This window comes from Candidatus Edwardsbacteria bacterium, from assembly GCA_018821925.1.
Taxonomy (GTDB): Bacteria; Edwardsbacteria; AC1; order AC1; family EtOH8; genus UBA2226.
On record JAHJLF010000081.1, the window covers coordinates 1 to 57418 of the forward strand.

The following is a 57418-nucleotide window of genomic DNA, read 5'->3' on the forward strand; positions in this document are numbered from 1 at the left end:
TGCTTGTATTTATAGAACGAAATATATTACTATTGACCATGTTTTATAAAAGCAACATATATCGCACAACAAACGCCCCCTTGTATATTTTATCCTCATTTTCAGTAATTGGAGTATTTGTTATTCTTTGGCTTACTAGGTGGGGCATTGCTATCAATAACGACTCCACGGTATATATTGCTTCGGCCCTTAACTTTTCCCGTGGCATCGGTCTGAGTGAATGGGCCGCCAGCGGCCATCTGAAGCCTATGACCCATTTCCCCCCCTTATACCCGCTGCTGCTGGCTTTTACAGATAAGCTGGGGTTTGATATACTACCAGCAGCCAGATTTTTGAACGCTTTTCTTTTTGGGGCTAACATCTTTTTAGTCGGCTTGCTGTCGTTAAGGCTAACAGCATGGCGCCACGCGCCGATTGCCGCCGGTTTTTTATTTTTATTTGCCACTCACCTTTTGCTTATTCACATGACGGCCGTCTCCGAGCCTCTTTTTATTTTTCTGGCCCTGCTCGGAATACGGTCTTTTGTCGCCTATATTGACCATGGCGCATTCCCGAAATTGATCATGGCTGGTTTATTCTGGGGTCTGGCTTCGCTTTGCCGTTATATAGGGATTGCCTTTATTTTGGCTGGAATCTTATATCTTATATTCTTCACAAAAACGGTAAAAAAAATAAAAATCGTTCAGGCTTTGACAATGTTTGCCGTCTCTTTTTCCGGAATATTTTTCTGGGTATTACGAAATCTATCTTTCACCGGATCAGCAGCCGACAGATCATTCAATATTTATCAGATCAGCAATACAGCCATTCTTAAGGGCTTTCAAACCATCCTGTGGTGGTTGATGTTTGAAAGATATATGACTTCCCTAGGATATATCAGATTATTTACATTTATATTGATCTTGTTCCTTTTGTTAAAATATTGGGGCCCTCAAATAACGGTCTTATCCCGGAAACGATTATTACCGGAATTTACAAAATCATCCCTTTTTATTCTTTTATGCTTGGCTTCATACATTGCATCCCTGTTTTTCTCTATCCTTTTTTTCGATCCGGCCATCATGCTTGACTATCGGATACTTTCTCCGGTTTATATACTTTTGCTTCTGTTGTTTCCTGTGATCTTAAAACCAGTTAAATTAAATCGGGGGTTAACATCTCTCTTTGTAATTTGGGCGGTATCCGCCGCCGCCTATGGTATCTGGTGGGGATTGGACCGGACCAATTCCGTTAAATGGGATGCTTATCAGCGTTTCAACTGGCGCAAAATTGGATCGCTCACCTTGTTGGATCGCCTGCCGAATGATGCTGCTTATCTTACAAACGACCCAGAGCTTTTATATGCCTTATCAGGGAAAGTCCCAAACCTTTTGAACAGGGATAAGCTTTTTACTCTGATGAATCCTGAAGTCCCAACCCCTTTGGCCGAAAGCAGGCCGGATACTTATCTGGTCTTTTTCAAACAGAAGGTATCCAAGCCATTCTTGCCCAGCCTTGAAGATATCCGGGATATTCCCGGCCTGAATGTTATATTCGATTCCCCCCAAATATATATTTGTCGTATCAATTCATAACATTTATTTTGATTCAAGCATGACTATTGTTTTAGACTGAAAATATAACCCTATTCAAGGGAATGGTTCCCGGAGAAGAATAATCGGGAATATTCAAAGAGGTCCGGTCATTATGACCGAACCTCTTATTTTATCAATCCGCCTCCCAGAACCAGATCCCCTCGATAAAATACTGCGGACTGACCAGGGCTGATGGCCCTTTGGCTTTGTGTAAATCTTATTTGAACTGATTGCTCCCCTGTGGGCTTGATAAACGCAGGCGAACCCTTATGTTGGTTCCGAATTTTTACACCAGCCTTTATCTGACGGCTGGGAACTTTGATAAACCAGTTCACATCGGCAACATTCAGGATATTCTTATACAAAAGCTGATCGTCCCCTACGATTACCCGATTCTTTGAGGAATCAATGCCTATCACATATTGCGGTTTTCCCAATGCAATTCCCAATCCCTCCCGTTGACCTATGGTATAGTTGATTATCCCCCGGTGCTGCCCCAGAATTTTTCCATTGACATCAATTATCTCGCCACTTATGGAATTCGTGATATTATTCATATACTCACTATAATGCCCCTTGGGAATGAAGCATATTTCCTGACTTTCCGGCTTGTTCGCCGCTTCAAGATCAAGAGATACGGCCATTTTCCTGATCTGTTGTTTTTCATAATGGCCTAAAGGAAAAGCTATGGATTTTAATTGTTTCTGGCTCAGCATCCACAAAAAATATGACTGATCCTTCTGCTTATCCTTTGCTTTGGTCAAAATATATCTTCCCTGTCTTTGGCTAATCCGAGCATAATGGCCAGTCGCCAGATGGGTGCAGCCCATAGCCAGTGCTTTCTCCATCAATAGACCGAACTTGATGCTTTTATTGCAAACTACGCAGGGATTTGGCGTCCGGGCATTGGCGTATTCATTGAGAAAATTACTTATCACTCTTTCTTTAAATTCATTCCGGCAATCTATTACCCGATGCTCGATACACAGCGTTGATGCCGCCCTTTCGGCAGACTCTATTGCTTCATCGGCGCAGCAATTGGTTGACGAATGCGCTTCGGATGAAGAAAAAAGCTTCATGGTCAGTCCGATGACCCTGAAGCCCTTTTTTATCAGCAGGGCTGCTGCCACGCTGCTGTCCACCCCACCGGACATAGCCACCGCCACTTTTATATGTCTGTTATTATTTAACATCGGGCAGAGCTATTTTATCCTTCTTGTTCTTTTTCCCGTGAGTTGCCGCCCCTTTTTCCATTCTAAAATAACCATTCAGTGCTTTTTTCAACTTTTTAAAGGTATCCTCCAAAGCTTCCGAGACCACCTTGGTATCCGCCAACACCGGCATGAAATTGGTATCGCCGTTCCAGCGCGGCACCAGGTGCAGATGAACATGGTCCTCTATTCCGGCTCCCGCCACCCGGCCCAGGTTGAATCCCAGATTGTAGCCTTGCGGCTTCATCACCGCCGCCATGGCCTTCTGGCAAGCCTGGGCCAACTGCATGATCTCAAGAAGCTCCGCATCGTTCAGGGCGGTAAAATCTCCCACATGACGGTAGGGCGCAACCATCAGATGCCCGTTGTTGTAGGGAAAAATATTCATCATAACGAACGCCTTATTGCCGCGGTGCAGGATGTAATTATTCTGATCGGCTTTGCTTTTGGGTTTTTTGCAGAAAATGCAGCCTGATTGGTTTTTATCAGCGGCGCCGGTGATATATTTCATCCGCCAGGGGGCCCACAATTTTTTCATCCGGCCACCTCCTGCCCAGCCAATATTGATTCAATTGCCCGGGGAAGCTCCTCCAGGTTTTTTATGACGGCATCCGGTTCATAGCCCGACCCCTCATATGACTGATCTATCCCAGTTATCCGCAGATAGCTTTCGATATAAAGTTTTTCATAATTATCTGCCGGTTGGTAATCCATCTGGCGAAAATCCATATTCAGCCATAGGGCCCTCATCCCGGTAATTTTTGCCGGACGGACGTCATTGTCTATCCTATCCCCGACCATCAGGCACTGGTCCGGCTTTGCCCCGACCAAGTCAACGGCATGCCGGAATATTTGGGGATCCGGTTTGTGATAGCCCACCACATCGCTGATTATGATATGCTTGAAATAACCTTCCAGCCGGTGTTTCTTGAGTTCATCCATGGCCAGTGACGGCTGATTGGCAATTATCCCCAAGTTATATTTTCCATGGAGGCTTTTTAACACATCCTTGATGCCGGCCACCGGATAGTTTGAGCCCGGATAGACCTGCTGCCATTGATTGACCGCCCGGTCCACTATTTCCCGGTCGATATGCCCGGCAAATTTATCGGCGATCATCTTCCTGGGATTCATCTCCGGGGAATTGCTTTCCAGCAGCTTCTCCCTTTCCCGGAGCACCTCCTCGAATGACAGCCTGAGCCCGCCATCTTTCAATGTCAGGTAAAAATATTTCCATATCCTGGCCAAAAGGGGCAGGTCGTAAAATATCACATTCCCCACATCAAGGAACACCCATTTTTCACGGTTGCTGTTTCCCAAGACATCCATCAAAATATCTCCAGTTGTTCTTCCGGTTCATTGGTCTTATGGGGCTGGCGGCGGTCTCCGTCAAATATGCTCAACTTCCCTAATTCCCCGTCGTAACCGGGTATGATATTGACCTTTCCCTGCCGCACTCTGACGATCCCATCGGCCACTTTGTTGTTGGTCACTTCGTTCAGCTCGGACTTGGTGGCCTCCAGCAAAACGGTGAATTCGTTGCCGAAGCCTTTTACCAGCTTATGGTATTCATGTAGCACCGTTTGGGTCCCGGTTCCCAGGCCGAAGGACATGGCTATTATCTCCTCCAACGGGACCAAATGTCTGAATGGAATGGCATTGGCCGGCTTTACCCCCGACGGCCTATCGGACAACTCTTCGATCCGGTGCATTACTCCGATGGTCAGCTTTTTCCCGCAAACCGGACAAATATTATCAACTTCCCTAGCTTCTTTGGGAGTCAGGCGGCAAAGGCACTTGCGGTGGCCGTCATGGAAGTATTTTCCCTCTTCGGGGATATATTCAAGGGTGTATAAGAAACGGGAAATATCCTGTCTCTTTAAAGCCTGGCAGATGGTCTTATAATCCATGTCGCAGTCGAAAACGTTGGCCTCCCGCCCCAGTTTTGAAGGGCTGTGGGCATCGGAATTTGATATCAGGGAATGCTTATCCAAACCTGTCAGCCGCCAGTTCATGAAAGGGTCGGAGGAAAGCCCCGTCTCCAGCACATGGATGTTCTCGGTCTGATCCTCGTAGCATTCCTCCAGACTGTCAAAACCGAAATTTGCCCCAAACAGCGAGTAATGCGGAGTCCAGATATGGGCCGGGATCATCAGGCAATCTGGGGAGATGCCCATCACCAATTCCACTAAACGGGAGGCATACAGATTGACTATGGGCCGTCCGTCCATGGACAGGTCGGCATGGCGCTTAAGCTGGCGGTTGATCTGCTCCACCACTTCGAATGACGGGGCGAAGATCATGTTGTGTATTTTGCGGCTCTTTCCGTTCTTGGTAAATATGTTGCATACCTCGGCGGTCAGCATGAAGTCAACCCCCCGATAATGGTAGATGCCGTTATCCCTGGATTCCAGTTTGAATTTCAATTCCTTGAGCCAGTCGGGATGGGTGAAATCGCCGCTGCCCAAAAGCCCCAGACCCTTATATTGGGCCCATTCGGTTATGTGTTCCAGGTCCATATCCGGGCTAGTGGCCCGGCTGTACTTGGAATGGATATGAAGGTCGGCGATGAAACGCATATTATTTCTTATAGGCGATTATGGTGGCTCGGACGGTGTTGGGGTGGGGTGGCTCCAGGGTCAAATGCCTGAATATCTCTATTTTCCCAAAACCTGCTTTTTTAAGCATTGACTTCACATCATCCAAGGGAAAAGCCTTCTCTTGGTGGAATTCGTCTATCCTCTTATAGCCCTTTCCCCGTGGGATGAACAATGTCAGGGATAAATTGGCATAATGGCTTACGAAGTCGTAGCTGTTCCGCCAAATGGAGAGCATTCCTTCGGCCTCTTTCACCTCCAGCCGCTGATCCCAATATTTGGTGAGGGCAAAAATGGTGTTAACATCAAATATGAATACCCCTGGCCCGGACAAGGCCCCCTGGGCACATTTGCAGGCGCTAAGGAAATCTTCCTCTTTAAGCAGGTAATTCATGCTGTCGAAAAGGCAGGTAATTATTGAATACTTCTCTTTGGTGGGGAAATTCCGAATATCGCCTGGGTGGAATTTTATTTTAACTCCGGATTTTTTTGCCTTGGCCTGGGCGACACTCAGCATCCCTTGGGATAAATCCATCCCGCGTACCTTATATCCCGCTTTGGCAAAGAATAGGGACGATGTCCCGGTGCCGCAGGCCATGTCCAGCAGGGCGCTGCCTTTGGATATACCCGCCCGCTGAATCAAATGTATTATATAATCTGCCCACTCCTGATAATCCACATCCTGCATCAGCAGGTCATAATAGGAAGATATATCGGTAAAAGGTTTCACGATTTTCTTCTATATTACTGCTGGCTATAGCCCAACTCAAAAGCCTTTTTGTTCAGTTCCACCGTCTTCGCCGGGACCCTCCGGGAGATGACCTCGTGCCATTTATCGGGAGCCAGCTCCAGTTTTTTGGCCAGAGCCCCCAAAAGAACCGTATTGACCGCCTTGGCGCTCCCGGCCTTTTCGGCCAGTTCCATGCCGGGGCACAGCACCACGTTCTTTACCTGCTGTTTTATCTTTTCGACAATGTCGATCGGATATTCCGCCTGTCCGGTGGCTACCGACATGGGTATTATCTGCTGCTGGTTGATGATCAGGCAGCCCTCGGTTTTCAGGAACTGCAGGTATCGAGCGGTCTCCATCTCCTCGAAAGATAAAATGACATCGGCCTCACCTTCTCTGATCAGCGGGGAGTTGACCTTCTGGCCGAATCGGACATGGCTGACCACGCTGCCGCCCCGCTGGGCCATGCCGTGGACCTCGCTCTTCTTAGCGTCAAACCCACTGGCAATGGCGGTCTCGGCGATGATGTCCCCGGCCAGCAGCACCCCCTGTCCGCCCACGCCGCAGATTAGTATATTTACAGTTTTCATCATTGCTCCTTTCGTTATTTGTGACCAATGGCCTGCTTGGGGCACAGTGAAGCACAAACCTCGCAGCCTATGCAGAACATGGGATCTATCCGTGATTTTTTCTTGGCCTTGTCAAATGATATCGCCGGGCAGCCCAGTTTCAGGCAGATCTTGCAGCCGATGCATTTGTCTTCGTCTACTTTTAAGGCCGGCTTGAATTTCTTCTCTATCAAAATGCAGGGCGATTTGGCAATGATCACCGAGACCCCGGGATTGTTGATTGCTTCTTTGATGGCCGCTTCGGTCTGCTTCAGGTTCAGGGGATCTATCATTTGGACATGCTTCACTCCGCAAGACCTGACCAGCGGCTCCAGTTCGACTATCGGCGCATCCTGTCCCTGCAGGGTTTTGCCGGTGCCGGGATTCTCCTGGTGTCCGGTCATGGCGGTGATCCGGTTGTCCAGAATGATCACCGTGCCTTTAGAATTGTTATAGACCATGTCCACCAGCCCGGTGATGCCGGAATGGAAAAAGGTGGAATCGCCGATCACTGCCACCGTCTTTTTGGCCATCTCCGGCCCCAGGGCTTTTTCCAGCCCCATGGCTGCGGTAACGCTGCCGCCCATGCAGATCACGGTGTCCATGGCATTCAGCGGATCCATCATGCCCAGGGTGTAGCAGCCGATGTCCCCTGTGACCGTCAATTTGAGCCTATTTAGCGCATAAAAGACTCCGCGATGCGGGCATCCCGGGCACAGCACCGGAGGACGGGCCGGCAGTTCCAGCGGTTTGTAAGGAGATTCTTTCTGCAGGCCGAAGGCCCTGGCCAGCACTGTGGGATCCAGCTCGCCGACGATGGGTATTTTTGCCTTTCCGGTGATCTCCTTTTCATAGGCGCAGCTGCCGGAGACCTTATACCCCAGGGCTTTAATCTGTTCCTCCATGAAAGTGTCGTTCTCTTCGATAACATATATCTCGTCGACCGAGTTGATGAAGTCGGAGATTTTTTTTGCCGGCAGGGGAAAAGTCAATGCCAGCTTTAAATATGAGGCACTGGGGAAAACATCCTTGGCATACTGGTAGGAAATGCCGCTGGTGATGATCCCCAAATTCTTGTCCCCTTTTTCCACCCGGTTATAGGAAAAGCTTTCGCCGTATTCGGCCAGCTTCTTTAGGCGCTCCTCCACCTTGACATGCATCTTTCGGGCATGGGCCGGAATGGTGATGTTCTTGGCGATGTTCTTGACATAGCCGGTGGGTTTATGCTCCTTCCTTTCGCCCGCTTCCACCACTCCCTTGGAGTGGGAGATGCGGGTGGTCAGCCGCAACAACACCGGAGTATCGAATTTCTCGGAAAAGTCGAAAGCCAATTTGGTCATCTCCAGACATTCCTGGCTGTCCGACGGTTCCAGGCAGGGGATCTTGGCCATCTTGGCGTAATAGCGATTGTCCTGCTCGTTCTGCGACGAATGCATGCCGGGGTCATCGGCACTTACCACCACGAACCCGCCCTTGGCACCGATATAGGCCATGGAGAACAGCGGATCGGCGGCCACGTTCAATCCCACATGTTTCATACAGGTCAGGGCCCGGGCTCCGGCAAAGGAGGCCCCAGCCGCCACTTCTAGCCCCACCTTTTCGTTGGTAGCCAGCTCGGCATATATCTCCTTGTATTTTCCCAGGTTTTCCAGGATCTCGGTGGATGGCGTGCCGGGATAGGCCGACACCACATTGACCCCTGCCTCCCAAGCGCCCCTGGCCACCGCCTCGTTTCCCGATAGGAACATTTTCATAAAAATCTCCGCAATGCTAAATAAGTTTTATGTGCTTTAATCACGCAGTCCAGGCAGTAGCCTGGGCTGCACTGGATATCAGCCATCCAGGGCCTTGGCGATCAGTTTAACGGCCCAGTCCACTTCCTTTTTGGTTATCACCAGCGGTGGTGCAAAGCGGATGGTCTGCTCGTGGGTATCCTTGGCCAGCATTCCCATCTCCTTCATTTTCAGACAATAGGGCCGGGCTTTCCCGGCCGAGATATGCAATTCCATACCGGTCAGCAGTCCCTTGCCCCTGATGTCCTTGATCTTTTTAGTTTTGATCTTGCCTAGCTGGGAACGGAAATAATCGCCCAATTGCTGTGATTTTACATCTAATTTCTCTTTGGCCAGAACATCCAGGGCCGCGGAGCCGACGGCGCAGGCCAGAGGATTGCCCCCGAAGGTGCTGCCGTGCTGGCCGGGCTTGATGACCTTCATGATGTTCCATGAGCTAAGAATAGCGGAGACCGGATACACTCCCCCACCCAGGGCCTTGCCGACGACCATGATATCCGGCTTGGCATTGTCGTGTTGCCAGCAGAACCACTTTCCGGTGCGGCAGAAGCCGGTCTGTACCTCGTCGGCTATGAACAGGACATTATGCTTCTTACATATCTGTTTGACCTTGGTCAGATACCCCTTGGCCGGAACCTTGACCCCGGCCTCTCCCTGAATAGGCTCCACCATAAATCCCACGGTGTTTTTGGTTATGGCCCTCTCCAGCGCCTTGGTATCATTGTAGGGAATGATTTTGAACCCCGGCATGGCCGGTCCGAATCCGCTGTAGGCGTCGGGATCGGTGGAGAAACTCACGATGGTGGAGGTGCGTCCGTGAAAATTCTCGGCGCAGACGATGATCTCGGCCTTGTTCTTGGGCACCCGCTTGACCTCATAGCCCCACTTACGGGCCAGCTTGATGGCCGTCTCCACCGCCTCGGCTCCGGTATTCATCGGCAGGGCAACCTCCATCTGCGATACTTTGCAAAGCTTCTGCAGGAAGGGTCCCAACTTGTCATTATGAAAAGCCCGGCTGGTAAGGGTTACTCTTTCCAGCTGATCCTTCAGGGCTTTCAGCACTGCCGGATGGCGGTGCCCCTGGTTGACCGCCGAATAGGCCGAAAGCATGTCCAGGTATTTTTTGCCCTCCACATCCCACATCCAGATGCCCTTGGCTTTGGATATCACCACCGGCAGGGGATGATAATTATGGGCCCCGTATTTCTCGGTGATCCTGATCAGCTCTTTGCTGCTGGCCATTTCTCTCTCCTATAATAGATGTTTTAATTTAATATTGTTTGATCTTTATAATAGCCCAACACCCCGGCGACGCTCAGATTAGAACGAAGGGCAGAGTCCATCTATATTATAACGGCACTCTGCCCCCGAGGGTGGGTAATTTATTGTATCGGCCGTTATTTCTTCTTAGCGACCTTTTTCAGCACCTGATCCAGGATATCCAGGCCCACCTTGGCCTCTTCCTTGGTGATGATCAGCGGCGGGCAGATCCTGAGGGTGTTGGTGCCGCAGCCCAGCATCAGCAGGCCGCGCTTGAATGCCTCCTGGACGACCGCTTCCATCAGGTCGTGGTCCTTCTCGCGGGTCTTGCGGTCCTTGACCAGCTCCACCCCGATCATCAGCCCCTTGCCGCGGATGTCGCCGATGGCCGGATGCTTCTTCTGCATCTTCTTCAGCTCGGCCATTATATAGTTGCCTACCACGGTCGAATTCTTCATCAGGTCTTTCTTGACCAAATCGTAGGTGGCGATACCAGCCGCGCAGCACACCGGGTTTCCGCTGAAGGTATTGCCGTGGGCGCCTGGTTTCCAGCTCATGACCTTGGATGACGCTATGATGGCGCCCATCGGCATGCCCGAGGCCAGGCCCTTGGCCATGGTTATGATGTCGGGTTTCACCCCGAAATGATCTATGCCGAACCACTTGCCGGTCCGGCCCATGCCGGCCTGGATCTCATCGGAGATTAGCAGCATGCCGTGCTTGTCGGCTAGCTTGCGCAGGGCCACCACCGCCTCCTTGGGGGGCACCACATATCCGCCCTCGCCCTGGATGGGCTCGAACACTATGGCCGCCACCTCCTCCGGCGGCAGGATGGTCTTCAGGACCACCTCTTCGATGTATTTGATGCATTCCAGTTTGCAACCGGGATAGGTTTTATTGAAGACGCAATGATAACAGTTGGGATACGGAACATGGGTCACTCCCGGCATAGTGGGAAAGAACCCCTTTTTCTGGGTGGTTTTGGAGCCGGTACAGGATACCGCCCCCAGGGTTCGGCCGTGGAAGGCCCCGATAAAAGCTATGAACTGGGGACGTTTGGTGTAATATCTAGCCAATTTCAAAGCCCCTTCGACCGCCTCGGCCCCGGAGTTGCAGAAGAAAACCCGGTTGTCCTTGCCGGTGGGGGAGATGGCCTTTAGCCGCTCGGCCAACTCAACCTCCGGGGCATAGTAGAAATCGGTGCCTGAATAGTGAAGGAATTTATTGGCCTGTTCGGTAATGGCCTTTACCACCTGGGGGTGACAGTGTCCGGTGGCGTTCACCGCAATACCGGCGCAGAAGTCCAACAGCACGTTGCCATCCACATCGGTCATCCAGACCCCCTGGGCCTTTTCGATGACCGCCGGATAGGAGCGGGTGTACGAAGGAGACAATGATTTATGGTCGCGTTCCACGATGGCCCTGGCCTTGGGCCCGGGGAAGGCGCCCCTTAAGATCGGTTTTTTCAATACTTTCATGGCAAAATCCCTTCTATATGATATTGTAAATTTACTCACTAAAGCATTATATTCTAACAGAATTACCGGTTAGTGTCAACCCACCAAATTTAACATCCGGAGGTTGTTGTTCTTAATTTTCCCAATTGACAAGAACCTTGATTTGATATATAATTACATCTCTTGATTATTCATACACTAGGGGATCGTCCAACGGTAGGACATTAAGGCTTGAGGACCATGGTATCGGGGTTCTCCGCCTGATGTTCGGCAGGAAAGCCCGGCGGCGGCGGACCCGCCGCACTAAATGGTTTTTATTATCACCGAGGCGGGGAATCCCCACCCTATGCCATATTACGTATATATAATAAAAAGCATTAGCAAGGGCATTCAGTATGTTGGCTCTACTTCTGATGTGCACAAGAGTGTGGCCGACCATAACGCCGGACGAAGTAGTTTTACCAAGGGACATCGCCCCTGGATGTTAATGCACCAAGAATCATTTACAACTAAGGCCGAAGCCTTGCAAAGAGAAAGATATTTAAAATCAGGCAAAGGCCGGGAAATACTCAAGAAAACAATTAAATAGCACTGGGGGATCGTCCAACGGCAGGACACATGGCTCTGGACCATGGTATCGGGGTTCGAATCCCTGTCCCCCAGCCATAAAAAAGACTGCGGCTAAAACCGCAGTCTTTTTGCTTTGCACTAAAAGAACCCCGATACCATTTTATAATGGTGGGGTTCTCCGCCTGTCGAATAATTAAAGAAGCTTAGCGGCGGCGGATCCACCGCATATTATCCCTAATAACATTACTTAGGCGGAGAATCCCTGTCCCCCAGCCATGACTTTTACAAAGCAAGACATTTTAATAAGTTGCCTTGCTTTTTTTATTGTATTTATGCTGTTGGCGAACCAGTAAAATAATTAAGCCCAAAGGCACTACGCCAATGGGCTTTCTCGTTAGAAGGCACATAGTAGACCAGGTTAGAAGGTTTAAACCTAGTCGGAAACCATTTTATCGCAGATATCTATTACCACCTCTGCCTTTTTCAGCAGGCTTTTGCGAGCTGTTTCATCTTTTTCCAATATTGCCAGCTTCTGTTCATCCTTAAAGCCGTCTGTCTCCAGCTCCAGTAATTTGAAAATTATTTCACGCGCTTTCATTTTGGATTCCTCCCTTTTCACGATGGTTTGGTTTATTGACCGGTTTGATGAAATCACCTACGGCTTTTTTTATGCTGTCCCTGACCTCAACGGTCTTTTTCAATTTTTCCTGATCACTCCCGGTAAATGACGAAGGATCCGGAAAGCTCCAGTGCAGCCTCCGGGCTATACCGGGAAAGACCGGGCATTTATCTTCTTCTTTGATATCACACACTGTTATTACAAAATTATACAGTTCCCCCTTAAGGTATAGATCAAAAACGCTTTGTGATTTTTTCTCTGATATATCTATTCCCATTTCGGCCATGGCCCTTACAGCATAGGGATTCAGTTCCCCCGGTTCCAAACCGGCGCTCTCGGCCTGAAATCTGTTACCGGCCAGGTGGTTTAATAAGGCCTCGGCCATCTGGCTGCGGGCCGCATTATGGCGGCAGATGAACAGGACTTTTATCTTTTCCATTTTATTTTTCCTGATGGTGTTTTATGACTTTGGCCTCGGAAATATAAATAACCTCTTCACTGATGTTAGTTGATAGGTCGGCTATCCGCTCCAAATTGCGGCTGATCAATATCAGACCCATGGCCCGGCTGATCGCTTCCGGCTTTTCGTACATATAGGTCATCAATTCCCTTAATGTTTGATCCTTCAGCTGGTCCACCTGGCTGTCAGTAGCGCATACCTGACGGGCCTTTTCTGCATCCTCATGGACAAAGCTATCCAAACTGTCCTTTAGCATCGAGGTAGCCAAATGGGCCATCCTGGGGATATCTATCAGCGGCTTCAAGGGAGGCTCCTGCCCCAGCTTCAGCGTGCATTGGGCGATATTCACCCCATGGTCGCCGATGCGCTCGATATCGCTGTTAATTTTGATGATACCGACAAGAAGCCGCAGATCCTTGGCGGCCGGCTGGTGACGAGCGATCAACGAAATGGCCTCGTTCTCTATCTCTATCTCCAATTTGTCGATCTCCTGGTCCGAGGCCATGATCTGTTCTGCTTTGACCAGATCCCTTTGCAAAAGCGATTCCACCGCCTGGCTGATGATATGCTCGGCCTTGGAAGCCATCAAAAGCAGTTTTTCCTTTATCTGTTCCAGCTCACGGTCGATGTGCCTGGATTGTTCCATAATGCCCCTCCTTTTTCTTTTATTTATTGAATATCATCCGAATCTTCCGGTGATATATTCTTCGGTCAGCTTACTACCGGGATTGGTCATTATCTTCTCTGTAGGGCCGAATTCCACCAGTTTGCCCAGCATCAAAAAGGCGGTGAAATCGGACACCCTGGCGGCCTGTTGCATGTTATGGGTGACGATGACGATGGTATATTTTTCTTTGAGGCGGAATATAAGTTCTTCGATCTTGGCGGTCGCAATAGGGTCCAGGGCCGAGGCCGGCTCATCCATCAGGATGACCTCCGGCTCAACCGCCAAGGCGCGGGCTATGCATATCCGTTGTTGCTGTCCGCCGGAAAGCTCCATGGCCGAACGGTGCAACCGGTCCTTTACCTCGTCCCAGATGGCAGCCTCCTTTAATGATCGCTCTACCACTTCTTCCAATTTTTGCTTGGCCGGTACGTTATCGCCCATTCTCACCCCGAAGGCCACATTCTCGAAAATGGATTTAGGGAACGGGTTGGGGCGCTGAAACACCATGCCCACCTTCCGTCTCAGCTCCACCACGTCTATATCCTGTTGATAAATGTCCTCCCCATCCAGCAGGACCTGCCCCTCTACCGTCACGCCGTCAATCATTTCGTTCATTCGGTTTATTGACCGCAATAGGGTCGACTTTCCGCAGCCCGAGGGCCCGATGATGGCGGTAACCTTTTTCTCGGGGATCATCATCGAGATGTCCTCCAGGGCCTTGGTGCGGTGATAGTAAAGATTGAAATCCTTTATGTCCAAACGGTTGATTCCGGTCTGCATATTATCTTCCCTTTCTAAGCTGGCTTCTGGTGCGGGATCTTATGATTATGGCAATGATATTGAGCGAAAAGGTAAGGGCCAATAGTACCAGAGTGGCTCCCATGGCTATCGGCATCGTGGCGTCAATATCCGGCGATTGGGTGGTCATCACAAAGATGTGGTAACCCAGGGTCATGAATTGGTCGGTGGGCAGCTTGGGCAGGTACGGCAGGTAATATGCCGCTCCGGTGAACATAATTGGAGCCACCTCTCCGGCTCCCCGGCTGATGACCAGCACTACTCCGGTCAGGATACCTGGAATGGCCTGGGGAAGCACCACATGCCTTATCGATTGCCACTTGGTGGCACCCAGGGCCAAGGCTCCGGCCCGTTCCGCCTGGGGAATGGCCCGTAAAGCCTCTTCGGTGGCCACTATTATCATCGGCAGGTTCATCAGGGCCAGGGTCAGCGAGGCCCAAAGTATACAGGGCTGTCCGAACAGGCCGGTCTGTCCCAGCGAGCGATCAAGCCCCCCTCCGATGAACTGGATGAAGAAACCCAGCCCGAACAGACCGAAGACGATGGAGGGCACGCCGGCCAGGTTGTTGACCGCCCCCCGGATCAACTTGGTCAGAATGAAACCGGGCCGGGCATACTCATGCAAATAGACTGCAGTGGCCACGCCGATCGGCACCACCGCGATCAGCATCAGGAGCAGGGAGAACACCATTCCGAATATGGCCGGAAATATCCCGCCCTTGGTCATGCCTTCGGTGGGCGCTTGGGTTAAAAATTCCCAACTAATGCTTTTATACCCGCCGATAATAACCGTGCCCAGTATGATCACCAGAATGGCCAGGATCAGCAGCACCGCCGATCCGGTCAGGCCAATTTTGAGTTTATCTTTGATATTTCTTAGGTTCATTTTATTTGTCATATATATCTACTTCTTGGCCCCGTAAAGTTTGCTCATCAGGCCGTCGAACAGTGCCCAAGAGGTCATGTTGATCACAAAAGTGACCAGGAACAGGACCAACCCGATGAAGAACAGGGCGTGGTAGTGCCCGCTGCCGAAAACCACCTCTCCCAGCTCGGCCGCAATGGTGGCAGTCATGGTCCGGGTGGAATTAAGGGGGTTGAATGAGAATAGCGGTGCATTCCCGGCCGCCATCAGCACCACCATGGTCTCGCCCACCGCCCGGCCCATGCCGAACAATACCGCTGCCGACACCCCGGGCAGGGCAGCCGGCAGAACCACTTTTACGGCCGTCTGCCAAGGAGAGGCTCCCAGCCCCAGGGCCGCCTCTCGGAACGATCTGGGTACTGCATTGATGGCATCCTCGGCCAGTGAATAGATGGACGGAATGACGGCAAAGCCTAAAGCGATCCCGGCATTGACCGCATTGAGCCGGATCTCCCAGCCGAATATGTTTTTCAAAAAGGAGGCCATCACCATCAGAGCAAAAAAGCCCAGCACTACCGAAGGGATCCCGGCCAGCAGCTCCACTGCCGGCTTGATGAATTCCTTTAAGCGGCGTCCGGCGAACTCCGAGCTATAAAGAGCAGCGCTGATCGCCACCGGAACGGCGAATAACAATGCGATCAGGGTCACCTTTAAGCTGCCCAGAATTATCGGCCACAGAGAGAACCGGGGATTATCCGACACCGGTCGCCAATCGATCCCTTTGAAAAATTGTCCAAAGGTAATCTCCTGCCGCACCTCGCCATTGAAGAATATGGGCAACGATTCCCGCATGATGAATATGAATATCAGGAACACCACCACGATGGCGAAGGTGGCGGTGATCTTTATGTTACCCTCTATCAGAGATTCTCCGAGGTATTTGAATCTCCTTTTCTTAAGACTCATGTTCTTGGTTCCTTTGATAACGGGAAATCCAAGGGGTCTGTTTTAGCCTAAAAACCCCCTGGATCTTGCCCGAAATTCAAAATTATTTATTTTACGGTAAAGTATCCTACCTTTTGCACCACTTCCTGGCCCTCGGGAGAAAGCACCCAATCGACAATCTTCTTGATCTCACCGCTGGGCTTGCCCTGCAGGTACCAGTAAAGATTCCTAGCCAGGGGATACTGGCCGCTCTTGACGGTTTCGGTGTTAGGCTTGAAAGACCCCTTGGCTGTCTTTATGGCCAATTCCTTAACCCCCTTGGCGTAGGCTGCGCCGCCGTATCCGATCCCGAACTTATCCTTTGCCACGGCGTTGACCACAGCCGCGGTGCCCGGCAGAGACTGCATGCTGGATGTATAGTCGGCGTTATTCATGGCCTTTTCCCGGAAGAACACATAGGTGCCGGAGCTGTTCTCACGGCCGTAGACGATGATCTTGGCATCCGGCCCGCCTACCTGCGACCAGTTGGTGGTCTTGCCGGTGTAGATACCGCTGATCTGGTCCAGGGTCAGTTCATTAACCGGGTTGTTCTCGTTGATATACAATGTCACCCCGTCCTTGGCCACTGCAATTTCGTAACCGCTGCTGAAATAACGGTCGCGCAGTTTCTTCTTTTCGGAATCTTTCATGCTGCGGGAGGCCTGGCAGATGTCGGTGGAGCCGTTGATCAGCGCCGCAATGCCCACACCCGAACCGCCTCCGGTGACCTGAAGGACCACCCCCGGGTTCTTCTGCATGTACAGTTCGGCCCATCTCTGGCCCAGCATCAACAGGGTATCGGAGCCCTTGAGGGTGATGGCTTTCCCGGCCATGACAAAAGTACAGGTAAGGATGACCACCAGCGCCAGTGACGCCCAAAATACTATGGTCTTGAATTTCATCTAAATATCTCCTTTAATTAAATATTGCTTAGAATTTGATCTGCATCTGCATGGTGATTTTGTCATCCTGGTAGGTGTTGTACTTGGGATGCAGTCCCAGGGCCATGTCGGTATGATATAGGGTGCGGTCCAAAGCCAGGGTCAGCCGGACGGCATCGTCCCACCAGTAGTTCACCGCCGCCGAGAGGTTGGAGGTCTGGTCAAAGGTGAGGTCGTTGGCGGTGCAGACATACTTGGTGGTGTCGGAGGAGGTATTGGGATCATAGCTGTCGACCCTCAATGCCACGCCCAGTTTATTGCCGATGTTCTGGACCAGCATGGCGTAATATCCCAGAACTTCCTTTGTCTGGGAGACGCCCTTGATGGCCTCGGCCAACACTGCCGTGCCTCCAATGGGCAGGAACTGGTTGTACAGCTCGAAGGAGCCGCCCATCCGGTTCTTGTAGAAGTTATCCGAGGCGGCCGAGGTCTTTTCGAATCCCTCGTAATAGGAGCCGGTCAGGGCCACCATGCCGAAATCGTACTTGACCCGGCCGATGAAATCCTTGGGCTTGGTGGGATCGTTCCAGGTAAAGACCGAGTTGTCTATGCCATAGCCATTGTAGACGCCCAGATCAACGCTCATGTTCTTGATAGGAGCAAAATTGAGTTTGACCCCGCGGTCCCGCTCGCCCTTGAACAGCTTGTTGGACATGACGCTTCTCTCAGGCACCTCGCGCACCGAGGAGGACCTTTCGATCTCCACCCCGAACGGCCAGTTCATCTGGCCCATGGTCAGACTGAAGCCCATAGGAGACCAGGGCTCTTTTAGAGTGATCCAGGCTTCTTTGAGAGAAACCGTATTCTTGGAAAAGTCGGGATAGATGCAATACTGCGAAGTGGATGTTGGAGTATAGACGAATTTTATCCGGCCGCGGCGAACGTAGAACCAGCTGGAATCGGCCCCTTTATCCAGCGAATTAGCGGCGCTATCGATCTTGTCGTGGTTGATATACTCGAACCGGGTCTGGATATAGCCGGATATTTTGAGTTTCTTAAGTCCGCCGATATCGCTTTCGGCGGTCAGCATTCTCTCCTCCATTCCGGCCAGCTTGTCGTGGGCAGCCGAGACCTTTTCCTCGACAGCCTGAACCGGGGTTTGTTCCTGTTTGTTAAGTTGATCCTTGGCGGCATTTAATTCCTGGCCCAGCAAATTTACCTGCGATGTCAGGGCCTCCATTTTCTGCTGAAGGTTTACTACTGCAGTGTCTGGCTTCGCGGTTCTCGATCTCTGGGCAAATGCTGTCTGGCAGACCATCACTATTGCCAGACTGGTTACAATTACCTTTACCTTGCTCATTTCTACTCCTTGTGTTTATTTAATTTTGATTTTTGCAATTATACATTTCGGGCGTTACGAATAAATTGCGTCAAAATTAAAAATGTGTTAACTTGCCGCCATCTGATCGATCGCCCCTCCTTTAGGTCCGTACAGGGCCATTTTGCCCCACAGGTATTTCATAAGAAAGTCCCATAATGCCTTGCCGGCCGATCTGCCGCTTTTGGCCTGCACCGCCTTGTTCCTGATGGCTGAATACAGCATGGCTGATCCTCTTCCCGGGAAAACCGTATATCCCTGGCCGATGGCTTCCGGAGTGTGAGCATCGGAACCTCCCACACCTGCCAGCCTGAGCTTGGTGTTGAGTTTTTGCGTGAAGGCATTGCTAAAACCTTCAGTGGGGGAGCCGTTAACCGTCTCTATGGCGTCAAACTGTAGGCTTTCCACCAGAGATCCCACCCCGCCGCACTTGAACAGCTTAAGCCATACTGAAAAGGGATGAACCGCCACCGCCAGGCCTCCTTGCCGGTGTATCTCATCTACCGTGGCCTCGGCGGTTAATAGCGGCCGGATCCTGTCTTTTAAAAACAGGCCCACCACATGGCCGTCCGAAGTGGTTATTTCCTCCCCTATTATCACGTCAATATTAAGCCCCCATCTTCCCGCCAGCTCTTGGGCTTTAACGGCTCCCTCTATTTCGTTATGATCGGTAATAGCAATAGTACCCAACCCTGCGGAGATTGACTTTCGCAGCACCTCTTCAACGGTTCCTGAGCCATCCGAATAGACTGTATGGATATGTAAATCTGCTTTGCCCATATACTCTTTTTTAAATTCTGTCTAAATATAACCTTCTGCAGTTATGAAATGATTACAGTAATGTTAAATTCATATTAAATATGATTTAACCCGGAATTAACAATTTCTTAACCCTTTTTCTCTTTACTTTATATATAATTTCAACTATTATCTAATTGAATATATGGAGATACTGAAGATATGCCCAAGAAGATATATATTGTGGAAGACGAAAAGGATATAGCCGATATCATCAGGCATTATCTAAAGAATGCCGGATACACAATGGAAGAATTCGATGACGGAGAAAAGGCTCTGCGCCGTATACATGTTTCGGTCCCGGATCTTTTGCTGCTGGACCTGATGCTGCCTGGCATGGATGGCTTGGAGCTTTGCCGCCTGCTGAGATCGGAACCGGCCACTAAAAAACTGCCCATCATAATGCTTACGGCCAAGGGCGAGGAGACCGACAAGATCGTCGGCCTGGAGATGGGCGCCGATGATTATATAACCAAGCCATTCAGTCCTAAGGAACTGGTGGCCCGGGTCAAGGCTCTTTTCCGCCGCAACCAGCCGGATGTGGAAGCGGCAAAGAACATTCAATACGGTAAGCTTTTCCTTGATGTCGAGACCCATACCGTATCCATCAATAACAAAGAACTGACGCTTACCGCCAAGGAGTTTGCCCTGCTGGAATATCTGCTGAAACGTAAGGGCAAGCTGGTGTCGCGTGACAACATACTCGATGCGGTTTGGGGCATGGACTATTACGGTGGTAACCGCACCATTGACGTCCACATCCGCCATCTGCGGGAAAAGATACCCCTTTTAAAGACCTCCCTGGTCACCGTAAAATCATTCGGTTATAAATTGAAGGACGAAAAATAATGGCCAAAAGCCTTAAATCCAGGCTGCTTTCTATCACCCTGCTGACCATCATCTGCATGATAGGCTTGCTGAGTATTTATCTTTCAGCGGTCAGCCGCCATTACCTGCTTAACATAACCATCAAGGGAATGGAACCTCTGGCCAGACTGACTGCGGAGAACATCTCCAAATCAATGACCGGTCCGTCCCCTGTTCATCTGGATTCGCTGGCCGACGGTTTTTCTAAAATCATAGGTTATCGCATAACCATCATAGATGCTACCGGCAAGGTCTGGGGAGACTCCGACGAAGACGGTGCGAACCTGGCCGCAATGGACAATCACCTGGGCCGCCCTGAAATACGAAACGCTTCCCGAACCGGAAGCGGACATTCATTGCGCTACAGCCAAACGCTTAAAAAGGAACTGATCTATCTGGCGGTACCAGTCATTGTCCGGGGTATTCCTTGGGGTTATTGCCGCATTGCCTGGCCGTTCACCGATTTCGCCGCCTACCGCTGGCACCTGTTCTTTTCATTGATAACCGGGTTCCTCATGGCCGCCGCCCTTTTGATCTTCATTTATAACGCCTACTGGAACGCCGTCATCAAATCGATAAAAAAACTGGAAGAGGCTGTGGCCCGGATAAGCGGCGGGGATCTTTCCGCCCGGGCTCCTACCAACCAGAGCAGCGCGGAATTGAATTCTATCGCCGACTCGCTAAATAAATTGGCCCAATCATGGGAGCAGACTCTGTCCGACCGTGACGGACAAAGACTCCGCCTTTCAACGGTCATGCAAAGCATGTCCGAGGGAGTGCTGGTGATTGACAATCGCCAGAGGATAACGATGATAAACACTCCGGCCTGCCGTATGTTCGATTTAGAACATTCCGGTTGCCCGGGCAAACTTCTCATTGAGGTCATTCGCCATCCGGAAATAGAAGAATGGTCTCGAAATTGTTCCTCGGGCCTCGAATTTACGGTCGGCAATAAGAGCTACCTGGCTCATGGATCACCCTTAGAAAACGGAAAGAAAGAATCGGACATAGTTATCGTCATTACCGATATCACGGATTACAAAAGACTAGAGAACGTCCGTAAGGATTTTGTGGCCAATGTTTCCCACGAACTGAAAACACCGCTGTCGGCCATAATTGGTTACAGCCAAGCTCTCCATGAAGGCAATTACCAGAATACGGAACAAATGAATGATTTCCTGGAAAGGATACACCGGCAGTCGGAACGCATGAACCGGATAGTAAACGACCTTTTGGCCCTGTCGGCGTTGGAAACCGGAAGTTACCAGATCAACCTCAGGCCGGTTCCGCTGAGGGAACTGTTACAACGAGCAGTAGAAAACATCCAACAGCAGGCCGACCAGAAGGAACAGGTCATGTCAGTAAAGAATATCCCCGATATTCTTCAAATAAAGGCAGACGAAGTCAAAATGGTACAGGCACTGACCAACCTATTGGACAATGCTTCAAAATATACACCCGAGAAAGGAAGAATTGAGATCTCGGTCGAATCCAGCGAAAACAGCATTAGGATAAAGATATCAGACAACGGAAGCGGTATATCCTCCGAGCACCTCCCCCGCATTTTCGAAAGATTTTACAGAGTTGATAAGGGGCGATCCCGCGAATTAGGGGGAACCGGTTTGGGATTGGCTATCGTCAAACATATCGCAGAAATGCACGGAGGGAAGATGGGGGTAGAAAGTGTTTTGGGGAAAGGAAGTACGTTCTGGATGGAATTGCCGGTATAATAAAGAATATTTGGAAGAACCATGAAAACTAAAACAGCCCCACCTCCTTTAAGAGATGGGGCTGTGAGCAGGGGAGTGGGGTAAACTTAGTTTTCCGTTAATTGAATAATACTCCGTTGCCGAAGGTCTGGAATGTAGATATATCCTTGGTATTCATAGATCGCGGTTCGGACTTTGTCCACTACGGTCAGTCAGTATACTAAGTCCTAACCGAATGAAAAGAGGTAACCTTTAAGGTTACCTCTTTTCTATTGGATCACCGTGTTTAATATAACTGAATTTAAACACTTTTCAGGTCGCGGCCGAATGCCCAGAAGTACAATGTCCCCAGCAGGCCAAACCCGGTTGCCGTCAGCAGATTGGCAGCCGGGGATATTTGCCAAAGGAACGCCCCGCCGAAGGCCGCCAGGGACACGATCACATCCCGCACCAGATAGTATAACCCGAACATCCCGGCCTTCTTGTCCTCGGGCGCCAGGTCCATGATCAGTGCTTTCCGGGTGGGCTCTCCGAACTCCTTAAGGCCCCGGATGACGAACGCCAGCACCATCATCGGGAATGAGTGCGAAAACAGCAGGAACAGTGGAAACACCGTGAAATTGAAAAAAGTGATCAATACAAAGGGCTTCTTGGTGGACTTGTCGGCCAGATAGGCCACTGGAATATATACCAGCATGGCGACCACCATTTCGATGGCCGTCAGCATTCCGAACTGGAAGGCAGAAATAGTGTTGTTCTTAAGGCACCAAACCACCACGAAGGCGTAGGGTATCTGCTCGGCGTAACGGATCAGGATGTCCGAAACCAGCAACCGTTTAAGGTCCGCGCCCATGAACCGCCACAGTTTGAACGGGTTTTTCTCGGCTGACCCCTGGATGGGTTTATCATCATCTATCATCACCTGCTGAACAAATAATGACACCAGACCCAACACAAATGCGGCCACGAATGCCATCCGCACGCCGGTCTTTTCGCCATAGATGCCTATCAAAGCTCCGCCGATCAATGGCCCCAGCGCCATCGGTATCCTCCGCACCAACGAATGCATGGAAACGCCCATGGTACGTTTGTTCTGGGGCAATGCCTTGGAGACCAGGCCCATGATCGCCGGAAGTGAAATGGCGGTCCAGGACAGGAAGAATACCGCACCCGCGAAAACTGCCGGCCAATAAGGGAATATGATGACGATGGCGTAGCCGAACAGGGCGATCAGGTTGAATACCAGAAGGGCTTTCTTATGTCCCAGCCGGTCCGACAAATACCCGCCGGGGAAAGAGTATAACGCCGAAAACAGATTGTCCATTCCGTTGAGAAAGCCCACCGACAGGAATCCGCCGCCCAGCGCCAGCAGATAGATCGGCAGGAAGCGCTCGGCCATCTTCTCCCCCAGTCCCACTAAGATCACCATGGACATAAGGGCCACCATCGACTTCTTCAGGCCCAGGAACTCGATGGCTTTATTACGCCACGAATTTTCCTTGGAATTGGTCATTTCGGGGCCTGCAGACGGAAATAGTTATAGAGCGCATCATAAACTTGGAACTGTTGTTCGATATTCTTATGGTCATCGGAATACAATAATGAATACCCCTGAGCAATGGCTTCCAGTCCAGAGGCGAAAGGATTCTTGTCCATGGCACCGGTATCGGCGGCGTTGACCACGTCCGCCAGTTTCAAAAGAGCCGGATCCTTGAGGTTGTATTTATTTACTATCGACACGAAACTGCAATGACCGTCCTGATGTCCCAACTCGACGCCCGGCGCATCGAACGGTATGGCATTAAGCCGTTTGGCCTCTGCGTCAACCAAGTCCTTGGCGACGAAAACGAACTCCGCCCCGGCATCTACGAACCGCTTGATAAGCCAGGGGCAGGCCACGCGGTCAACATGAACATGGGCACGGGTTATCCATTTCATACTAAACTCCTTATTGTTTAAATTACTCGTGGGCAAATTGTAAGCGATAATGAAAGCAATTACAAGTAGGCTCTACAAGTGTTGATAGAGTATTAGGATTTTAATTCAGCCCGTATATAATGTACGTACTGAATAAAAGAGAGGCAACCTCAAAGGTTACCTCTCTTTTTTAACAACGAGTTTTCCTACTTGCCACCCAATGCTTTTCGCACCCCCTCGGCATACGCCGGATCAGCTTTCTGGAAATGCCCCAGTTGCCGTTCAATGATCTCCTTGGGAACATCCTTTATTGACCCGGCGATCGCCGCATGCAGCCGGTTTCGCTCGGCCTGCGGCATCAGCCGGTAGAGGTTGCCTGCCTGGGTGTAGTCGTCGTTGCCGACATGATGGTCATATCGGTCGGCATCCCCGCTGATGCGCAGCGGCGGTTCTTTGAACCGGGGATCCTCGATCGGACCGCCGAAGCTATTGGGTTCGTAGTTGACCGCGCCGCCGCTGTTGCCGTCGAACCGCATCCGGCCGTCCCGGTAATAGTTGTTGACCTGGTTTCTGGGCTTGTTGACGGAAAGGCTCTCGTAGTTGACCCCTATCCGGTATCGCTGGGCATCGGCGTAGGATAAGATCCGCATCTGCAACACCTTGTCCGGACTATGACCGATGCCCGGCACCACGTTTTTAGGCCCGAATGCCGCCTGCTCAACCTCGGCGAAATAATTCTCCGGGTTCCTGTTCAGCTCCATGATGCCGACGTCGATCATCGGATATTCCTTATGGGGCCAAACCTTGGTGAGATCGAAAGGATTGTACGACGTTTTTTCGGCGTCGGTCTCGGGCATGATCTGGACCTGCATCTTCCAGCGGGGAAATTCACCCCTGGCGATCGATTCGAACAGATCCCGCTGGTTGCTTTCCCGGTCCTCGCCTACCAACTTGGCGGCCTGCTCGTCGGTAAGGCACTGGATGCCCTGCATCGTCTTGAAATGGAACTTCACCCAAAACCGCTCGCCCTTGTCATTGAACAGACTGAACGTGTGACAGCCGTAACCATTCATGTGCCGAAAGCTTTTCGGGATGCCGCGGTCCGAGAAGAGGATGGTCACCTGGTGCACCGACTCCGGTGACAGCGCCCAGAAATCCCAGGCGGCGGTGGCGCTGCGGAGATTGGTCTTAGGATCGCGCTTCTGGGTATGGATAAAGTCCGGGAACTTGTAGGGATCGCGGATGAAGAATACCGGAGTGTTGTTTCCCACCAGATCCCAGTTTCCCTCCTCGGTGTAGAATTTCAGTGCGAACCCCCGGACGTCGCGCTCGGCATCGGCCGCCCCACGCTCTCCGGCCACCGTAGAGAACCGCTGAAAATACTCTGTTTTGACGCCGGGCTTGAAGACGGCGGCCTTGGTGTATTTGGTGATGTCGCCGGTTATGGTCAAGGTGCCATAGGCGCCCGAACCCTTGGCGTGAACCACCCGTTCCGGAATGCGCTCCCGGTTGAAGTGGGCGTGTTTCTCGAACAGTTGCCAGTCCTGCACCAGCAGCGGGCCGCGCGGTCCAGCGGTCAACGAGTTTTGATTATCGCTGACAGATATCCCGGCGTCGGTGGTAAGTTTTTTCTTCATTGGCCCCTCCTTGACTGTTTTGTTTGATGGTACTAACTTTTTTACCCCGGAATGTCTTTGCCCCATTAGAAATAAGCCGTATTAGTACGGTATCACTATATTATCAATTTGTCAAGTATCGCCTGAAAATATAGACGTTGTTCGGTACTTCAAGAATATGCCGACGGTTAAAAATGAGTTCCGGGTTGGATGTAGCACCGATGCTTATATTAACCGAGATACGCGATTCGCGGTTTATGTGGATCTCCGGTGAAATAATTTCCACCCTACCCGACTATAAGGGAAGGGCTGAAGCATGCTTCAGCCCTCACTTTGGATCTCCCGGACCTATTCGCCCTCCAGGGCCCGCAGGATCTTATCCAGCTTGATATTTATCTTATCCAGTTCCTTTTGCACCTGGTCTCCGCCGCCCGGGCTGGAATGCTCCCGGGGGGCGAACCGGTCGGGTCTGGAAAACCGTGGGCGCTCGGGCCGGTCAAAGCGCCGGGGTGCTTCCGAGCCCTCCATTTTCCTGAAGCAGTCACGGCAGTAGATGGGCTTGCCTCCGGTGGGCTTGAAGGGGACCTCGCAGCTTGTCCCGCAGCTGTCGCAGGTTGCCGGGTGCATCTGCTTGTCAAAGCTGCCCTTGCCGAAATCATTCCCCCCGCGGGGGCCGAACTTTTTGGGGCCCCGGCTAGGAGGCCTACCGGAACCCTTTTTTTCAAATTTGCTATCGCGCTCGAACTTTTTCATTTTTGCTTTCATTATTTATAATTTACTAAAGGTCAGGGCCATCAATACCGGCTGTTCCCTTTTAGTTAAGTATACACGGATTGGCCGTCAATTACAAGATGAAAGAAAGGGTTGCTGATATGTCCTTTATATCAGCTTTTTGCCAAAAGCACGCCTACAAAACCCCCAATTCTTTTATCTATTGACTTTTTAGGGATAATATTATAAAATACATATAAGTTCAGTTAGGATAATGACTGAACATCGTTCGTAAAAGGGGTACAGATCGCATAATACGGCGCTATCGTCTAGTGGCCTAGGACGGATGGTTCTCAGCCATCAAACCGGGGTTCGATTCCCCGTAGCGCTACCATATAAGGGATGCCTCTTGCGGCATCCCTTTATTATAAATAATGATTTTGCCGGCTATTTACATTTACAGTTTTCACCCTTATAATGATAAGGTAAGTTATTGGCTGGATTGTCACACATCCATAATAGATATATTTTAACCATAGATAAGGATAATATCATGAATACTTTCATAAGGCTGTTGGGAGACCGAGTTCGCAAACTGAGAAAGGCCCAAGGCCTTTCTCAGGAAAAATTGGGGGAGAAGGCCGGTTTTGATTACCGCTATATCGGTTTCATTGAGCAAGCCAGGGTCAATCCCACCATCAAGACCCTGGAGAAGGTTGCCAATGCCCTCAATGTATACCTTTGTGACCTCTGTCCCAGCCAGGAGGATCTCAACAAGAACAAGAAGGGCGTTCCTGCCCAGATCACCGAACGGGAAAAGATCCTGTCCAAGATCATGCGCCATTTGAACAAGATAGACAACAACAAGCTGAAGAACATAGAACGCATCATCAAGATCACCGTCGAGAACGATAATTAGTCAGCACGGCTTAACGAAAAAGACCGGCATTTTATGCCGGTCTTTTTTAATTATTAACGACGTATTTATAAGCCGTTTATTCATCTGATCCTGTTTCATTTTTCAAATTGAAAAACAGGGCGTCTCAAACGCCCTGTCAGTCCAGCTTCTCTTTTATCAACTCCAGAACATCCGGCATCTCGGCCTTGATGAGATCCAGGGTCTTTAAGTAATCCCCCAGGGTTCCCCCGATGGGATCGGGAACTCCGTCAGGAGATAGCAGATTCACTTCGTTTTCGGGAGCCAGTTTTTTAACGTCCTGGCGGTGTTTTTCCTCCAGGGCTATTATCAGATCCGACTGCCGGACCCTGTCTTTGGTGCAGGCCGAGGATTGGTGCTGGCTGATGTCAAAGCCGTTCTGGGCGGCCGCCTGCTGTGAGTTCCCCATGGCGGGCATTCCCGGCATGGCTCCGGTTCCGCATGACCTTACGACAACCCTATCCTTCCATATCTTGGGAAGGATATGCCTCAGGTACCCTTCGGCCATCGGGCTACGGCAGGTATTGCCGGTGCATACGAACAGCACCTGGATCTTTTTGAGTTTCACCGGGATCCCGATCTCCTGCCGGATACGGTTTAGGGTGATGGCCCCCTTCCGGAGGATCACCGGATGATCTGCCGAAATATCCAGCACGGTTGACGGATTATTCCTGGCTATCTCCCCCCCGTCCAGCATCAAATCCACCGGACCCGGCAATGAAGCCATAACCTCCTGGGCGGAAAACGACTCTCCGAACCCGCTTCGGTTGGCGCTGGTGGTAGCCAGCGGCAGGCCAGCGCGGTTGATGATATCCTGCAATAGTGAAGAATCGGGAATTCGCAGGCCGATGGTCCCATCCTTGTCAAGCCCCCATTGTTTTACCGTCGGGGATGCCTTTACCACCAGGGTCAACGGGCCGGGCCAGAAGGCCCGGATCAGCTTGCCGGCATAGGCTGGAAGATCCTGGGAATATTGGCCCAGCTCCTCCGTTTTTCCCAGAAACAATATCAGGGGGTTTTTAAAATCCCGTCCTTTTAACTTATATATGGATTTAACCGCCTTGGCCGAATCGGGCCGGCACCCTAAGCCGTAGACGGTATCGGTGGGAAAGGCTATGATTCCCTGTTCATCCAATACCTGGGCCGCCCGGGCAACGGCAAAAGAGTCCGGCTGCCCGGACTCAACCCTTATTATCAATCCTTTTTTCCGTCTGAACATAACCTTGAAACTATTCTTGTTTCAATTTTTTCAATTTGTTTTTTAATAGCTGTCTTTTGATGGTGCTCAAATGATCTATCAGCAACACGCCGTTAAGATGGTCCGTCTCATGCAGGAACACCCTGGCCAGGATATCGCCGGCCTCATATTCCATTTCGTTGCCGTCAAGATCCAGTCCCGTCAGAGCTATTTTTTGGGGCCGTTTCACATCGACATAGATACCGGGAAAGCTCAGGCATCCCTCCTCGTAATTAACCTCGCCCTCCCGCAGATGGATCTTCGGGTTGATCAGCACCAGCGGCTGTTTGATCTTCTCATTCATCAAAGGCAGATTTATGATGCAAAGCGATTTGGAGTGTCCCACCTGCGGGGCCGCCAGCCCCAGGCCCCTGGCCTGGTTGAGGGATTCCATCATCCTCTTGGCCAGCTGGTCTATCGAACCATCTATGTTTTCGATGGTTTGGGCCTTTTTTCGCAGAATCGGGTCGCCGAAGATCCTGATGGGCATTATTTTATTTTCCTGGCCGGTCACTGGAAGATACCTATTTGTTTTCGATCTTGGAGGCCACGGTTGATTTCTGAACCTCTATCTTGACGTTCTCGTCTATCTTCAGCACCACGATATTCCTCTGTTCGTCGACCCCGACGATGGTGCCGTGGATGCCCCCGGCCGCCACCACCTTATCGCCCTTCTGCAGGGTGTTCAGCATCTCCTTGTGCTTCTTCTGCTGTTTCTGCTGGGGAAGTATCAGCAGCAGATAAATGATCACGAACATGATGATAATGGGCAGCAGCCCCATCAGCCCCCCGCCCGAGCTTCCCCCGGACGGCAGTCCGCCCTGTCCCAATGCAAATGCTATTCCGAACAATTTGGTTTCCTCCTTTTATATTTATTTTAGTGATTTTGGCCCAAAGGCAAACGGTAATAATTTCTTCAGGGTCGTTTTGATGGTCCTCTTCTTGCCCGGCATGATGACCGATATATCCGGGGCGAATTCGTTCAGCACCTGGCGGCAGGCCCCGCAGGGGGCGGTCGGCTCCGGGCTGTCGGACACGATGGCGATGGCCCGGAATTCCCTTTCCCCTTCGGAGAGGGCCTTGAACACCGCATTCCTTTCGGCGCAGCAGGCCAGCCCGTAGGAGACGTTCTCCACATTACAGCCGGTGAATATCCTGCCGCTTTTGCCCAGCAGGGCGGCTCCCACCTTGAACTTGGAATAAGGAGCATAGGCCGCTTTTTGTGCCATTTTGGCCGAGGCGATTAAGTCTTTGGTGCTTGGCATGCAGGATCCTGTCATTTCCATCTCCAGTCAAGCTAAAAATGTAATATATCTTCTTGGCGGCCTTGGCGTCTTAGCGGTTAATTAAGCCCAGAAAGCTCTGCCCGTGCTCCAGTCCTTTTATCCCGAACATCTCCGCCAGGGTGGCGGCTATATCGGAAAAACTTTCCCTGATGCCCAGATTGATGCCGCTTTTTATCCCCGGCCCGTAGACCAACAGCGGCACGTATTCCCGGGAATGATCGGTGGATGATGTGGTGGGGTCGTTTCCATGGTCGGCGGTGATGATCAGGATATCATCGCCTGTCATTTTATCGAGCAGACCGGGCAGCCAGGCATCGAAATCCCGCAGGCCCTGATAAAAGCCCGGCGCATCGTTACGATGCCCCCAGGTCATGTCGAATTCCACCAGGTTGGCCATCAGCAGGCCCTGGGATAGCATTGGCCAGGCGTCAAGGATCTTGGCCATGCCGTCAGGGTTGTCGTCGCTGTGGAGGCTCTGGGTCAGCCCCTGGCCGGCATAAAGGTCGTGGATCTTGCCCACCCCCACCACCTCCAGCCCGGCTTTTTTAAAAAGATCCAAAATGGTGGGCTTGGGCGGCTTAAGCGAGAAATCCTGCCGGTGCCCGCCCACCCTTTGGTAACTGCCGGAGGTTCCCATAAAGGGCCGGGCGATGATCCTCCCCACCGCATGCTCCCCGGCCAAAATATTCCGGGCTATCCGGCACCAGTCGTAGAGCTGTTCCAGCGGGACCACCTCTTCGTGACAGGCAATCTGAAATACGCTGTCGGCCGAGGTATAGATTATCGGATAGCCGGTCCTGACATGTTGATCGCCCAGTTCCTTGATGATCTCCGTCCCCGAGGCGGTCTTGTTGGCCAGGATATCCCGGCCGATGGCCTTTTTAAAAGGCTCTATGATCTCCGGGGGAAAGCCTTGGGGATAGGTGGGAAAGGGTTTTTCGGTTATCAGCCCGGCCATCTCCCAGTGCCCGTCGGTGGAGTCCTTGCCCGGCGATTTTTCGGCCATCTTGCCGTAACTGCCCGAGGGCTTTGAATCCGGCTCCATCCCGGCCAGGGGAATGATATTCCCCAGCCCCAGTTTTTGCAGGTTGGACAGCTTAAATCCCCCCGGTATCGCCCGGGAGATGTTGCCCAGGGTATTACTGCCACTATCCCCGTATTTTGCCGCATCGGGCAGTTCGCCCACCCCGCAGCCGTCCAGCACTATTAAAATAGCCCTGTTCATAAGTATTTGATATGATAGTGAAAATTTGACAGGAGTGCCTTCGCTAAAGCTGCTGCACTTAAAGAAGACCGAAAGGTAGCGTAAGCGAATTTACAGGATTTTTATGATTTTAGGATAAGGATAATCCGATTAATCTTGTCAATCCTGTCTTGACCAAAGGCATAATGTAACGGTTTCAATTATCTCACATTTTTTTAAGATTGTAAATAGCAAAAGCCCCCCGCCCAAAGCGGGGGGCTTTATGTTGGATTTTTCTTAGTAAACTACCAAGCGAATGTTGTCGATATAAAAGCCTTCCGACGGCCAAACGTTGCCCACGGCATCGGTGTCAAAGGCCAGAGCCAAACGCACCCTGGCGCCCAGATAACCATTAAGGCTCATACTCGTGCTAAGCCAGGCGGCAGAAGTACCCGACCAGGTTATTACTGTGCTCCAATTTGCACCATTGTCGGTGGAGGCGATCAGGCGGCAGGCGTCGGCCCCGCCATCGGTCTGATACCATCGATCATACCGTATGCGGCAGTTGCTGTAAATGTTGTAGGCGGTAAGGTCTATCTCCGGCATCATCAGGGTGTCGTGCACCGCGGTGGGTCCCGCCACCAGATAACTGGAGTCGGCATCCACCCCGCAATGCCAGGCATATAGCCCGCCATTATTAGTATTTGCAGATACACTTCGGGTGCTGCGATGCCATAGCTGCGGGGTCGTGCCACGAGTTGACCAACCTACGTTTCCATCCTCTGCCATATCATTGAATAGGATCATCTCCAGGCCGGAATTATAGGCGATGGAGGCAAACAGATCGTCCGATGTCTGATAGGTGCCCTCATTGGTGGTATAGGCGGCCTCGCCGGAGATACCATTGTTGTTCTGATCCAGATAGAATCCGGCGGTATCCCTCACCAGACGGCTGACCCACAGGTAGCCCGATCCGTCGTAGTTCTCCAGGGAGTAGCGCACACCCATGGTGTCGGGAAGTATGCTGATGCTGCCCGGGATGTACTCGGTGTAATTGGAGTTGTTATAGATCTTGATGTTCGATGTATTGAGGGTGGCCGGGTTCATCTTGCGGGTGAACCGGATCACCAGGCCCCGGTTGGCATCAACATAGGCGGTTGACAGCACCCGCAGGTTGGTGGCCTGGGCGGGAATGCCTCCGTTGCGGGGATCGTAAGTGCGGAACTTGATCCGCTCCCGATCCAGGAACTCGTTCTCGGCATCTCCATTGCTGTTCCCGTCAAGCATGTTGCCCTTCATGTCCTTGATGGAGGTCTTTACGGTGAAGAAATAATCGTTGGAATCCACCAGGACCGTGGCCAAAGGACGGAAACGAACGATATACAGGCTCGGTGCGAAACTTTCCTCAACATACATGGCCGGAAGGGTGACCACCTGGCCGTTGGCCTTGGTCAGCACAAAGGCATCCTGGGTGATGCTGGCCCGGTCAACGCTGTCGTTATCCGTGATCCATATCTCAATGGAATCGGTGGTGCTGAAATAGATAGCGTCGTTGGTGGGATTGATCATGCCCACCAGGGGAGGCGTAACGTCGTAGGCAGCGGTGGTTGTGGTAAAGCCCGTGAATTGCTCCCGATAAAAATCCTGCGGGTCCACCCAGTCGTTGCCGTTGCCGTCCAGGGCATGCCCGTGGATGTCCCTGACACCGGTGGTGACCGTCACCAGGTACCTGGCGTCATCATCCCAGCCATTGGTGGCTTTGATGATGGCCTTTTTGGAGGTCTTGTCGTAGGACACTGTGTACTGCTGGGGGGTGGATAGATGCTCCACCTCCTGAAGCAGGATGGTGCTGGTGGTGACGGTGGCCGGGTTGATGTCGGCGTCGAACAGCACTATGATCTCATCGTAGGTCGGCGACTCATAAAGGGCATTGTTGCCGTCCCGGGTGTTGATGCTCAGCACGGTCGGGCCCTGGGATTCCATGGCGGTGGTCGGCAGGAATGAACTGGTGATCGGTTCGAACGGATTTTCCTTCTTGCCGCATCCCACGATGACGGCCCCGATCAAAAGGACAACAGTCAGAGTATATAAGGCTTTTTTCATCTCTTTTGTTCCTCTCTTTTAGAATTTAAATACGGCTGAAAGCTTCCAATTGGTCAGGTCGTTCAACTGGGCAAAGCCCATGAAATCCAACTGCAGGTTGGGGGTGACCTTCCATCCGGCGCCGTAGGTATAGTTGGTGTAGCTGTAAGCCTCTTTGTAGGTCTGGGATACTCCGGTCACATCATCCAGCGGATTGGGGGTATAGGTGGTGGTGGTGGAGCCGTCGCCCATGCGGGTGACGGTGGTCTCCATCTCGCTGCCGCCGGTCAGGGTCTCGTTGTCGGTGAAGTCAAAATTGCTGATCTGATGATCGGCTCCCAGCCGGAAGACTATATTATCGGTCAGATTGAACTCCACTCCCACCGGCAGTGAAAGCAGGTATCCGGCTTCGGTGACCTTGTATTCCCAGGTCTCCCCCCGGGTGGTGGTCGCCACATAGCTGGTGGGCAGGGAGGTGTTGTTCATAAAGCGATACTCGGATACTGTCCGATCTGCCCGGTCACTGGTTCCGGTCATCTCCGTGCCGCTGGTGGTGAAGCCCAGCCCGATGGCGAATACGGCCTTCTCCAGCTTGGCGGTGTTGACCATCCGGAAATCTATCTGGTTCTGGGTATATTCCCCGGTAACCGCTTCGGTATAGCTGTCGGTGTAATAATCCGAGCTTATACTCACGCTTTGCTCATGATAGGCTCCCTCAAAGGTCGCATCCTCCGCGGTGTAACCCATATGTGTGAACTGCAGGTCAAAGCGGGTATTGACGTCATCGGTCCACTTGTAGACATAGGCACCGCCGCCGGAAAAAGCGGTCCCGGAGTATGTGATGTCGCGAGTCTCGGTCTCGGTCTCGCCGTAGCTGTCGCCGCCGGGGACGGCCTCATTGTAAATATAATCATATTCTTCCAACATATCAATACCGCCCATGCCGATGGCCAGCCGCAGGCTGAGGTCCATCTTGTCATTCATCGGCTTCCAGACCGAGGCGCCGATCCAGTTCTCGGAGCTGATCTCGGCAAAGCTGCCGGTATCGCTGCCGGCCTCGGTATAGATGGTCTGCCCGGTTATGATGTTCTGCTCCAAGAGGTCCCAGGTTGCGAAACCATCCTCTTTGTAGGACTCTACGGTGCGTTTGAAAGCCAGGCCCAGTCTCATGTCGTTTACCTGTCGGGCGTATCCCAGGAAATAATCGGTCTTGCCTTCCTGGCCCTGCCACTGGTCTTCTTCCTTGGTGGTCTCCCTGTAATCGTATCCGGGGTTGGTCCCGGGATCGATGTCGGTCAGGGTCACATTTTCAACGACCTGGCTGTCGGCCTCCATTATATAGTTGCGGGAATACAGCAGACCCAGCTTGCCATAGCCGAAGATATCCGAGGTTCCGCCCACCACATAGGTGCCGGCATCGGAGGGGTTGAACTGTTCTTCGTTCTTGTTGTAGATGTTGGCCAGGTTGGTGTAGAGGTACTTGCCGTCGATCAGGTCGATCCGGGCCGGATCCAAAAATCCCCAGCGGCCCAGCATCAGGTCCAGGTTATCCTCCAATAACCCGGCGGTCGACTGGTTGCGGAACGAATTGTACCAGGGATAGGTTTGCTCCACTGGCGCCTGGGCCAAAGCTGCTGACGCCATCACTAGCAAAACCAGGACGGTCAAAACTTTTGCTCTCATTTTTCCTCCAATTATTAGTTTAGCTTTAGGTTGATGATATTAATGTAAGTTTTATTATTCCCTAACCTAAAATTACGGTGAACTGGAATCTCACCCCCTTTCGTACTTAATGTTGTAATAATACAATTAGATAACATTTATGTCAAGCATTAATTTATAAAATTATTGACTATTTTTGCCGAGATGGTATAATAACAGTTCAAACGGACATTTAGTTACATTATTACTTCGGCAAATAAATAGCGCAATGTGTCATTCCTGCGAAGGCAGGAATCCAGGCCTGGATGCCCGTTTTCACGGGCATGACAAAAAGGACGTTCAAAAAACGGGTAAGGATTATTCACCTATTTAATTGCCGGAGTAATAATATGAAGAAAATTTTGCCTCTGGTTATCTTCGGATTCCTGTGGGTTGTTTCCCTGGGATGGTTCGGATACCAAAAGGCCGGATGTCAGAAACCGGTCGTCACCCTGCAGGGCGACACCACCGCCTACAAGGAGACCTGGCATGGCATCTATTTCTCCGGGCAGAAGGCCGGCTATTCGGTGACCGTCTCTCAAAGCCTGGATGGCGGCGGCCGCCAGGTCAGCAACCGGGCTTTTTTAAGGATCAACATGATGGACACCCCCCAGCAGATCAAGACCGTCACCAGCTACCAGCTGGATAGGAACTTTTACCTGCAGGATTTCGATTTCGTGATGGAGGGGGCCGCCGAGATAAATGTCCACGGCCGGGTGAACGGCCAGCAATTGGATATCGACGTAACCACCGGCGGGCAGAAACAGCGGCAGACCATTAAATTAGACGGCCCGGTCTACCTGCCGGACGCCATCGAGCCGATGATCGCCAACAAAAGCATAAAAAAGGGCAGTAAATACAATTTCTCCACCTTCGACCCCACCTCCCTGTCGCTCCAGCCGGCGGTGATCGAGGTTATGGAGCAGGAAAGTCTTAAGATCGCTGACCGGTCCCACTGGGCCACCAAACTGAGCCTGGAGATGGCCGGCACCACCAGCACCATCTGGGTGGACTCGGCCGGAAATACCTTAAAAGAGAACGGTCCGCTGGGCATAACCCTGATCTGGGAGCCCAAGGAGACCGCCCTGCGGATACCTCCTGATGATAACGGGATAGACCTGCTGACCCAGCTTTCGGTCCCGGCCACCGGATCGAGCTTGGATAAACCCCGGGACATTGAGCATCTTAAGATCAAAATATCCGGCCTTAATATAAGCCAGATGGACATTGCCGGAGGCCGGCAGCAGATCACGGATGCCGATCAACAGATAGTTATCATCACCCAGGAGCGGATGGACGGATTGAACGACATTCTGCCCGACAGCTTGAAAAAGTACCTGGAGCCCACCGCTTTGATTCAATCGGAGGACAGCCGGATAAAAGATACCGCCCGGAAGATAGTCGCTGGAAAGAAGTCCTCCTGGGAAACGGTCCTGGCCATCAGCCAATGGGTCAATAAGAATCTGGACAAGCAGATGACCGTCAGCCTGCCCTCGGCAGTGGAGGTGCTGTTGTCCCGGCGGGGCGATTGCAACGAGCACGCCACCCTGTTTGCCGCACTGGCCCGGGCCTCCGGCATTCCCGCCAAGCTGTGCCTGGGGGTTGTTTTTATGGACGGACGTTTTTATTACCATGCCTGGAACGCCGTCTACTGCGGAAGATGGATCGAGTTGGATCCCACCTTCGGCCTGAACCCGGCCGATGCCGCCCGGCTGCGGATCATCGAGGGCGATCTGTCCCAGCAGAACCGGCTGCTGCCGGCGCTGGGGAATTTAAAGATAGAGATATTGGAGTCCCGATGAAGGCCGGAATAGAGTTGACCCGGGCCGTAAAAAGATTCGGCGACAAGACTGCGGTGGACGGCCTCAGCATCAGCGTGAAGCCGGGCGAGATCTTCGGGCTTTTAGGCCCCAACGGGGCCGGCAAGACCACCTCCTTGAAGATGCTGGCCGGTTTGATGAAGCCCGACAGCGGCAGCGCCTCCATCTGCGGGATGGATATACATAAAGAGCCGGAGAAGGCCAAGATGCAGCTGGGCTACATCCCCGACGACTCCTTCATCTACGACCTGCTGACCGGCCGGGAGTTTTTACGGCTGGTGGGCCATATTTATAAGATCCCCAAGGAGGACATCGAGCCCCGGATCAACCGTTTGGCCGAGGAGTTTGATGCCGTGGCTTGGCTGGACCAGCGCACCGAGGGCTATTCCCACGGCATGCGCCAGAAAGTGGTGATTGCCGCGGCCATGCTGCACGACCCTTTGGTCTATCTGATCGACGAGCCGATGGTAGGCCTGGACCCGGCCAGCATGATCACGGTGCGCAACATCTTCAAGCGGGAGGCTGCCAAAGGCAAGGCCTTGCTGATCTCCACCCACACCCTGTCGCTGGCCCAGGCGGTCTGCCACCGGATTGGGATCATTGCCAACGGCAAGCTGGTGGCTTTGGGAACATTGGACGAACTGCGCAGCCTTTCCCGGAAACAGCACAAGGACCTGGAGGACCTTTACCTGGAGTTCACGGTATAATTTTTCTTTGTATTAAGTCGCTCGTGTCATTCCCGTGCAGACGGGAATCCAGCGAGAATATGGATTCCTGCTGGAGTTTACACTGAATTAACTGAAGTGCAGGAATGACAAGACCGATATAAAACCTAATGATATCGTCATCCTGAGCAAAGCCCCCTGATTGACTATCCGAAGGATCTGACGGGATTCTTCGACTTGCCGGGCAACAAGCCAGGCTCAGAATGACGGAATACATGACCCCTAAAATCTAACATCTAAAATCACTAATCTAAAACTATGGCTCTTGAAGGAAACATATCGGAATTCAGCCTGCCTGAGATACTGCAATTGTTATCCAGCCAGCGCAAGACCGGGGTCCTCCAGCTGGAGCAGGAAGGCGACACCGCCGCCTTTGATTTCGACGAAGGAAGGATCACCGGCGGGTTCTACCGCAAGAAAGACCGCCAGGAATTCCTGGGCGGCTACCTGTTCAAGACCGGGCTGATAACCGAGAGCGCCCTGGCCCTGGCCGAAGCCGAGCAGGAACGGCTGAACATTCCCCTGGAGGAGGTGCTGATAGAGAAGGGCTTCATCTCCGGGGAGGACTTCACCGAGGTCATCCGCTTCAAGATCCAGGAGATCATGGACGAGGTCATCATCTGGGTGGAGGGGCATTATACCTTCGACCTGAAGACCCGGCTCTATACCCAGAGCAAATATCCGGTCAAGCTGGAAACCGACGGTTTTCTGCTGGAGGGCATGCGCCGGCTGGACGAATGGCTCAGGATAAGGATCCTGATACCCTCGTCGGAGACGGTGGTCCATCTTAAGCCGGGATTCCAGCCGGAGGGGCTAACCCCCGAGCAGGAAAAGATCGCGGAATTCCTGGGCACCAGGCATCTCTCGGCCGGCAAGCTGGTGGAAATAAGCGGCCTGGGCAAGTTCATCACCTGCCAGGCCATTGCCGAGCTGGCCGAAATGGGCGCCATCAAAATCACCCAGACCCAACCGGAGCAGGCCAAAGCAGAGGCCCCGGGATTCAGTGCCGCCGCCCAAGCCAGCGTCATCAGCTTGATGCTGAAACATCTGGGCTCACTGATCCGCCGCCTGTCCATCTATCCATTCAACAATCCCCGGGTGCTGTCGGCCCTGGAGGAGTTCTTCTACCTGTTCAACGGGCTGGGGCTGGCCGAGGAGGGACTGTCCATCGTTCCCGGCCTGGATGGCGCCAAAATAAACGGCCAGACCATCGACCCCCGGCACGAGCTGATAACCCACTTCGGCCTGTATTTGAGCCAGCGCCAGATAGAGAAGCTGGAATTCCTGCCCCAGCTGAAAAGCGACGAACTCCGGACCTTCGCCTACCTGCTGGCCATGCCCTCCGACCTGGTGCAGATGCTGGACGGGCTGGCATCGCTGATAAAAGGGCATCCTTTGCCTCACATCCGGATCGAGCATTCCCGGCAGCGCCTGGAGCGCCTGATGCAGAGCGAGCGAATATTCGTGATCCCCAGCCGCTTCATGGAGCTGCTGGACGACCAGGATGACGAGGCCATCAGGCAGAAGAACAGCCAACATCTTTTTGAAAGCCTCAAGCAGGTGATAAAACTCCCGGCCCCGCCCCTGACCCCGGAGGATAACCTGAAGCTGGTGGAGGCCGAAAACTCATCCGAAAGGGCTTTCGGGGTCTATGGCCGCGGCGGCCGGGATAAGTATATCGAGAAGACCGTCCAGGTGCTGATGCGCCTGCCGCCCGCCGCCCGCCTGGCCTTCTTGAAACGCAAGGTCAACGATGTCCGCTGGCTGTTCCAGCTGGACAACGTGGCGGCCATCTCCAGGGACCAGTTCGACCGCATCTTTACCGCCCCGAAATAAAATGAACCTGCCGCTTTACATCAACCGGCAGAACTTCAAGGCCTCCTTTGGGAAACTGCTGGAGCCCCGGCCGGGGAGAATGCTCCAGCTGGCCTCCTATCTCTTCGCTATGACCCTGTTCCTGGCCGGAGGCTACCTGCTGTTCCACCGCCTGTTCGCCTACCTGCTGGCCCTGGAGGGCATCGGACAGTCCCTGCTGTTCCGCCTGCTGTCCTCGTCGTTTCTGACCTTCTTCATCATGCTTTTCTTGAGCAATCTGATAACCTCGCTCTCCACCCTGTTCCGCTCCCGGGAGGTGGATTTTTTGCTGTCCACCCCTCTGCCGTCCCAGGCCTTGTTTGAATACAGCTTTTACAAGACCTTCTTCTACAGCTCTTGGGCTACATTGATCCTGGGTCTCCCGCTGACCGTGGCCCTGCTGGTGACCCTTAAAGCCGATCTCTGGGGCATCCTGCTGGGCCTGGCCCTGCTGCCGCCCTTCGTGGCCATCCCGTCCGCCCTGGCGGTCTCGCTGCTGCTGATAGCGGTAAAGGTCTTTCCCCGATTGAGCCTGCGGCATCTGCTGGCCGGGCTGCTGGCCTTTCTGGCCATCGCCTCCTGGGCATTCTTCGCCTTCGCCCGGCCCCAGGGAATGTCCATCGCCCATATAAACACCATGCCCGAGCTGGAGAGTTATATGTCGTCCCTGGCGGTGGTCAATTCGCCCCTGCTGCCCAGCACCTGGATCACCGAGGGGCTGATGGCCGGAGTACGGGGCGGCATCGCCACGGCCCTGGGCCGGCTGTGGCTGCTGGCCATCACCGCCCTGTTTTTGACCTCGCTGTGCTATTACCTGAGCCAAAGGTTCTATCTTAACAGCCTGACCACCCGGGTGACCAGCTCCCCGATGGAGAGCTACGGCTCCAACCGCCGGCTGACCTCCTGGTGGGCCCGAAAGTTCCCCATCGCCGCCAAGGACAGTCTGCTGTTCCTGCGCGACCCCACCCAGTGGGCCCAGGGGTTGATCTTCGTCTCCCTGCTGATTATCTACCTGGGCAGCCTGCACCGCTACCCCATGTTCTTCACCTTTCCCATGTGGAAGGTGGTGATCACCTTCATCAACTTCGCCTTCGCCGGGTATATCCTGGCCACCCTTTCGGTGCGCTTCGTCTTCCCGGTGATCAGCCTGGAGGGGCCCACCCTGTGGTTCATCAAATCCTCCCCCATCAAGGGGTATAGATTGTTCGCCGAGAAGGCTTTCGTCAGCATCATCGTGGCCCTGGTGCTGACCGAGACGTTGAGTTTGATATCCAACCAGCTGCTGCACACCATGCCGGGATTGAAGGTCATCAGCCATATCAGCCTGGGGCTGATGTGCTTAGTGCTGACCAGCCTGACCCTGGGGCTGGGGGCAATGATACCGGATTTCAAGGAGCGCAACCCCAGCAAGATCGCCTCCGGGCTGGGCGGCCTGCTGGCGGCCTTGGCGGGGCTGGCCTACGTGGCCATTTCGATTGTGGTGCTGGCCTGGCCGGCCTACCTGTATGCCATGAACCAATGGAGAAGCCGGGTGAACTACGGCCAGGCGTTGGTAATATCCTTTGGGATATTTTTATTGCTGTCGGGAATAGCCATGTATCTGCCGTTGAGGTTCGGGCTGAAGAAGATAAAAGAGATGCAGGTGTAGGAAATTTGGAAAACAAACAAAGCGGCTGGAGAAACTCCAGCCGCTTTGTTATTAACCAGGCGGGTGCGAGGAAATAAAGAAGCCCCCCGGAGGGGGGCTTAATAAAATAATATATTTCACCTGCGTTTTGCCTTACGTTCTTCATCACGTTTTGCATCATTATAACCCCACCTCCATAAACATGCTTTTATATTATTTTCACTAATTTTAACAATCTCATTATGCTTATATTTTTGCCCTATCCTTAATGCCTTATTGCAGTACTTTAAAGCTTTTGATGATTTTTCTAATTTATCGTATACAAGGCCAATAGATATAAGACTATACGCTTCACCTTCAATATCACCAACCATTTTATACATATCCATAGCTTTCAATATATATTCTAAAGCTTTTGACGTATCACCCAATTCACGGTATAAATTTCCTAAATTCTTTAATACATTCGCTTCACTTCCTTTTACGCCTGAATTTTTATATAAAGTTAAAGCTTGCATATAATATTCTAAAGCCTTTGTCGTATCCCCTTTTCCCTTATATATAACGCCCATATTGCCAAGGGCATTTGCTTCACCCTCTTTATTGCCCATCTCCTTTTCTATTGTTAAAGCATTTTGATAATATTCTAAAGCTTTTGAAGTATCACCTAGTTTATCGTATATAACCCCCATGTTACCTATATCGCTAGCCATACCAGCTCTATTTCCAATTTCTTTATTTATCTCAAAAGCCTTTTGTAAATTCTCCAAAGCTTTTGGTAAATCACCTAACATTTGATATATAAAATTCATATGTCCCAAAGCTATAGCTATACCTAGTTTGTTGCCGGCTACGTTATCTATTTCAAAAGCATTTTGATAATATTCTAAAGCCTTAGGTATATCACCTAATATTTGATATACAATACCCATATTACCCAAAACATAAGAATTACCTACTTTATTATCCATTTCTTTATTTATTTCAAAGGCCTTTTGCAAGTATTCTAAAGCCATTGGCAAATCACCCAACACACGATACAAGTTACCAATATTGTTATAACAAATCGAGGTACCTCTTTTATCTTGTGCCTTAATATACAATAATAAAGCCTTTTTATATTCCCCTAAGGCAATTTCATTATTACCCTTTTTCTTTTGGCAAATTGCAATTTCAAAATAAAATGCAGCTTTATCCGTTTCAGAGGCACAAGCCAATGCTTTTTCAAATATTGCTATAGCATCGTCCCACTTGTAATTAACCATAGCCCTTAAGCCATCTCTTAATAATAGCTGCTTTTTTATGTCAGCCCGTTCCGGAAGTCCATCAAGATATATCAAACCTTTTGAAATATACTCCACTTGTTTTTGTAATTTTCTTATCTCAGCTATGTTTTCTTCGTTACTTGCCCTTATTTCTTCAGTATCTTCCTTAATCTCCTTAGCATCTTTTTTTGAGGCACTACGTTTATAAAAGAGTACCGCAATTAAAAAAGAAATAGCTATTGCAGCATAAAATAAATTCATTTTATAAATCGCTTCTTTTCATTTACATTTATGAATAATACATCCAAACCCTAATAAAAGTCAACGCGGAATCTTGGTTTTGTTGCTATTTTATTTTGGGCCCGGTTTCCGCCGCGCAGGTGGAACGAACCCAACCCCTACCCCTTCCCGCTACGGGAAGGGGTATAAAAGTTCCCTCTCCGTTGCGGGGAGGGATCAAGGGAGGGGTCGCCCCGCCGGGGGCGGTCAAACCTGCCGGGCATGCATGTAGGGACACGGCATACCGTGTCCCTACGGTATTAGGCCAGGCACGGGCCTGGATTCCTGTTCCCCGCCTTCGCGAGGACAAGCTTCGCAGGAATGACACATTAGTCGGGCATGTGGGTCAGGGCGAACGGCCGTTCGCCCCTACGATATATGGCCAACAAAAAGCCCCTTCCCTCATGGGGAAGGGGCTGGGGTTAGGTCGCCCCGTCAGGGGCGGTCTCTTATTTCCCCGCTATATTCACATCCTTGAACATCACCGCCGGAGTGACAAAACTCCCCCGCGACACCACCATCTCCTGGTCGTCGGACAGCTCCACCACCTGGTCCTTTAGCATGTTATACACATTGCCCGATATCATCACATCCTTCACCCGGCCGACGATCTTCCCGTTCTCTATCTTGTAGCCCAAAGCTATATTGGCCGAAAAATCCCCAGCTAAAAGGTTGCTCTGCCCGGCCCCCAGAAAATCGTAGACGATGACGCCGGACTTTATGCTCTTTACCATCTCCGCCTGTTTGGCTGTTCCGGGCTTTATCACCAGATTGCTGACGCCCGGCGACGGCAGGCTGTTGAAATCCCGCTGGGCGTGGCCGGTAGACTTCTCTCCCATGATCCCGGCGGTCTGCAGGTCGTAGATGAAGCTTTTCAGCACCCCCTGGTCGAACAGCTTCATTTTGGCGGTGCACACCCCTTCGTCGTCGTATGGCGAGGAGCCCACGGCATATTCATAGCCCGGATCGTCGGTGATGGTTATCTTCTTGCTCAGGATATTCTGGCCGATCTTGCCGGTCAACGGCGAGGCCTTCTTCTGCACCTGCTTGCCGTTGACCCCCATCCCTATGGCCATCCACAGCAGATAGGCGGCGTCGGTGGTGAAGATTACCGGCATCTTGCCGGTGGAAACCGCCGCCGGCTTTTGGGCAGCTTTGTAAAGTTTTACGATCTTACCGGTTATTTTTGAGCCCTCCCGGGCCAGCTGACAGCCGCTTCTACTGTCGCCCACATACAGCAGGCCGTTGGGGGTGACTGCCATCCCGGAGATGCTGTGGGAGAAGACGCTCTTTTGGTAGGAGACATCAAGCCCCTTACTGTTGGCAATGTAGACCTCGGTCAGGCCCTTGCGCAGGGTGACGTCCATCTTCAGCTTGGGAGCTTTCTCCTTTAGGGTGGCGATGTTCTTCTTCCCCTCGGCGATGGCCTGATCGGAAGTATATTTCTCCAGTTTGGGATCGTAAATATTGGCCCGGCGGACGGCGCACTTGCCCGGAAATTCGAAGAAGGCCTTCTGCCCGAACCCGGCGCTGGCCACCGCATTTTCCACCAGCTGGTCCAGCTTGTTCAGGTCGGTGGTGGAGGAGAAGCCTATCCGGCCTTCTTTTATGACCCGCAGGCCCAGCCCGGTGCTCTCCTTGTGCTCCACCGAATGCAGCTTGCCGGTCCTGAACTCCACCGGCATCGACTGCCCGTGAAAGGCTATCACCTCGGCCGACTGAACCCTGCCCCGGCATTTGGACAGGACTGTATCTATGAAATTCTTCATCTATTTGCCTCCGATCACAACGTCTTTTATTCTGATATGCGGCCCGCCGTCCGACACCGGCAGGGGCATCTGCCCGCCCTTGCCGCAGCCCCCCAGTCCCCCGTACAGCTGCAGGTCGTTGCCGATGGCGTCAATATTCTTGAGGGTGGTAAAGACATTCCCGGTCAGGATGACGTCCCGCACCATCGGGCCGATCTTGCCCTTTTTGATCCGGTAGGCCTTCATGGCCGAGAAGGTGAACATCTCGGTCTCGGTCATTCCCCCCAGGGCCGACACCACGTACAGCCCGTCGTCTATCTCGCCGATCATTTGCTCGAACTTATAATTGCGCGGCTCGATATAGGTGCAGCCCATCCGGATGATGGGCTTGAATTGGTAGCTGATGGCCCGGGAGCTTCCGGTGGGCTTCTCGCCCATTATCCCGGCGGTCTCCCGGGAGTGCAGCCGCCCCACCAGCAGGCCGTCCTTCACCAGGTAGTTCTTCCCGGAGGGCACCCCCTCCTCGTCGTAGGCATAGAAACCGCGCTCGCCCAGCAGGGTGGCGTCGTCCAGAATGGTCAGGTCGTTATTGCCGAAACGGGTGCCCAGCTTCATCAGCTTCTGCAGTTCCTTGTTTTGGTAGATCTCGTCGGCCTCGGACAGGTGCCCGAAGGCCTCGTGGGCGAACACCCCGCACATAATGGGGTCTATCACTACGGTGTATTTGCCCGAGGAGACCTTTTCCGCCTTGACCAGGTCCCGGGCGTCGCGCACCGCCTGCTCGGCTTTGTGCTCCTGGCCCAGGGCCGTATTATATCCCCTGGTGTCTCCCACCGAGGCATGGGCCCGCTGGACATTGGCCCCCTCCTTGGCCACCGCGGCAAAGGCCGCCCCGCAGTAGATCCGCTCCTGGGTGATCAAGCTGCCCTCGCTGTTGGCGTAGGTCTGCTTTTTAAAGACATCCTCGTACCTGGTGTTGGAGCTGATGACGCCCGGCGAGTCCATGATCAGGTTATTGTACCGCTCGGTCAGTTCTTTTTTCTGGGCCAGTGATATTTTGCGGGGATCGTCCTTTAAGCTGACCCGGACATGGTCCCGCACCGGCTTGACCTTGGCCAGCTGGGACCGGCCCTTGCCCACCTGTTTGGCCGCCTTACAGGCCTGGGCCACCTTTTGGTCCAGCTGTTCCAGGGAATTGAACGAGGAGAATCCCCAGCCGCCCTTGTGCAGGGCCCGGACATTCCCGCCAAAGGAGTTGTTGACCCCGATGTTCTCCAGTTCGCGCCCCACGTAGTTGACCGAAGTGACGGCCTTCTCCTCCAGCCGTATCTCCAGGTAGTCCACCGTCCCCAGCTCCAGGGCTTTTTTTAAGACATCCTCCATTTAGAACACCTCTTATAATATATTTTTATAATTTATTCTTTTTAACCACCAAGTCACCAAGACACTAATTTAACAAAACCGAAAACAGAAAATCGTTTTGTGCCTTTGTGTCTTTGTGGTTTTGCCTAAAAAAATTAAAACTCAATTCCCCTCCGAGCCGGCACCCCCTGCTGGTAATAATGCTTGATCTCCTTGACCTCCGATACCAGGTCGGCCAGCTTGATGACCTTGGGATGGGCATAGCGCCCGGTGATCACCAGTTCCAGCTTCTGGGGTTTGCTGGAGATCAGGGCCAGTGCCTCATCCAATGGAATTAGATTGAAGTCCATGGCCACGTTCAGCTCATCCAGGATGACGATGTCGTATTTGCCGGAGTCGATGGCCTTGGCCGCAAATGCCAGCCCCTCCCGGGCTCCTTTGATGTCGGCCGGGGCCGGGTTCTTTTTGTCCACAAAGGACGGTCGGCCGAATTGTTTGATGGTGAAGCCCGGCAGTTTTTTAGCGGATTTCAGTTCCCCGTAGTTGACCTTGCCCTTCATGAACTGGATCATCAGGATCTTTTTCTTCTGCCCGGAGGCCCGGCAGGCCAGCCCTAAAGCCGCGGTGGTCTTGCCCTTTCCGTTGCCGGTGTAAACCAGTACCATGCCCTTCATTTGAAAATATCCTTTGTTAATATTACTTCGGTAAATAAATAGCGCAATGTGTCATTCCCGCACTTCATTGCATTCAGCATAAACTCCAGCGGGAATCCAGGCCTGGGTGCCCGTTTTCATGGGCATGACAACAAGGACATTCAACAACGGGTAAGGATTATTAATCTATTTAGTAGCCAGAGTAATAATATCATAATTTGCCGGCTACTGCCACCGTGGCTTTTGCCTTGATGGTGCCGGTGCCAGAATACTCCCCGGCTTCCAGCAGGATTATGTAGATCCCCATGGGGCATTTTCTCCGGGCTTCGTCCCGTCCGTCCCAAGCGTAACAACCTTCCTTGGCCGAACGATAATTGTTCAACAGGTTCCTTACCCGGCGGCCCAGCCGGTCGTAGATGCTGATATTTACTACCGCATCATCCCAGGGCAGTTTATAATTAAGGATGGTATGATCCTCAAGGCCGTCATCATCCGGGGAGAAGGGATTTGGCCCGACGGAGATGCTGGTACTGACGGAAAGATTTTCTTCATATATGCTGTTCCGCTTGCCGGGGGTGGAGCCGAAAGGATCCTTTGACAGGCCCCAGCTGGAGTAGACATTGGACACCAGAAACGGATTTATTTTTTCTAAAGTTTTCCCTTTGCTCTTCCCCCAATCGCTGGTGTACTGAACCATATCCTCCTGACAGCTTCGAAGATCCCGAAGCCTGACCAGATCGCCGTAGTCATTCAGTGACGGCCAGCCGCCACTAGGCTTTATCCGTAAACATTCGGCCAGCGGTTGATTGTCAATAGAAGTCAGTATCAAGTAGCTCCGGGGCACCATTATCCGGCTGAAGGATGTGATCAGGTGGGGTGTTCCCAGATTATCCTCCACCGACCAGCCTTTGATATCCACCGGCCCGGCGGAACGGTTGTAAAGTTCCACCCACTCGGCCAGGCCGCTATTGGGATAATACATGATCTCGTTGATGACCACCGGGCTGCCTATGGTCAACAAAATACTGCGAAAATTATTTGCCGTGTAATTCTCGCTGCTGCAGCTGACCGAGACCGCCAGATTATATTGCCCCTCCTCCAATCCGTATATCTGGGCAACGGCAGTCCTTTGATCGCTTAAAAAATCCCAGGAAATGGTGGCATGCCTTTTTTCCCCGGCATCCCAGACTGAGTCATAATCGGAGTCCTCGAATACTTCGATGACCGGCAGGTAGGCCGTATCCAGTCCCATGTTGTTTATCACGGCATTAAGGGTGATGGTTCGGCCGGGCCGGAGGGTGTCGGGGGAGACGCTGATGCCGGAGACAGCGATATCCACCGGGTAGGGCTGGTTGGTATAGCCCGGAGTGGGACGGACCAGTTCCCTCCAGTCGCTTTTCCGGTTGGAATCCAGGCCATCATAGGTCAGACCCAGCGAGTTGCCGCAAAAGGCGGTATCCAGAAAATCCCCCCGGGTCCAGATGCCGGCAGTGGCGGCGGTTGCCTCGTAGGTCATGCTGTCGTCGCCGTACTCAACAAAATCAACGATGCTGTCCTTGTTGCTGTTGGTGAAAAGGGCGATGGATCCCTTGGTATTTGGCATGTTGCTGGTGGGCGCGGTACCCTCATAGAGGTCAGAGACGGTATTGACGCCAGCCAGCCGGAGATGCAAGACTGCAAAAGATTTTCCTGCCAGCACAAAGCCCTGGGGCACTATGTAATGCGGGGTGCTGGCGCGGCCGCAGTAAATATCGTAACCGGATAAATCCTGCTCGGTTGAATCGGCATTGTAAAGTTCTATCCACTCCAATCCGGTGTCGCCGCGGGGGTCGGCATAATAGCAGAATTCGTTGACCACCACGGCGGCCAGGGAAGGAGTGATGGAAGCTGTAAATACGATAAGTGCGCCGCTCAAAATTACAGAGACCTTATGCAGATTGGTGATTCTCATTTGGTCGTTTGGCATTTTTTAATGAAGTTTTTCCGTACCCGATCGGCTTTTTGATGCTGGCCCATTTGCCGGTAGATATGGCAGATATTCTCGTTCAACACTTCATTATCTGGAAAAATTTTCCTCCCTCGGTTCAAGACCTGCAAAGCTTTGCGGTATTGTTTCATATTATAATATATCAACCCCAGACTGTTTATAGCCGCCAGATGAAAGGGATCCCTGTTTATTATTTCCCGGTAGATCGGAATCGCACTCTCATAATTTCCGGTCTTCAGAAACCCCTGGGCCCTTTCAAACGGTGTTTGTGGAATATCTTCGTACCGCACCAGATCCCCGGTGCGCTCGTATTCATTTTTTACCAGTTGACTGGCAGCATCAGCCGGAGATTTTGTTCCCCTTAATTCCTTCACCTTTTCCAATTCCCTGATTGCGCCGGAGTAATAGCCCTGGTAGGCATAGGCTCTGGCTAGATGGAAATGCCCCGGGGCCCTCCAAGGATCGAAAGGCTGGGAGGCCTCCAGGGCCCATTTAAGACCCTCTATTGCCTGCCGGTTGTCGCTTCCTCCGGGATCCTTTTGGGCCATGGCCTTTTCCAGATGGGCCCGGGACACCTCTATCCTGTCCGAACTGTAGGTGAACTTTAGGATCGGCCAGTTTACAAATAGGATCATCGTTATGATGGTAATAAGTTTTGCTGTCAAAACAGGATATTGCTTTAACCTGAAATTGGTGGCTAGCCTGATTAAGGAATCCCAGGCAAAGACAATCATCACCGGCACTATCGGCAGGCGGTAACGGTCGGCTATAAAAAAAGGCAGCAGGGAGATCAGGTATATGATTAAAAACGATAGATATAATCTCCCGGTCCCGCTGATCCCGTCCTTGATAAGCCAAAATATTCCGGCCAGAGCCAATGGGCCTACGAACCAAAATCCCAGGAAGGCGATATTCAGAATCGGGGCGTATTCCCTTTTAATGAAATAAAAATTAAGATGATTTGGTATCTCGTAAGCGTTGAAGAACAGCCCGATCTTTTTGAGCATCAGCCGGGCTTCCGCCAGCGGCTGAGAGATGATGAATTCCAGGCCCCGGCCGAGCCAGTAGCGGGAGACCTCTGGCGGTTTCAGCTCCCGGCCCGCCTCCTTTTCGGCAATCGCCTTGGAGCTTTGATACAGGTTGGAATTCTCCAGGCCGGAGCTCTCCGGCAACATGAAAACCCCCGGAGCCTCAGGATTATTGCCGATATAAAAATTTATTCCCATGTTCGACCCGGTCAGGGATAGGTCCTTATTATGCAGGGAATTACTTATGGTTACCGGCAGGGCTACTGCCAGCAAGGCGGTTAAAAAGGCTGCGATCAGCCCCAGACTGATCTTTACCGACTGCCGTTTAGAGTATAGGTAAAAAGCTCCGGCCGGGATGAATAGTATCAGGTTAGCCCGGTCCAGGCAGGCCAGTCCCAACAGCAAGCCCGAGGCCATTGCCCATCTGGTTTTCTGCTCCTCCCGGGCCTTGACTAAGAACAGCAATCCGCCGGCCACAGACATTACTGTGATCGATATCATCAGCAGATCGGCATCCAGAAAAACCAAAGGTCCGTAAAAAGCCGCCGTCAATCCTGACAGCAGGGCCGCCGTCCTGTTTTTTGATAATTTCCAGGAGAGATGCCAGACCAAACAGCAGGCCAGGCTGCCGAATATTATCTGGATCAGAGATACGAAAAATAGGCTTTGGTTGGAAACAAGCAGGACGGCCGACATGAAATAGGGATAGAATACCGATCCCAGAAATGGAACTTCAGGGTTAATGATTTTTCCCGATAATATTTCCAAGGCTCTTTGATAATATACCGCAGAATCTCCCAAAGGAAAAATATAAAAAGGCTGGTCCTTAATTTTAAAAAGGTATCCTAGCCGGATGGCAAAAGCCGCCGAAAAAATGACCAGAAAAGGATATTGATCCTTAACTATTTTTTTTATCTTTATTGAAATCATGCTTTTATTTGTAACCACCGCATTGGACATTATTGAAAATCCGGGGTGTATGCCCCGGACTTTTTGCGTGCTTGTTTTTTCCCTTAGTCGGACATCGGCAGGCTTACCGAGAAATGGCTGCCCTTGTCGACGATGCTTTCCACGGCGATGCTGCCGCCGTTGGTCTCGATGATCTCCTTGCAAAGAGACAGCCCGATGCCCGTGCCATGAAGGGTGTGGACCTTTTGGTCGGTGCGGTAGAATTTATCAAAAATATGGGGCAGGTCCTGGGCCGAGATGCCCACTCCGTTATCGATAAAGTTTATCTCCATCTTCCAGAGGCCTTCCTCCAGCCGCCAGCCGCCGGTTTCAACGGTCACGGTGCCGCCCTCATTGGTGAATTTAACGGCATTGTCTAATATCTGGCTGAAGGCAAACCTTAAAGCGTTGATGTCTCCCTTGGCCGGAGAAACGCTCTCCGGGAATTTTTTTATAATTTTAATTTTTTTTTTCTGGGCCTTATGGCTGAGGTCGTTGACCACCATGTTCAGTAGATGCAGGACATCAACCTTTTCCTTCCTCAAGCCTATCTGCCCCGAGCTGGCATAGCGGAAATTCAAAATCGAATCAAGGATGCTTGCCAGTCGTTCGCTCTCGTCCAGCACCACCTTTATAAGCTCGGCATTCTGCTGGTCGGTCTTTTTCGCCTCGTCATACAAAATCTCCGAATAGCCCTTTATCACCGTCAGCGGGGTTCTCAACTCGTGGGATATGTTGGTGACGAACTCGTCCCTTAACTTATTGAAATCCACCGCCGGGCTGGTGGGCATGAAAACCCAGCCCAGGTTCTTTCCCGAATCGTATTTCCAGAGCCGGGAATTAACGGTGATGTCCTTGCCGTCCTTGGCCACGATCGTTTCCTGTTCCCTTTCGGCCTTGTCCTGATCAGCCAGACAGGACTCTATCTTGGCAGATATATCATTCCCGGAGTTCTTGAACACTTTATTCCAGTCTTTGCCCAATATATCCTTGACCGTCCACCCGGTAATATTTTCCATGCCGGAATTGGCAAACAGAATCTTGCCTTCGTAGTCCGCCAGTATCAGGCCTATCGGTTGTTCGTTCAATACCTTCTCGAATTTGCCGGCTTCCTCCAGTTGTTTCTTTGACGATCCGATGATCTCTTTTAGTTTAGACACCTCCTGCCCGCTGATGCGCTGCTGGTTTTGGTTATTCTCCTTAAGAGCGGCGCATTCCCTTTGCGCCTGTTGCAAAGCATAGAGCTGTTTCTTTTGCCTGTAAAATAAGGCCAGGCCCCACCCGCCCAGCAGAGCTGCCGCGATAAGGGCTGATGTTTTCAGGAACAGGCTGCCCGGCAGAAAAATCGTCACTGCCGCAAAGGGCAGGGATAAAAGCCATAGAAGATGCAACATTATTACTTGGCGTCCCCTATCATGCTTTTCACCAGCTCCAGAAGCCGGTTGGGGCTGAACGGTTTGGTGATATAGTCGCTGGCCCCCATCGTCAACCCCTGCTCCCGGTCGCGTTCCTGTCCCTTGGCGGTCAGGATCACCACGGGAATACCGGCCAGCTCGGCGTCCTCTCTGATCTTCTGGCATACCTCATAACCGGAAAGCCCGGGCATCATTACATCCAACAAAACCATGTCCGGCTTCTCTTCCTTGATCTTCTGCAGACCGCTCTGGCCGTCATTGGCTGAAATGACGGTATACCCCTCCTGCTCTAATTTAAATTTGATCACCCTGGCAATGTAGGGTTCATCATCCACCACCATGATTTTTTTGGCCATAATCGCACCTCTCGAGCTTTTATTTAGAAATTTTACGCTTGGTTCTTATCGGGGCAGACTGAAAATAAATCTGCTGCCCTTCCCCGCCTGGCTTTCCACCCATATTTTCCCGCCGTGGGCCTCAACCAGTTTTTTGCACAGTGGCAGCCCCAGGCCGGTGCCGGTCTTCCGTCCGTGCCGGCGTTTCTCAACCTGGTAGAATTTTTCAAACACCTTATCCTTGTCCTCGGCTGAAATACCTTCTCCGGTATCGCTCAGGGCGATCTCGACGCTGCTGGCACGTTCAGAGCCCGTTAGAATGATAGTTCCTCCCCGGGGGGTAAATTTCAGCGCATTGGAAAGCAGGTTTGATATTACCCGGGCCAGTTTCCCTTCGTCCCCGGTAATTAAAATATTGGGGGGCATCTCCTGCAGAAGTTCGATGTTCCGCTCTCTGGCCAGAGGGGAGAAATCGGCCACCAGCCGGGCTATCAGCTGGGCGATATCAAAATTTATTTTTTCCAGTTTGATCTCGATGGCATCGTATTTATAGCCGTCCAGAAAATCATTAAGCATTTCCAGCATCCGCCTGCTGTCGTTCATGGCATTGCCTAAAAACTGGCTCTGATTTTCGTTCAACTCTCCCAGGCTTCCGTCCAGGGCCAGCTCCAAGGTGGCAATTATGGCGGCCAGCGGATTTCGCAGATCATGGGACAACATGCCCACGAACTCCTGCCTCAGTTCGGCGATCTGGTGTTCGGTGGTTATGTCCTGGCACAGTATCACCAAGCCGGTCCGAGGCCGGTCCAGCTCCTCCACCGGGAAGGAGCTGATCTTGAGATGTTTGCCGTCCTTAAGCTCCAATTCCACCGGAATAACCACCCCGGTGGTTGAAACGGCGCAATCCTGGAAAAAATCTATCAGGGCCTTGGGGTTTGCCAGATTGTTTGTCAACAAAGATAAAATCCCCTCCTGCAGGCCGGATCCCGGCCTGATGGTCTGCTTCAACCCCCATAGGCCCTCAAATCCCTCATTACTCATGATCACTTTGAAATGAGAGTCCACCATCAGCAAACCCTCGGGCATGGAGTTTATGATAGCCCCCACCCGGCTGCCTTCCCGGCGGATCTCCTCGTAAAGAACGGCGCTCCTCAGGGCAAAAGTGACCAGGGGGGAGAGCTCCTGGAGAAGGGTCAGATCTTCATGCCCGAAATAGCTGGTCTGCTTGGACAGGGCGCTGATTGCACCTATCGGCTTATCCTTCAGTTTGAGCGGCAGCCATAGCCCGGACCCCAGGCCGTTGTAATGGCCGGCTGAAAGAAAACGGGGATCCGTTTTAAGGTCCGGAACTATTTCCGGCTCTCCCCGGGCTATGACTGTGGCGGTGATCTCCTTGATCTCCGACAAACGCTCGTAATCCAGTTTTATCCCCGAGCTCTTCATCAGTTCCAGAAAACCGCCGTTTTTGCCGGTGGACTGTATGGCTTTGCCGTTCCATTCCCCCAAGACTTCGTCGAAAAAATAAATGCCCATCTCGTCGATCTTAAGCTCTTTAGCGATGGTCCTGATCATCAGGTTCAGCAAACTGCCGACCTGAAGCACCGAGCCCGAAGCAAAGCCTATTTCGTACAGCTTGGTTCGCAGGGCATTTTCCTGTTTAAGCTTGCCGGCTACGCCTATCTGCCATAATATTTTAGATAGCCCGGTGCTTAGCTCATCTATCATGGCCACATTGGTTTCGGGGTAGGCTGCCGGGTCCTTTTTGGAAAGGATCATCAATCCGGTGTTATGGCCCTTGAATATCAACGGGGTTACCAGCACCGAGCGGGCTCCGGCCAGGGGTTTTTCCATCCCCGAAATTCCCAGCCCCTCTGCCAGGGATCCCTCTTTTCCCGCCAAGCTCAGGGTGCGTCCCTCGTTGATGGCGGCTTCGGCCAGCCCGGTAACCAGATGAAAAGCTGTGTCCGGGTCATGGTCGATCATCGCCCCCTGGCTGGCCAAAAACCTGAAGCTGTCACCCCGTTCCCGAAATAATATCGAGCCGGCATCGAAATCCACAAAATGCCTTACCGCTTTTAAAAGTATCTGGGGAAGCAGCTCCACATCCTCCAGGGCCGCCACCATCCCGGTCAGTTCTTTGAAATATTCCAGCCCTTCCAGCTTAAGGCTGTGGATTTTAATGATCGAACCGGTATATTTTTTTTTCTCAAAAAATCCTTTTATCCCGATAGAGCAATAACTGTCCTTGATGATTATTTTTTTTTCTGCCTCTCTGGTTGCCCCGTTTGAGATATCATCCAGGGTCGCAGAAAGCCATTCTTTATCGCTTCGAATAAGGGGAAGTTTATCGATGACGCCCTGCCGCAAATCCGTCAGCTGTTGGGCGGAGGTATTGGCAAAAACTATTCGTTTTACCGAGTCAACTATCAGGATAGCATCTTCGATATTCTTGATATAGGCCTCCAGCACCTCTTTGCTCGAGGTCCACTCGCCTATGGACCGTACCCGGTGCAGGGTCAGGGCGATCTGGGTGGCCATCATCCCTAGGAAATCGGCGGTGGGGCGATCCATCTCCCCGGAATTGAGGCTGGTGACGGTCAAAACGCCCAGGGCTTCTTTTTCCACCTCCAGGGGCCAGCCCATTTTTATCACTGCCGGTTTTTCCGGATGGACCGTTATCAGCTCGGTCTGGGGCCCCTGCTCTGCCACCCGGCCCAGCCAGGCGCTGTCATCCGAGGTCAATCCGTCCATCTGCTTCCCGTCCCTCAGCACCAGGGGATGGACATAATAACTGCCCTCCTGATTGGCTATCGAAACCGCCAGTTCATAACCCTTGAGGGCCGGCCCGATATTCTCGGCTATGGTCTTCCAGAATTGCCCGGGGTCGCTGATCTTTTCCAGCTTCTCAACGGTTTGGATCAATATCCGGTTGAAATTGCTGTTTTCCTCCCTTTGCAGATACAGCAGCCCTCTCTCCATGGCGCAGCCGGCTAATTGGGAAAAATACGAAAGGTACCTAACCTGATCCGGGTCCGCTTCAGCATCCTTCACCACAATTGTTATCAGTCCGATCATGGCACTGGCCGATCTGAAAATCGGGATCAGTATCACATCCCCGCTGCCGTTCAGTATTTTCTCCCCCAGGCCCGGCAGGTAACGGGAGGCTTTCATTCCCTCCCAGACCGGATGATCGGCTTTGATGATATAGCTTCCCGACTGAAGGAAATCTTTTATTAAAAGTTGAGTTCTGATCAGGGGATTGGGGCTGGTTAAAAGTTCAGCGCTTTTATCCGGGTCCACCGATTCCATCCAAAGGGGCTTGAATGCCCCGAGGTCATTGTCGTAAACGCTTAAGACTATCACCTTGTATCCCAGAGCATCCTTGATGGATTGTCCTATTTCCTGCAATATCTTGGCCGGCCCGGGTTCCCCGGACAGAGCCTGTGACAGCCTCAAGGATTCGCTTAAAACCTTGTTCTGCAGAGTTGCAGGACCTTGTGTCTCAATCATCAAGCGTGATCTCCGTCTTTTTTATATTAGCTATGAACACCTTCACCAGCTGCGGATCGAATTGGCTGCCCGAATTCTGGCTGAGCTCTTTTAAAGCCTTGTCCAGCGAAAAACGGGTGCGGTAGGTGCGGTTCATGGTCATGGCATCGAAGGAATCGGCCACCGCGATGATCCGGGCAAACAGGGTGATATTCTCCCCGTCGATGCCGTTGGGATAGCCCTGTCCGTCGAACCTCTCATGATGCTGGCCGATAGCCGGCAGGATGGATTTCAGCTGGGCCACGTGCGACAGGATGGAGACCCCTATCTCGGGATGCATCCGGACTAATTCCCACTGGTTCTCGGACAGGTACTCCTTTTCGTTGTTGAGGATGATGTCCGGCAGGCCAATCTTTCCCACGTCATGCAGCAAGGCCGCCAGCTCCAGGCTTTTCAGTTTCTCGGGATCGAAATCCAGGCCCTGACCTATGATACGGGAGTACCGCCGCACCCTCTCGGAATGGCCCCTGGTGCTGGGATCCTTGGCATCGACCGCCTCGATCATGCTCTTGATGGTGCTGAAGAACAGTGACTCCAGGTCCTCGTAAAGCCGGCCGCTCTCCAAAAGCAGGGAAGCATAGGCTCCCAGCGTGGTCAGAATCTTTATGTCGCCCGAGCGATAGACGGCTTTTGATTTGGGGCCCAGCACCAGGGAGCCGATTATATTTCCCCGGCTGACCCTGAGCAGCAGGGCGCAATGCCTGTTTTCCTCGACAAAATGTTTTTTTTGTTCTATGGTCTCTACCGCCAGCTGGGCCAGCTTTTCGGATTCCACCTTCTCCCGGTTGACCCAACACCAGTGTTCCTGGCTGTTTTTCATCAACAAGCAGCCACCGGCCGCACCCACCGCATCTATGGCGGTCTCCAGAATGGCCTTCATCCTGCTCTGGTTATCCCTGGCCACCCCCAGACGGTCGCTCATCTCGAACAACAGCGACAGCTGCTCATACCTTTCCACTATCTCCTCGGTCAGGGAGATGCTCTCCAGTTCCTGTTCGGAGATGATGTCCGCCAGCTTGCCGATGGCATCATTCATACGGTCCATCAGCTCGGCCGGACCGGATAGTGCTATCCTCTGCCTGAAATTATCCAGTTCGATAACCCGGGTGTTTTTGGCCAGCGATCGTTTATCTTGGCTCTCTCCGGCATCAAGAAAGACTATCTCAAAGCCCCAGCTGTTTGCCATGGTGCCCAGTATTTTTCGCAGCCGGTCGGCCGGAAGGATGATGTTGTCTTTTATCGGCTTTCCCATATTTGGTAACTATACCAAATTTGTGCTAAAAGTCAATAAGTTTTTCTTGACTTTGCCAAAACAGTCTGTTAAACTAAACCTGCTTTGACATCTTGATCGCTGGCTCGGGGGTTTTCAGCCGATAATTTACTATGCGAGAACATGCCCAAAATAGATGAATTGTTGAGATTGTTGGTCACGCAGCAGGGTTCGGACCTACATATAAAATCCGGGGAGCCGCCGGTCTACCGGATCCACGGCCAGTTGGTCCGTTCCAGCCTCCCGGTGATGACCCCCGACGACACCCAGGAACTGCTTTACGAGATCATGAACCAGGAACGCCGGGAGCGTTTCGAAAAGACCCACCAGCTTGACATGTCCTACTCCATCCCCGGCGTCTCCCGTTTTCGGGTCAACGTCTTCCGCCAGAAACAGGCTCTGGGCTCGGTTCTCCGGGTCATCCCCCTCCTGATAAAGAGCATCGACGACCTGGGGCTTCCCCAGAACATGAAGAAGATCTGCATGCTGCCACGGGGACTGATCCTGGTGACCGGGCCCACCGGCAGCGGTAAATCCACCAGCCTGGCGGCCATGATAGATTACATCAACGAAAGCCGTTCCTGCCACATCATGACGGTAGAGGATCCCATCGAGTTCCTGCATCGCGACAAAAAGGCCTGCATCAACCAGCGGGAGGTGGGCATCGACACCCACTCCTTTGCCAACGCCCTCAAGCACGTGATGCGGCAGAACCCGGACATCATTCTGGTGGGCGAGATGCGGGACCTGGAGACCATCTCTCTGGCCATTACCGCGGCCGAGACCGGCCATCTGGTGATGGCCACTTTGCATACCGCCGACGCCGCCCAGACCATCGACCGGATCATCGACGTCTTCCCGCCGGGCCAGCAGCAGCAGGTACGGCTGCAACTATCAACCACCCTCCAGGCCATCTATTCCCAGACACTGCTGCCCCGGATGGACGGCACCGGCCGGATAGTAGCCTATGAAGTGCTGGTCTGCGTGCCGGCCATCCGCAGTATCATCCGGGAGGGCAAGACCCACCAGATATTCAGCGTCCTCCAGAGCGGCGGAA

The 57418-nt window shown here is 52.1% G+C and carries 49 protein-coding genes and 2 tRNA genes; 12 read left to right on the forward strand and 39 right to left on the reverse strand.

The genetic code is table 11. The annotated features are described in order from the left end of the window. On the forward strand, positions 1 to 1574 hold a 1574-nt coding region (locus KJ869_10370), incomplete at its 5' end, for a glycosyltransferase family 39 protein (GenBank protein MBU1577592.1). 125 nt (positions 1575 to 1699) lie between these two features. Here the strand turns inward: KJ869_10370 and mnmA are convergent. The 9 genes from mnmA to KJ869_10415 all read right to left on the reverse strand — a co-directional run bounded on the left by mnmA (position 1700) and on the right by KJ869_10415 (position 11251). Next, positions 1700 to 2767 carry a tRNA 2-thiouridine(34) synthase MnmA gene (mnmA, locus tag KJ869_10375; protein ID MBU1577593.1) on the reverse strand — a complete coding sequence of 356 codons (1068 nt, stop codon included), beginning with the start codon at positions 2765 to 2767 and terminating at the stop codon, positions 1700 to 1702. After that, positions 2757 to 3323, reverse strand: coding sequence for an HIT domain-containing protein (locus tag KJ869_10380; GenBank protein ID MBU1577594.1), 567 nt, complete (start codon positions 3321 to 3323; stop codon positions 2757 to 2759). The genes mnmA and KJ869_10380 overlap by 11 nt, the downstream gene beginning before the upstream one ends. After that, positions 3320 to 4114 (reverse strand): HAD family hydrolase, encoded by a 795-nt coding sequence (locus KJ869_10385; protein ID MBU1577595.1) that lies wholly within the window; start codon positions 4112 to 4114, stop codon positions 3320 to 3322. Before KJ869_10385 ends, KJ869_10380 begins: the two co-directional genes overlap by 4 nt. Continuing rightward, positions 4114 to 5364 (reverse strand): endonuclease Q family protein, encoded by a 1251-nt coding sequence (locus tag KJ869_10390; protein ID MBU1577596.1) that lies wholly within the window; start codon positions 5362 to 5364, stop codon positions 4114 to 4116. The genes KJ869_10385 and KJ869_10390 overlap by 1 nt, the downstream gene beginning before the upstream one ends. A gap of 1 nt (position 5365) precedes the next feature. Next, positions 5366 to 6112: a methyltransferase domain-containing protein gene (locus KJ869_10395; protein MBU1577597.1), complete on the reverse strand. Its 747-nt coding sequence runs from the start codon at positions 6110 to 6112 to the stop codon at positions 5366 to 5368. A gap of 14 nt (positions 6113 to 6126) precedes the next feature. Then, complete coding sequence (locus KJ869_10400) at positions 6127 to 6705, reverse strand: indolepyruvate oxidoreductase subunit beta (GenBank protein ID MBU1577598.1); 579 nt, start codon at positions 6703 to 6705, stop codon at positions 6127 to 6129. 11 nt (positions 6706 to 6716) lie between these two features. Then, positions 6717 to 8474 (reverse strand): indolepyruvate ferredoxin oxidoreductase subunit alpha, encoded by a 1758-nt coding sequence (gene iorA, locus KJ869_10405; GenBank protein MBU1577599.1) that lies wholly within the window; start codon positions 8472 to 8474, stop codon positions 6717 to 6719. Between the two features lie 78 nt (positions 8475 to 8552). After that, positions 8553 to 9755, reverse strand: coding sequence for an ornithine--oxo-acid transaminase (gene rocD / locus KJ869_10410; protein MBU1577600.1), 1203 nt, complete (start codon positions 9753 to 9755; stop codon positions 8553 to 8555). A 155-nt stretch (positions 9756 to 9910) separates the two neighbouring features. Beyond that, a complete protein-coding gene (locus tag KJ869_10415; protein ID MBU1577601.1) occupies positions 9911 to 11251 on the reverse strand; it encodes an acetyl ornithine aminotransferase family protein in 1341 nt (446 codons plus the stop codon). Positions 11252 to 11576: 325 nt separating this feature from the next. Between KJ869_10415 and KJ869_10420 the strand changes: the two genes are divergently transcribed. Next, the gene (locus KJ869_10420) at positions 11577 to 11819 is read left to right on the forward strand and encodes a GIY-YIG nuclease family protein (GenBank protein ID MBU1577602.1); all 243 of its coding nucleotides are present in this window, start codon (positions 11577 to 11579) and stop codon (positions 11817 to 11819) included. Positions 11820 to 11822: 3 nt separating this feature from the next. After that, positions 11823 to 11896 (forward strand) — tRNA-Gln (locus KJ869_10425). Between the two features lie 337 nt (positions 11897 to 12233). Here the strand turns inward: KJ869_10425 and KJ869_10430 are convergent. The 9 genes from KJ869_10430 to KJ869_10470 form a co-directional block, all read right to left on the reverse strand. After that, a complete protein-coding gene (locus tag KJ869_10430; protein ID MBU1577603.1) occupies positions 12234 to 12398 on the reverse strand; it encodes a hypothetical protein in 165 nt (54 codons plus the stop codon). Next, positions 12385 to 12858, reverse strand: coding sequence for an arsenate reductase ArsC (locus KJ869_10435; protein MBU1577604.1), 474 nt, complete (start codon positions 12856 to 12858; stop codon positions 12385 to 12387). Before KJ869_10435 ends, KJ869_10430 begins: the two co-directional genes overlap by 14 nt. 1 nt (position 12859) lies before the next feature. Beyond that, positions 12860 to 13525: a phosphate signaling complex protein PhoU gene (phoU, locus tag KJ869_10440; protein MBU1577605.1), complete on the reverse strand. Its 666-nt coding sequence runs from the start codon at positions 13523 to 13525 to the stop codon at positions 12860 to 12862. A gap of 33 nt (positions 13526 to 13558) precedes the next feature. Continuing rightward, positions 13559 to 14326, reverse strand: coding sequence for a phosphate ABC transporter ATP-binding protein (pstB, locus tag KJ869_10445; GenBank protein MBU1577606.1), 768 nt, complete (start codon positions 14324 to 14326; stop codon positions 13559 to 13561). A gap of 1 nt (position 14327) precedes the next feature. Continuing rightward, on the reverse strand, positions 14328 to 15230 hold the full coding sequence (pstA, locus tag KJ869_10450) for a phosphate ABC transporter permease PstA (GenBank protein MBU1577607.1): 903 nt from the start codon (positions 15228 to 15230) through the stop codon (positions 14328 to 14330). 18 nt (positions 15231 to 15248) lie between these two features. Next, complete coding sequence (gene pstC, locus KJ869_10455) at positions 15249 to 16175, reverse strand: phosphate ABC transporter permease subunit PstC (GenBank protein ID MBU1577608.1); 927 nt, start codon at positions 16173 to 16175, stop codon at positions 15249 to 15251. An 86-nt stretch (positions 16176 to 16261) separates the two neighbouring features. Next, positions 16262 to 17026 (reverse strand): phosphate ABC transporter substrate-binding protein, encoded by a 765-nt coding sequence (locus tag KJ869_10460; protein MBU1577609.1) that lies wholly within the window; start codon positions 17024 to 17026, stop codon positions 16262 to 16264. A gap of 97 nt (positions 17027 to 17123) precedes the next feature. Further along, positions 17124 to 18434 (reverse strand): hypothetical protein, encoded by a 1311-nt coding sequence (locus KJ869_10465; protein ID MBU1577610.1) that lies wholly within the window; start codon positions 18432 to 18434, stop codon positions 17124 to 17126. 87 nt (positions 18435 to 18521) lie between these two features. Beyond that, positions 18522 to 19232, reverse strand: a complete 711-nt coding sequence (locus KJ869_10470) for a PHP domain-containing protein (protein ID MBU1577611.1) — start codon at positions 19230 to 19232, stop codon at positions 18522 to 18524. A gap of 180 nt (positions 19233 to 19412) precedes the next feature. Here KJ869_10470 and KJ869_10475 point away from each other — a divergent pair, with 180 nt between their 5' ends. After that, positions 19413 to 20099, forward strand: a complete 687-nt coding sequence (locus KJ869_10475) for a response regulator transcription factor (protein ID MBU1577612.1) — start codon at positions 19413 to 19415, stop codon at positions 20097 to 20099. Further along, a complete protein-coding gene (locus KJ869_10480) occupies positions 20099 to 21847 on the forward strand; it encodes a HAMP domain-containing protein (protein ID MBU1577613.1) in 1749 nt (582 codons plus the stop codon). The genes KJ869_10475 and KJ869_10480 overlap by 1 nt, the downstream gene beginning before the upstream one ends. A gap of 280 nt (positions 21848 to 22127) precedes the next feature. Here the strand turns inward: KJ869_10480 and KJ869_10485 are convergent, their stop codons facing one another. From KJ869_10485 to KJ869_10500, 4 genes are all read right to left on the reverse strand, one after another. Next, on the reverse strand, positions 22128 to 23339 hold the full coding sequence (locus tag KJ869_10485; GenBank protein ID MBU1577614.1) for an MFS transporter: 1212 nt from the start codon (positions 23337 to 23339) through the stop codon (positions 22128 to 22130). Beyond that, the gene (locus KJ869_10490; GenBank protein ID MBU1577615.1) at positions 23336 to 23764 is read right to left on the reverse strand and encodes a chromate resistance protein; all 429 of its coding nucleotides are present in this window, start codon (positions 23762 to 23764) and stop codon (positions 23336 to 23338) included. The genes KJ869_10485 and KJ869_10490 overlap by 4 nt, the downstream gene beginning before the upstream one ends. Before the next feature lie 185 nt (positions 23765 to 23949). Then, on the reverse strand, positions 23950 to 25380 hold the full coding sequence (locus KJ869_10495) for a catalase (GenBank protein MBU1577616.1): 1431 nt from the start codon (positions 25378 to 25380) through the stop codon (positions 23950 to 23952). Between the two features lie 327 nt (positions 25381 to 25707). Beyond that, positions 25708 to 26124 carry a hypothetical protein gene (locus KJ869_10500; GenBank protein ID MBU1577617.1) on the reverse strand — a complete coding sequence of 139 codons (417 nt, stop codon included), beginning with the start codon at positions 26122 to 26124 and terminating at the stop codon, positions 25708 to 25710. A gap of 264 nt (positions 26125 to 26388) precedes the next feature. Here KJ869_10500 and KJ869_10505 point away from each other — a divergent pair. Together KJ869_10505 and KJ869_10510 are read left to right on the forward strand one after the other, a co-directional pair. Beyond that, positions 26389 to 26464, forward strand: a tRNA-Glu gene (locus tag KJ869_10505). Between the two features lie 159 nt (positions 26465 to 26623). Continuing rightward, the gene (locus KJ869_10510) at positions 26624 to 26989 is read left to right on the forward strand and encodes a helix-turn-helix domain-containing protein (GenBank protein MBU1577618.1); all 366 of its coding nucleotides are present in this window, start codon (positions 26624 to 26626) and stop codon (positions 26987 to 26989) included. Positions 26990 to 27125: 136 nt separating this feature from the next. Here the strand turns inward: KJ869_10510 and KJ869_10515 are convergent, their stop codons facing one another. The 7 genes from KJ869_10515 to KJ869_10545 all read right to left on the reverse strand — a co-directional run bounded on the left by KJ869_10515 (position 27126) and on the right by KJ869_10545 (position 34478). Further along, on the reverse strand, positions 27126 to 28226 hold the full coding sequence (locus KJ869_10515; protein ID MBU1577619.1) for a threonylcarbamoyl-AMP synthase: 1101 nt from the start codon (positions 28224 to 28226) through the stop codon (positions 27126 to 27128). Positions 28227 to 28236: 10 nt separating this feature from the next. Beyond that, positions 28237 to 28734 (reverse strand): peptide deformylase, encoded by a 498-nt coding sequence (gene def / locus KJ869_10520; protein MBU1577620.1) that lies wholly within the window; start codon positions 28732 to 28734, stop codon positions 28237 to 28239. A gap of 34 nt (positions 28735 to 28768) precedes the next feature. After that, complete coding sequence (gene yajC, locus KJ869_10525) at positions 28769 to 29026, reverse strand: preprotein translocase subunit YajC (protein MBU1577621.1); 258 nt, start codon at positions 29024 to 29026, stop codon at positions 28769 to 28771. A gap of 90 nt (positions 29027 to 29116) precedes the next feature. Beyond that, positions 29117 to 29509 carry a cytidine deaminase gene (locus KJ869_10530; GenBank protein ID MBU1577622.1) on the reverse strand — a complete coding sequence of 131 codons (393 nt, stop codon included), beginning with the start codon at positions 29507 to 29509 and terminating at the stop codon, positions 29117 to 29119. 70 nt (positions 29510 to 29579) lie between these two features. Continuing rightward, a complete protein-coding gene (locus KJ869_10535) occupies positions 29580 to 30755 on the reverse strand; it encodes a phosphopentomutase (GenBank protein ID MBU1577623.1) in 1176 nt (391 codons plus the stop codon). A 255-nt stretch (positions 30756 to 31010) separates the two neighbouring features. Next, positions 31011 to 32816, reverse strand: coding sequence for an Ig-like domain-containing protein (locus KJ869_10540; protein ID MBU1577624.1), 1806 nt, complete (start codon positions 32814 to 32816; stop codon positions 31011 to 31013). An 18-nt stretch (positions 32817 to 32834) separates the two neighbouring features. After that, positions 32835 to 34478, reverse strand: coding sequence for a hypothetical protein (locus KJ869_10545; GenBank protein MBU1577625.1), 1644 nt, complete (start codon positions 34476 to 34478; stop codon positions 32835 to 32837). Positions 34479 to 34846: 368 nt separating this feature from the next. Here KJ869_10545 and KJ869_10550 point away from each other — a divergent pair, with 368 nt between their 5' ends. The 4 genes from KJ869_10550 to KJ869_10565 all read left to right on the forward strand — a co-directional run bounded on the left by KJ869_10550 (position 34847) and on the right by KJ869_10565 (position 40543). Continuing rightward, positions 34847 to 36298 carry a transglutaminase-like domain-containing protein gene (locus tag KJ869_10550; GenBank protein MBU1577626.1) on the forward strand — a complete coding sequence of 484 codons (1452 nt, stop codon included), beginning with the start codon at positions 34847 to 34849 and terminating at the stop codon, positions 36296 to 36298. Next, on the forward strand, positions 36295 to 37023 hold the full coding sequence (locus KJ869_10555; GenBank protein ID MBU1577627.1) for an ABC transporter ATP-binding protein: 729 nt from the start codon (positions 36295 to 36297) through the stop codon (positions 37021 to 37023). The genes KJ869_10550 and KJ869_10555 overlap by 4 nt, the downstream gene beginning before the upstream one ends. Before the next feature lie 276 nt (positions 37024 to 37299). Beyond that, positions 37300 to 38877 carry a DUF4388 domain-containing protein gene (locus KJ869_10560; GenBank protein ID MBU1577628.1) on the forward strand — a complete coding sequence of 526 codons (1578 nt, stop codon included), beginning with the start codon at positions 37300 to 37302 and terminating at the stop codon, positions 38875 to 38877. Position 38878: 1 nt separating this feature from the next. After that, positions 38879 to 40543: a hypothetical protein gene (locus KJ869_10565; GenBank protein MBU1577629.1), complete on the forward strand. Its 1665-nt coding sequence runs from the start codon at positions 38879 to 38881 to the stop codon at positions 40541 to 40543. Between the two features lie 116 nt (positions 40544 to 40659). Here KJ869_10565 and KJ869_10570 read toward each other — a convergent pair whose 3' ends face one another. From KJ869_10570 to KJ869_10615, 10 genes are all read right to left on the reverse strand, one after another. Further along, on the reverse strand, positions 40660 to 42048 hold the full coding sequence (locus tag KJ869_10570; GenBank protein ID MBU1577630.1) for a tetratricopeptide repeat protein: 1389 nt from the start codon (positions 42046 to 42048) through the stop codon (positions 40660 to 40662). A gap of 467 nt (positions 42049 to 42515) precedes the next feature. Beyond that, positions 42516 to 43835 (reverse strand): TldD/PmbA family protein, encoded by a 1320-nt coding sequence (locus KJ869_10575; protein MBU1577631.1) that lies wholly within the window; start codon positions 43833 to 43835, stop codon positions 42516 to 42518. After that, positions 43836 to 45197 (reverse strand): TldD/PmbA family protein, encoded by a 1362-nt coding sequence (locus KJ869_10580; protein ID MBU1577632.1) that lies wholly within the window; start codon positions 45195 to 45197, stop codon positions 43836 to 43838. A 134-nt stretch (positions 45198 to 45331) separates the two neighbouring features. Then, positions 45332 to 45850: a cob(I)yrinic acid a,c-diamide adenosyltransferase gene (gene cobO / locus KJ869_10585; protein ID MBU1577633.1), complete on the reverse strand. Its 519-nt coding sequence runs from the start codon at positions 45848 to 45850 to the stop codon at positions 45332 to 45334. Positions 45851 to 46040: 190 nt separating this feature from the next. Continuing rightward, positions 46041 to 47780: a lamin tail domain-containing protein gene (locus KJ869_10590; GenBank protein MBU1577634.1), complete on the reverse strand. Its 1740-nt coding sequence runs from the start codon at positions 47778 to 47780 to the stop codon at positions 46041 to 46043. Further along, positions 47777 to 49774 carry a glycosyltransferase family 39 protein gene (locus tag KJ869_10595; protein MBU1577635.1) on the reverse strand — a complete coding sequence of 666 codons (1998 nt, stop codon included), beginning with the start codon at positions 49772 to 49774 and terminating at the stop codon, positions 47777 to 47779. Before KJ869_10595 ends, KJ869_10590 begins: the two co-directional genes overlap by 4 nt. 83 nt (positions 49775 to 49857) lie before the next feature. Continuing rightward, on the reverse strand, positions 49858 to 51186 hold the full coding sequence (locus tag KJ869_10600; protein MBU1577636.1) for a PAS domain S-box protein: 1329 nt from the start codon (positions 51184 to 51186) through the stop codon (positions 49858 to 49860). Positions 51187 to 51188: 2 nt separating this feature from the next. Then, positions 51189 to 51563 carry a response regulator gene (locus KJ869_10605; protein MBU1577637.1) on the reverse strand — a complete coding sequence of 125 codons (375 nt, stop codon included), beginning with the start codon at positions 51561 to 51563 and terminating at the stop codon, positions 51189 to 51191. A 45-nt stretch (positions 51564 to 51608) separates the two neighbouring features. Then, the gene (locus tag KJ869_10610) at positions 51609 to 55052 is read right to left on the reverse strand and encodes a GAF domain-containing protein (protein ID MBU1577638.1); all 3444 of its coding nucleotides are present in this window, start codon (positions 55050 to 55052) and stop codon (positions 51609 to 51611) included. After that, complete coding sequence (locus KJ869_10615; protein MBU1577639.1) at positions 55045 to 56343, reverse strand: HD-GYP domain-containing protein; 1299 nt, start codon at positions 56341 to 56343, stop codon at positions 55045 to 55047. The genes KJ869_10610 and KJ869_10615 overlap by 8 nt, the downstream gene beginning before the upstream one ends. Before the next feature lie 141 nt (positions 56344 to 56484). On the opposite strand from KJ869_10615, the gene KJ869_10620 reads away from it, so the two are divergent. Then, positions 56485 to 57418, forward strand: a 934-nt coding sequence (locus KJ869_10620; protein MBU1577640.1) for a type IV pilus twitching motility protein PilT, incomplete at its 3' end; no start/stop codon positions are given.

Bases quoted from the DNA above. Each gene is read 5' to 3' on its own strand.
- mnmA (MBU1577593.1), bottom strand. From the start codon at position 2,767: ATGTTAAATAATAACAGACATATAAAAGTGGCGGTGGCTATGTCCGGT.
- KJ869_10380 (MBU1577594.1), bottom strand. From the start codon at position 3,323: ATGAAAAAATTGTGGGCCCCCTGGCGGATGAAATATATCACCGGCGCC.
- KJ869_10385 (MBU1577595.1), bottom strand. From the start codon at position 4,114: ATGGATGTCTTGGGAAACAGCAACCGTGAAAAATGGGTGTTCCTTGAT.
- KJ869_10390 (MBU1577596.1), bottom strand. From the start codon at position 5,364: ATGCGTTTCATCGCCGACCTTCATATCCATTCCAAGTACAGCCGGGCC.
- KJ869_10400 (MBU1577598.1), bottom strand. From the start codon at position 6,705: ATGATGAAAACTGTAAATATACTAATCTGCGGCGTGGGCGGACAGGGG.
- iorA (MBU1577599.1), bottom strand. From the start codon at position 8,474: ATGAAAATGTTCCTATCGGGAAACGAGGCGGTGGCCAGGGGCGCTTGG.
- rocD (MBU1577600.1), bottom strand. From the start codon at position 9,755: ATGGCCAGCAGCAAAGAGCTGATCAGGATCACCGAGAAATACGGGGCC.
- KJ869_10415 (MBU1577601.1), bottom strand. From the start codon at position 11,251: ATGAAAGTATTGAAAAAACCGATCTTAAGGGGCGCCTTCCCCGGGCCC.
- KJ869_10420 (MBU1577602.1), top strand. From the start codon at position 11,577: ATGCCATATTACGTATATATAATAAAAAGCATTAGCAAGGGCATTCAG.
- KJ869_10430 (MBU1577603.1), bottom strand. From the start codon at position 12,398: ATGAAAGCGCGTGAAATAATTTTCAAATTACTGGAGCTGGAGACAGAC.
- KJ869_10435 (MBU1577604.1), bottom strand. From the start codon at position 12,858: ATGGAAAAGATAAAAGTCCTGTTCATCTGCCGCCATAATGCGGCCCGC.
- phoU (MBU1577605.1), bottom strand. From the start codon at position 13,525: ATGGAACAATCCAGGCACATCGACCGTGAGCTGGAACAGATAAAGGAA.
- pstB (MBU1577606.1), bottom strand. From the start codon at position 14,326: ATGCAGACCGGAATCAACCGTTTGGACATAAAGGATTTCAATCTTTAC.
- pstA (MBU1577607.1), bottom strand. From the start codon at position 15,230: ATGAACCTAAGAAATATCAAAGATAAACTCAAAATTGGCCTGACCGGA.
- pstC (MBU1577608.1), bottom strand. From the start codon at position 16,175: ATGAGTCTTAAGAAAAGGAGATTCAAATACCTCGGAGAATCTCTGATA.
- KJ869_10460 (MBU1577609.1), bottom strand. From the start codon at position 17,026: ATGGCCGGGAAAGCCATCACCCTCAAGGGCTCCGATACCCTGTTGATG.
- KJ869_10465 (MBU1577610.1), bottom strand. From the start codon at position 18,434: ATGAGCAAGGTAAAGGTAATTGTAACCAGTCTGGCAATAGTGATGGTC.
- KJ869_10470 (MBU1577611.1), bottom strand. From the start codon at position 19,232: ATGGGCAAAGCAGATTTACATATCCATACAGTCTATTCGGATGGCTCA.
- KJ869_10475 (MBU1577612.1), top strand. From the start codon at position 19,413: ATGCCCAAGAAGATATATATTGTGGAAGACGAAAAGGATATAGCCGAT.
- KJ869_10480 (MBU1577613.1), top strand. From the start codon at position 20,099: ATGGCCAAAAGCCTTAAATCCAGGCTGCTTTCTATCACCCTGCTGACC.
- KJ869_10485 (MBU1577614.1), bottom strand. From the start codon at position 23,339: ATGACCAATTCCAAGGAAAATTCGTGGCGTAATAAAGCCATCGAGTTC.
- KJ869_10490 (MBU1577615.1), bottom strand. From the start codon at position 23,764: ATGAAATGGATAACCCGTGCCCATGTTCATGTTGACCGCGTGGCCTGC.
- KJ869_10495 (MBU1577616.1), bottom strand. From the start codon at position 25,380: ATGAAGAAAAAACTTACCACCGACGCCGGGATATCTGTCAGCGATAAT.
- KJ869_10500 (MBU1577617.1), bottom strand. From the start codon at position 26,124: ATGAAAGCAAAAATGAAAAAGTTCGAGCGCGATAGCAAATTTGAAAAA.
- KJ869_10510 (MBU1577618.1), top strand. From the start codon at position 26,624: ATGAATACTTTCATAAGGCTGTTGGGAGACCGAGTTCGCAAACTGAGA.
- KJ869_10515 (MBU1577619.1), bottom strand. From the start codon at position 28,226: ATGTTCAGACGGAAAAAAGGATTGATAATAAGGGTTGAGTCCGGGCAG.
- def (MBU1577620.1), bottom strand. From the start codon at position 28,734: ATGCCCATCAGGATCTTCGGCGACCCGATTCTGCGAAAAAAGGCCCAA.
- yajC (MBU1577621.1), bottom strand. From the start codon at position 29,026: ATGGGGCTGCTGCCCATTATCATCATGTTCGTGATCATTTATCTGCTG.
- KJ869_10530 (MBU1577622.1), bottom strand. From the start codon at position 29,509: ATGCCAAGCACCAAAGACTTAATCGCCTCGGCCAAAATGGCACAAAAA.
- KJ869_10535 (MBU1577623.1), bottom strand. From the start codon at position 30,755: ATGAACAGGGCTATTTTAATAGTGCTGGACGGCTGCGGGGTGGGCGAA.
- KJ869_10540 (MBU1577624.1), bottom strand. From the start codon at position 32,816: ATGAAAAAAGCCTTATATACTCTGACTGTTGTCCTTTTGATCGGGGCC.
- KJ869_10545 (MBU1577625.1), bottom strand. From the start codon at position 34,478: ATGAGAGCAAAAGTTTTGACCGTCCTGGTTTTGCTAGTGATGGCGTCA.
- KJ869_10550 (MBU1577626.1), top strand. From the start codon at position 34,847: ATGAAGAAAATTTTGCCTCTGGTTATCTTCGGATTCCTGTGGGTTGTT.
- KJ869_10555 (MBU1577627.1), top strand. From the start codon at position 36,295: ATGAAGGCCGGAATAGAGTTGACCCGGGCCGTAAAAAGATTCGGCGAC.
- KJ869_10560 (MBU1577628.1), top strand. From the start codon at position 37,300: ATGGCTCTTGAAGGAAACATATCGGAATTCAGCCTGCCTGAGATACTG.
- KJ869_10565 (MBU1577629.1), top strand. From the start codon at position 38,879: ATGAACCTGCCGCTTTACATCAACCGGCAGAACTTCAAGGCCTCCTTT.
- KJ869_10570 (MBU1577630.1), bottom strand. From the start codon at position 42,048: ATGAATTTATTTTATGCTGCAATAGCTATTTCTTTTTTAATTGCGGTA.
- KJ869_10575 (MBU1577631.1), bottom strand. From the start codon at position 43,835: ATGAAGAATTTCATAGATACAGTCCTGTCCAAATGCCGGGGCAGGGTT.
- KJ869_10580 (MBU1577632.1), bottom strand. From the start codon at position 45,197: ATGGAGGATGTCTTAAAAAAAGCCCTGGAGCTGGGGACGGTGGACTAC.
- cobO (MBU1577633.1), bottom strand. From the start codon at position 45,850: ATGAAGGGCATGGTACTGGTTTACACCGGCAACGGAAAGGGCAAGACC.
- KJ869_10590 (MBU1577634.1), bottom strand. From the start codon at position 47,780: ATGAGAATCACCAATCTGCATAAGGTCTCTGTAATTTTGAGCGGCGCA.
- KJ869_10595 (MBU1577635.1), bottom strand. From the start codon at position 49,774: ATGATTTCAATAAAGATAAAAAAAATAGTTAAGGATCAATATCCTTTT.
- KJ869_10600 (MBU1577636.1), bottom strand. From the start codon at position 51,186: ATGTTGCATCTTCTATGGCTTTTATCCCTGCCCTTTGCGGCAGTGACG.
- KJ869_10605 (MBU1577637.1), bottom strand. From the start codon at position 51,563: ATGGCCAAAAAAATCATGGTGGTGGATGATGAACCCTACATTGCCAGG.
- KJ869_10610 (MBU1577638.1), bottom strand. From the start codon at position 55,052: ATGATTGAGACACAAGGTCCTGCAACTCTGCAGAACAAGGTTTTAAGC.
- KJ869_10615 (MBU1577639.1), bottom strand. From the start codon at position 56,343: ATGGGAAAGCCGATAAAAGACAACATCATCCTTCCGGCCGACCGGCTG.